This is a genomic window from Paenibacillus sp. 2KB_20 (genome assembly GCF_052115765.1).
Classification (GTDB): domain Bacteria; phylum Bacillota; class Bacilli; order Paenibacillales; family Paenibacillaceae; genus Paenibacillus_AQ.
This window is the reverse complement of sequence record NZ_JBFRHH010000003.1, coordinates 1-57,671: the sequence shown is the minus strand read 5'-3', so window position 1 is coordinate 57,671 and position 57,671 is coordinate 1. Positions and strand designations below refer to the sequence as shown.

Sequence of the window (57,671 nt, the reverse complement as noted above, 5' to 3'; positions counted from 1 at the left end):
GCGGTACGATCGTAGGTGCCGAAACGTTGACGCGTTTCTTCGCGATTCACGTATTCTTCCTTCCGGCTGTCCTTCTTGCTCTATTGGTAGGACACTTTATCATGATCCGCAGACAAGGTATTTCCGGTCCACTATAAGAAGAAGGGAGGCGCATATTTATGGCACATGGTCATAAATCTGATGAGAAAGTAGTTTATGTCGGCGATTCGCGTGTGAAAAAAGGCAGCGGTTGGGTTACGCCGCCGGATTACACCGCTTATCCCGGCAAATCAGAAGCGTTCATTCCTAACTTCTTGTTGAAGGAATGGATGGTTGGTGTAGTTGTATTGGTCGGTTTCCTTGTGCTGACCATCTCGGAGCCGGCTCCGCTCGGTTATCCGGCGGATCCGGGAGCTTCTGTAATCCCGATGCCGGACTGGTACTTCCTGTTCCTGTATGAATACCTGAAGCTTCCATACGCTTCCGGTGATTATGTAGTACTGGGCACCCTTGGCGTTTCGGGCGTTGCTTTTGGCGCATTGCTCTTGGTTCCTTTCCTTGATACGGGGAAAGAGCGACGCTTCTACAAGCGCCCTATTACTTCGGCCCTTATGATTCTGTCGTTATTTGCAGTCATCTATCTGACAAATGCAGCATGGACCCACTATGCGCATGAGCTGGAAGCGACTGGACAGAAGCCTGAACATATCCAGCGTGAAGAAGAGGCGGAAGAGAAACATGCAGCTGGTCTACCAACGACTAGTGGCAAGCAGGCTGAAGACAGTGTTGTAGCGATCGTTGATAAGGATAATCCTGCGATGGAAACCTTTAAGAAAGCTACCTGTATCTCTTGTCATGCTGCGGATTTGAAAGGGGCATCCGGACCGTCGCTTCGAGGTGTTGGGGATACCCACACTAAAGAAGAGATTGTGGCTATTATAGAAAATGGCCAAGGCGGCATGCCACCTATGAAAGACATAGCCCTGGGTGCTGATGTCACCGAAGAACAACTTGATCAGTTGGCTGATTGGCTTGCAAGCCAAAAGGCAGAAGCAGCTGCAGAGTAAGATGCATAGAAGAACCTGACCGAATGCGGTCAGGTTCTTTTTTAAATGTTGTATATAGATGAAAAATATGCACAGTTTAGGTATAATCGGCATTAGTCGTAAAAGTAAGAATACAAGGAACAGGACAGGAGGACGGAGCTTGTCGATTTCGTATTTTTGGAGCCGAGAATTTCTAAGCAAGCGATCGATTCTCTGGCTGCTGCTCATCTGCAACATCCTTGGAACGATCTATGGATACATATGGTACGGGGGGCAAATGGTCGATACGGTGGATCATGGCTTGCTATGGCAGGTCATATTCGTCCCGGATAGCCCGACGGCCAGTTTATTCTTCAGTTTGGCGCTTCTGCTGCTCCTCTACCCGCCTCGGGGGCTTGGGGGCTCTTTGTTTCAGCAATTCATTGAGGCGTTGGCGGTCGTGACATCAGTGAAGTATGGGATTTGGGCTGTTGCCATCATATTTGCCGGACAAGCCCAAGGGGATGTGCTGGGATGGCAGGATTGGATGCTCGTCGCTTCGCATACGGCAATGGCAGTGGAAGCGTTATTGTTCGTACGATTGTTTCATTATCGCTGGACAGCGCTCACCGGGGCCATTGCCTGGACACTGCTGAATGATACCGTAGATTATACGTACGGCGTATTTCCTTGGCTGCCGGGGCAGTTATATGACGACCTATCAGCGGTCGAGCTGTTTACTTATCTTTTGACTCTTTTCAGCGGTTTTGCCGGCTGGATCTTCATGAAATATGGGAATTCCAAACAACGTTAGCCGTTTAGGTTATACAGTTCTATGAGCATCCCTTCTGCCATACATATACGGTAGGAGGGATGTCCCATGTTTCGAACCTTTCCGAAACTCCTGCTGTGTCTGTTTGCACTCCTTATGCTGGTTACTGTCAGCATGGGTGATCCTGTTGTGTGGGCTACCCCGGCAAACGGACAGTCGGAGACTTCGCCCGCTGCATCCATACAGGCTAAGGCGCTGAACAAGGAAGTGGAGCAGCTATACCGCCATGTGGAGGAAGGCAATGTACAAGCCGTGCTGGAGGATGTTCGCCGGGTATCCGGGATGTTTGAGGCTTCGTCATTTCAGGGATTGACCGGTGTAGAAGGAATTCATGCGTTGGCTGAGAGCATTTTGGAGATGAAAGAAGCCACGGCAAGGGCCACGCAGGAGCCGCAGCACTGGATGGTGTCCGCAGGAAAACTCCGAATGGCAACCGATAGCCTGATTCATACCAGAGATGCGTTATGGCTGCAATATTACAAGGTCATGCGTGAAGACCTGAGGGTCATGGGGGAGTATGCCATCCAGCAGGATCAGGCTGGCATGAGACGAGCGTATGACAGCCTGAGTGAACATTATGAGCTCATCCGTCCTTCTGTTGTCATACAGCGAAAGCCTGAGGAGGTTAACATGATGGAGTCCTGGATTTCTTATGCCGGGGGTCTGGTGTCATCTGGGGACACAGCTCAGGTACAAAAAGTGGTTCCGCAGGGCGAGGAAATGATCAATACGCTGTTTGGCAAGAAAAAGGATGAGCCCGCCCTAGCTCCGCTGGGAGAGGTCAAGGAGCCATGGACGTGGCAGCTGGTCATCGGGGCTTTCATTTTGGCGGCATTAACGTTTGCGGGATACCGCAAATACCGAGGTCAGTTGTATAGCGCAAAACCCATGTTCCCTCGCAAAATGTAGGCGGGAATCCATAGTTGTTCCGATTGAGGCCCGGTGCAAACCGGGCTATTCTTCTTTAAATCCTTCGCCATGCACATCATTGACATCATTAATGATAATAAATGCCCGAGGGTCCAACGATTTGGCGATTCCCGTTAGGCGGCGAATTTCCTGCCTCGATACGACGCAGTATACCATATGCTTGGCTTGCTTGGAGTAGGCGCCGATGGCCGGGATTAGTGTTACTCCGCGCTCCATCTCGGTTGATATACGATGGGCAATATCGGGTGCGTGATCACTGATGATGGTGAAGGCTTTGGCGGCATAAGCCCCCTCCTGTATGAAATCGATGACCTTGGAAGCGATGAATACGGCAACGAGGGTATACAATATCCGCTCGAGCGGGATAAAGAATAAAGAAAGCCCGATGATCAAGATATCAAGAGATAGAATGATCTGGCCCATACTGAAGCCGAATTTTCGGTTGATGATTCTGGCAATGATGTCTGAACCGCCTGTCGTCCCGCCGAACCGGAACACAATGCCGAGTCCGGCGCCCAATGTGACACCTGCGTAGAGCGCAGCAAGAATATAATCCTGCTCGGTCTGAAACGGTACAACATAGCCGCGATCGATCAAAGCTTCAAACAGCCACAGAAACAGGGTTAATGAGGCGATACCGAGACCTGTGTAAATCGACTGGCGTTTACCGAGGATTTTCATGCCGACCAAGAATAACGGGATATTGAGCACCATAGTTGAGATGGACGGCGATATGTTAAAGGCATAGTTCAGCAGTACGGTAATGCCGGTGACGCCCCCCTCCATGAGTTCATTCGGAATGATGAAATACAGAAGGCCGAATGCGTAAATGGCGGAACCGGCGATGATCGGAATGATGGTATGAAGCTGATTTAACAACTTGGACGTTTTCATAAGACCCCTCACATTTCCAATTGTGGATATTACCCGTATGTCAGGTTGCTTGTACCTGCTTAGTATGTGCCGATCATGTTCCAGCCATAAAAAATTATTTGTTTTCAAATCCGCTTTACGATAACATAGGTTTAAAACCAATCGCTCGTCATAAGAGAATGCTGCTTACAGCTTGGATATTGCAAGTTGGGGCAGACTGCGCAGTGAAGGGAGTTATAGAGTCTTGGAAAAATCAATGGCTGAAATGCAGCAGGAAGTCGATCAATACATATCACAATTCAAGGAAGGTTATTTCAGTCCTTTATCCATGATGGCCCGGATGTCCGAAGAGGTGGGCGAACTCGCCAGAGAGGTTAATCATCAGTTCGGTGAGAAGCCGAAAAAGGCCGATGAAGCAGACAATTCCATCGAAATGGAACTTGGAGATATATTGTTTATTACGATTTGTTTTGCCAATTCCCTTGGCATCGATCTCGCGGAAGCGCACGCTAAAGTCATGCATAAATTTGCGACGCGTGATGCTGATCGTTGGACGAAAATAAACACCGATTAGGCTGCTGCTACATATGCTGTACCAAACCCGCTGTGGGGAGGGACAGCCCGTGAAACCTGAAAGTTATATACAAAAAGCATATCGATGCATCCTTCAAAATGATTTCGAAGAGGCGTTACGTTGGTTTGAGCAAGCGATCATCGCGAATCCGGGAGATGCCGAAGTGCATTATCGGTGCTCCATTACCTACGGCAGAAGCAATAAGCTGGAGATGGCGATTACGCATGCGGAGGAAGCCGTCAGGCTGCAGCCGGACAAACCGGAATATGCGCTTCACTTACAGCATATCAAAGCGGCAGAGCTGGTGCAGCGTGCCAGAAAAATGGTGGAGAATCGCAAGGATGTGACCAAGTCTGAGCTCTATCAGGCCGTGTCTCATCTGAAATCAGCTGTAGCCATGGACCCTTTGTATGCTCAGGCTTATGTATGGCTTGCTCTTGTTTATAGTGAACTCGATGAGCATGCGCTCGCCATTTCCACGCTTAAAGAGGTAATTTCGTTGTACCCGCAGGAGAGCGGGCTGCAGCATATAATGGAGGAACTCAAACAGCGCTTGAAATCATATATGCAGGATACAGCATCGGATTGAAAGTGAGGACATGTACAATGGCAAACAAATGGACAGTTGCGGTCGTCGGTGCCGGCGGCCGTATGGGTAAAGAAGTAGTGAAGCTTGTTTTGGGCGATGAGGAACTGGAACTGGTTGCCGCTGTGGGCCGATCGGATGAAGGTGCTGATGCAGGGACGCTTGTGGGTCTTCCTGCCTGCGGCATTACGGTGACATCCGATCTGGAGATGGCGTTGGTCGAATCGAAACCAGATGTTATGGTTGACTTTACAGCACCGCAATTTGCCTATAGCAACACGGCTCTGGCCATTAAGCACGGCGTCCGTCCGATCATGGGCACTACCGGCTTCACGCCAGAGCAAATCGAAGAGTTGGACAAGCAGTGTATGGAGCAGAATATTGGCGGTTTGATCGCACCGAATTTCTCGATCGGAGCGATCCTGATGATGAAGTTTGCAGCTGCAGCAGCAAAATATTTGCCCCATGTTGAAATCATTGAAACCCATGGCGACCAGAAGCTTGATGCGCCATCCGGAACATCGATCAAGACAGCGGAAATGATTGCCGCAAACCGCGAGGAAATCCGGCAAGGCAATCCAAAGGAAGAAGAGGTCATTGAAGGCGCCAGAGGCGGATACTATAACGGCTTCCGTATTCACAGTGTTCGTCTGCCGGGTGTATTTGCTCAGCAGGAAGTTATATTTGGCGGTTACGGACAAAGCTTGAAAATCCGACATGATTCCTATGAGCGTGCAGCTTATATGCCGGGCGTGAAGATGGCTATAGAGAAAGTAATGGGGTACACCGGCTTGGTCTATGGATTTGATCATTTTATCGACTAACATAGGGGAGAAATTACTATGAATATTTCATTTATCGCTCATGATCGTAAAAAAGAGGAAATGGTCAACTTCGTTATTGCTTATGAAAATGTATTCGAAGATCATAATCTTTACTCGACGGGAACGACGGGGACCCGTATTATGGAGCAAACCAAACTCAGCATTCACCGTTTCGCTTCGGGACCGCTTGGTGGCGACCAGCAGATTGGCGCGCTTGTTGCGGACAATGAGATGGATCTCATCATTTTTTTACGGGATCCTTTGATGGCACAACCTCATGAACCAGATATTAATGCACTCCTTCGTCTGTGCGACGTGCAGGGAATTCCACTTGCTACCAATGTGGCAACGGCCGAGATTCTTGTTAAAGCGCTGGACCGTGGCGACTTTGCATGGCGGGAACTCGTTCATAAATACAAACCGGGTGTGGATAGCTAATGAACAGCCAACTGGACATCTTAATCTTCGGAGCACACGCTGACGATGCCGAGATCGGAATGGCAGGAACGATTGCGAAGCATACAGCAGCTGGACTGTCGGTCGGGATCTGCGATCTGACGGAGGCTGAGATGTCGTCGAACGGCACCGTCGACATTCGCAAGCAGGAGGCGGAGCAAGCAGCCCGGATTTTGGATCTTACGGTCCGGACGAATTTGGGACTGCCGGATCGCGGTTTATTTGTGACGCCGGAGAATATTGAACGGGTCACGGCCGAGATTCGCAAGTTTTCTCCCTCGATTGTGTTTGCTCCCTACTGGGAGGATCGCCATCCGGACCATGTGGCTTGCAGCCGTTTAGTTGAGGAAGCGGTATTTAATGCCAAGCTTCGTCGTTATATGCCTGAGCAGCCACCGGTTAAGGTGGACGAGCTTTATTTTTATTTCATTAATGATATCGGAAGATCGGATCTGGTCGTTGACGTTACGGATCAGTATGCCGTTAAGGAGCAGGCCCTGTCTTGTTACCGTTCCCAGTTCCAGAAGGCTGAAGAAAATGCAGTCTCTACCCCGTTGACTGAGGGGTACATCGAGCGTGTGCGGGCCAGGGATTCACTGCTTGGAGCGCGCAGGCTTATTCCTTATGCAGAAGGTTTTGCTTGTAAAAGTCCGTATGTTGTTCATCTATTCGGCTCCAAGCAGGCATAATATATAGAGGCGTACGTAAAGGAGGCCTGACATGAATCAACAACCATTAAAAATCGGCATTACCTGTTACCCTTCATTGGGCGGGTCGGGCGTGGTGGCGACAGAGCTAGGGAAACTCCTGGCCGAGCAAGGACACCAGGTTCATTTTATTGCTCACAGCATTCCGTTCCGGTTAGGGACTTTCCATAAAAATATTTTTTATCATGAAGTTGAAGTGAACGACTACTATGTGTTTCGATACCCGCCATATGATTTGTCGCTAGCGACAAAGATGGCTCAGGTAGCCAAAATGCAGCAGCTTGATGTGCTGCATGTGCACTATGCGGTTCCGCATGCCGTGTGTGCCTTCTTAGCGAAGCAGATGGTCGGAGATCAGCTGAAGGTGGTCACGACGCTGCATGGAACCGATATTACGGTTCTGGCGCAGGATGAATCGCTGAAGGACTTAATTCGACTCGCTATTAATGAAAGTGATGCGGTTACGGCTGTTTCTCAGGATCTCATCCGAGAAACGCGGGAGCTGCTGGATATAAGCCGGGATATTGACCTTACCTACAATTTTGTGGATCCGCGGGTGTATTATCCACGGGATTCGGAATCGCTGCGTAAAGATTATGCAGATCCGAATGAGAAGATCTTGATGCATATTTCCAACTTCCGTCCGGTAAAACGGGTAGCGGACGTGTTGGAAATATTCGCCCAGGTTCAGGAGCAGGTCCCGGCGAAACTGCTGCTTGTCGGGGAAGGGCCCGAGCTTCCGAAAATTCAGTGCCGCATCAATGAACTGGGACTCGCCAGCAAAGTGCATTTTCTAGGCAAGCAAGATGAAATTGCGCACGTCATATCGATGGCGGATGTGCTGCTGCTTCCTTCCGAGAAAGAAAGCTTTGGCCTGGTTGCTCTAGAAGCGATGGCCTGCGGAGTGCCTACTGTCGGCTCTACGGCAGGCGGGATTCCCGAGTTGATAACACATGGCGAAACCGGATATTTGGCTCCTATCGGAGACACCTATTCGATGGCTCAGCATGTGCTTGAAATTTTAAAGGATGAAGCACTTAGTGAGCGGCTGCGCAAGGCTTGTCTGCATCGTTCCAAGACGATGTTCTGCAATGAATTAATACGGGGCAAGTACGAAGAAATATATTACCGAGTATTGGGACGGGAGGTTAGCGAGCTGAAGCCGGTCTGCGGCTAAGCTCTACCCTCTCGTTGTTTTTCGGATAAAGGAACGGGAAACTATGGCAGATATGTTTAATTCAATACGATGGCGCAACGCGGATCCCGATATGGCCGAGCGGAGTGCGGACGTGATCCGGACTCTGCTTCGGCATGGACATGAAGCGTATTGGGTCGGAGGCTGTGTCCGTGATGAATACATGGGACGCAGGGTCAGTGATATGGATATTACGACCTCCGCCTTGCCGGAAGTCACCTGTTCCGTCTTTCCCAAGGTCATTCCTACAGGAATCAAGCATGGGACCGTAACGGTGCTGATGGAAGGCCAGTCTTTCGAAGTGACGACTTATCGGGTGGAGAGCGGTTATGAGGATCACCGTCATCCAACGGAGGTCGCTTTCGTCAGAGAAGTAAAGGAAGATTTGAGACGGCGCGATTTTACGATGAACGCAATGGCTAGGGGGATTGATGGATCCTGGGTGGATCCGTTTGGCGGACGAGCGGATATTGACAGGGAGGTAATCCGCTGCGTAGGCGATGCGCGTCTGCGTTTCCGTGAAGACGCCCTGCGCATGGTTCGCTGCATCCGTTTCGCCTCCGTGTTCGGTTTCTCCATCGCGCAGCATACATGGAGAGGGATTCTCTCGGAGAGAGACACCTTAAGCTGGATTGCGATGGAGCGCATCCGCAGTGAATTTGAAAAGATATTGACAGGGCCGGCCCCCTTACGCGGATTGGAGATGTTTGTCCGCAGTGGCTTGTACACCCGAATGAAAGCGCCGTTTCCGTATACCGGGCATGACACGCAGGCGATAGAAGCAATGAATCGGATCGAGCCGGAGCAATCTACGATCCGCTGGACGCTGCTGCTGCTTGCTTGTGGCATTTCAGCCCAAGCAGCAGAGGGACTGCTGCGATCATGGACGTTCTCCAATAAGCAGCGGGAAGCCATCGTTAAGCAGCTGGCGCTTCATGAATCCTATCTGCAAGAGAAGGAAGAGGAAGATACCAAGAGCGCTAGGCTCCAGTGGATTAAGCTGGTTCTTTTCCACGGAGCCGAGGCAGCTCAAGGCTGGCTGCATTTGCAGACGGCGTTGAACCAAACGGGAGCGGCGTCTGCCTCACTTAGCGTAATCGAGCAGCTTGACGGTTGGCTCCGGGAACTCCGAATTCGGAGTTTGAAGGATTTGGCCATCACCGGAAACGAACTGCTTGAAGCGCTGGACAAGCGCGGGGGCCCATGGCTAGGCGAACTTCTCGGGCAATTGCTAGAGAAAGCGGCAGCAGGTTTAATTAACAACGATAAGGAATCGTTGATTGAAGAAGCAAAGCGGGTGGTAATTCATAATGAAGGATTATGATCAAGACAATGCACTTCTGAAAATGTTCCAGGAGCATTCAGGCCAGTTTTTGTCCGGAGAAGAGATCAGCCGTAAATTGTCCATCAGCCGGACGGCCGTATGGAAGCAGATCAATAAGCTTCGTCATTTGGGTTATGATTTCGAGGCCGTTCCACGGCTTGGCTACCGCATGATGGATGAACCGGACAAACTGAGCGTGGAACAACTGACAGCGGGGATGACCAGTCAAACCTTCGGGAAACCGCTGAAGCTGCTTGACAAAACGGCGTCAACGCAGGAAGATGCCCGGCAATTGGCGGAAGAAGGGGCAACCGAAGGCACGCTTGTGATCTCGGAAGAGCAGACGGGCGGCCGCGGGAGAATGGGCAGGAAATTCCACTCCCCGAGAGGCAAAGGCATATGGATGAGCCTGGTGCTCAGACCGAAGCAACCTCTGCATTTAACCCAGCAGCTCACCTTGTTGACAGGCGTAGCGGTATGCCGTGCGATCACGAAGTGCGCCGGTGTGCAAACCGATATCAAATGGCCAAACGACATTCTGTATCAAGGCAAAAAGGTGTGCGGCATTCTGCTGGAGTCTGCAACAGAAGACGAAAGGGTGCGCTACTGCATTGCCGGTATCGGCATCAGCGCCAATCTGAAAGAATCGGATTTTCCGGAGGAGCTGCGCAGCGTTGCGACTTCGATTCGCATGGCTGGCGGAGCAACCGTCAATCGGACAGAGCTGATCCAGTCCATCATGGCGGAGATGGAGGTTTTATATGAATTGTACAACGAGCAGGGCTTCGAGCCTATAGCCTCTCTCTGGGAAGCTTTATCCGGCACGGTGGGCAGGGAAGTTCAAGTGCAGACGGCCCTTGACCGTTTTAGCGGGATTGCCACAGGACTCAACCGAGATGGTGCGCTGCTGGTCCGCAATCAAGATGACGAGCTGATCCCCGTATATTCCGGTGAAATTCTTTTTTAATACCAGGTAAATGAAACATGGTGAAATCGTAGTTGGATTTTGTTATACTATGACCAAGAGGCGGTATCGCCATGAGCGAATTGCACTCTACAGCAAGTGGTATTGAACAGCATTATTTTTTTAGAACACCTTCATAACTGTTATGCCGGTTACGTTGGATTCTGCTCTGAGCCGAAAGGACCGAGACAGAAGGGACGATCGCGAGTGACTCTTTTTTGCCTTTCGGACTTTTTAGCAAGTATGTGCTAAAAGGTTTTTTTTATTGTGTCTAACTTATTTACACAAAGGAGGCTGTGTCACAATGGCAGGCAAACAACCACTGAACATCGTGAAGATGAAGAACATGAAGAAGAAGGGTGTACCGATCACCATGCTGACCGCGTACGATTATCCTTCCGCCAAGCTGGCGGAGGAAGCGGATATTGATATGATATTGGTAGGCGATTCCCTCGGCAATGTCGTGCTCGGCTATAACTCCACAATTCCGGTAACGCTGGACGACATGGTATACCATACCCGTGCCGTCGCTCGTGGAGCGGAAGAAACTTTTATCGTAGCGGATATGCCGTTTATGACCTATCACGGAGATATTGATGAAAGTCTGCGCGGGGTGCGGAGATTGATGCAGGAAGGTCATGCGCATGCCGTGAAAATGGAGGGCGGCGAAGAAATCGCCGGCACCGTGAAACGGATCGTACAGTCCGGCGTACCGGTACTGGGTCATATCGGGCTGACGCCTCAGTCGGTGAATCAAATTGGAGGCTACCGGATCCAAGGCAAGGATGCCCAAGACGCTCAGCGGCTCATGAATGATGCAAAGGCACTTGAAGCGGCTGGAGCATTCGCAATTGTATTGGAGCTGGTTACAGAAGAGGCTGCGGCGGAAATATCTAAAGCGCTGAGCATACCGACGATTGGCATCGGAGCGGGTCGTTACTGCGACGGTCAGGTTCTGGTATTCCATGATTTAATCAAATATGCGTCTCCCTATCGGGACAAACGCTTCGTGAAAACATACGCTGATGTAGGCTCCGTCATCCGTGAAGGCATTACGCAGTATGTGAAGGAAGTGAAGGACCGCTCATTCCCGGCGGAGGAGCATGTCTTCAAGGCCGAGAATCATGAGGCTTCCGAAACGACAACAACATTATATGGAAGCAAAAAGGAAAAGGTGGGCACGACATCATGAAAGTGATTCGCACCATTGCGGAATTAAGATCAGAACTTAAGGACCGCTGGGAATCCGGCAGTGGTTCGGTAGGACTTGTGCCTACGATGGGTTATTTGCATGAAGGACACGCCAGCCTGATGCGTAAGGCGCGAGAAATGGCAGGTACGGTGGTTGTCAGTATCTTTGTCAATCCGATTCAATTCGGACCGGGTGAGGATTATGAGACCTATCCCCGGGATGAGGTACGCGATCTGGCGTTGGCGGAATCCGAAGGGGTGAATGTGGTTTTTATTCCCACGGTTCAGGAAATGTATCCCCAGCCGACCAAAACCAAAATCGCTGTATCGGAAATTACGTCTTTGTTGTGCGGGGCCTCCCGTCCCGGGCATTTTGACGGTGTTACCACGGTTGTTAACAAATTGTTTAATATCGTAAAACCTGACTATGCTTTCTTCGGAATGAAGGATGCCCAGCAGGTAGCCGTCATTGAGCAAATGGTTCAAGATTTGAACATGGACGTAACCATCGTGCCTTGTCCGATCATCCGCGAATCTGACGGCCTTGCTCTAAGCTCACGCAACGTGTATTTGAAGCCGGAAGAGCGGGAACAGGCACTTGTGCTGTCGGGCTCTTTGCGGACCGCTCAGGAGATGATCCAGCAGGGACAAGCGACAACGGCAGGAGAGATCCGTGTTCATCTTCGGGATTCTATATCCCAGTCCCCGCTCGCTGATATTGATTATGCAGAATTGCTCACTTTCCCGGAACTTGTTCCCGTGGAAGATTCATATCGCATTGCGGATGAAGGCAGAACCGTCATTATGGCGCTGGCCGTACGATTTGGCCGCACCCGTCTCATTGACAATGCGTTACTTCAACCAAAAGTAGGGGGATCCCATGTTTAGAACAATGATGAAATCCAAAATCCACCGCGCAACGGTGACGGAAGCCAATCTGAACTATGTGGGCAGCATTACCATTGATGAGGATCTAATGGAGGCTGCAGACCTTTTGGAGAATGAAAAAGTTCAAATCGTGAACAATAACAATGGCGCCCGTTTGGAAACGTACGTGATCAAAGGCGAACGCGGCAGTGGTGTGATTTGTCTGAACGGGGCAGCTGCAAGGCTTGTACAGCCTGGCGACAACGTCATTATCATTTCTTATGCCATGATGTCTAAAGAGGAATACGACAATCATACCCCAACGGTTGTGATCGTTGACGAAATGAATAAGCCGGTTAACACGGAATATCGTGAGGTTCACGCCGCGGTTCTCTAAATGGTCTCCTAAGAGCCAAAATGTGTCGGGACCTTAAAGGGATGAAAAGACCGACTTCTACAGAAAATGAGTTCAGGTCGACGCACTGATCTCATTTTTCCGCTAAGGGTGGGATGCAGCTATGTTTCAACATGTATTCGCTGAAATGAACAACATGTTAGATGAAATTGTGAAGCATTACCCTTCTGCTCAAGGTCCCCAAAAACAGGCGCTGGTACAGAACTGGAACATGCTCAAAAGCATGAGCGAGGGCATTATCGAGGAATGGCTCCATTTTGAAGAGAAGATGGCTATCTTCCGCGAGAGTGCCGCCTCACCTCCTGTTTTTCCACCGACCGAAGCGCCTGAACTGCAGCTTGATGCATTCATTCGCGGCCAAGGTTATTACAAGTTGTTGATGTTCCAGCCGGCTATACAGCAATTTGAGGTGGCCGCCACGGTATTTCCGGATAGCCTTCTGATCAAGCTGTATATTGCGATGTCCCATCTTTATTTGGGGCAAACCATACCAGCGTCCGATGTATTGGTGTCCATCCTGCCCCTGGCAGACAACAAGAAGATGCGAGCGATGATTTACAACGCGCTTGGATGCATCGAGGTGTTGAATGGACAACAAGGGAAAGCCGAGGAGCATTTTGCACTGGCGATTCACAGCGACCCGACACTTCCTGACCCCATTATCAATTTGGAGGTCTGCAAGCAGAATCGCGGTGAGCTCCAGTACGGCAGCCAATTGATCTCTTTGCTGTAGAAATCAAGCCATTACAAGAAGCGATGCCAGAGCTCATTACTGAGACTTTGGTATCGCTTCTTGCCGTATGGAGCGATGGAGGAGAAACGGGGGATTTTTTACCCGGAATGTTCAAAACCCGCAACTTCTGGTATGCTGTTAATTAGTCTGGAGGAAAGGGATTTTATCGAAATGAAATTTGCCGTATTGGATTTTGAAACCACGGGCAACCAGTCAGCAGATGAGATCATTCAGGTTGGACTGGCCATCATCGAAGAGGATCGAAGCATCTCCCGCGTATACGGCACCTATGTCAATCCCGGGATTCCGATCCCTCCTTTTATTACCGGTTTGACCGGCATTTCCGACAGTGATGTAGCGGATGCTCCGTCATTGGAAGAAATGATGATGGAACTCGTGCCCATGCTCGACGATGTCGTATTGGTTGGGCATAATGTCGCTTTTGATTTTAACTTTTTGCAAAATGCACTCGATCGCTGCGGCTATTTACCGTTCAGCGGCCGAATTCTAGATACGATGCACTTCTTAAAAATATGTTTTCCCTCGCTGCCTTCTTATCAGCTCGGGATGGTCTCTTCTCATTTCGGTCTGGAGCATGACCGTCCGCATCAGGCGGACAGCGATGCGCTTGCCACAGCCTATGCACTGCTGAAATGCCTGGAGGAGATCGATGAGCTTCCTCTCCTTACCGTGCAGCGGTTAAGCGACCTGTTTGCCGACGAGGACAGCGACTTGGCCTGGTTCTTTGACGGCATCCGTGCTGACAGGGAGTTCCAGGCTGTACAAGCCGGAGACACCCATACGTACTATCGTCAATTTGCCCTGGCCGTTGACGATTGGAACGATATTGCGCCTGCCAGGGATGAGTCGGAGCCTAATCCGTTGGCGGATGTAAGCTTTGAGCAATACATGAATGATGTCCGTGAACGTCTAAAAGAAACGCTGCCTCATTATGAGAGCAGGGATGCCCAGGACATGATGTTTCAGGAAGTGATGCAGGCCCTCGATGATAATAAACATTTATTGATCGAAGCCGGCACGGGAACAGGCAAATCCCTCGGGTATTTGCTGCCGTCGATTTATCAAAGCGTGAAGCAGGAACAGAAGGTTATGGTAAGCACGCATACAATCAACCTTCAAGAACAGCTGCGTGACCGGGATATTCCCCTGCTCACCCAGGTTGTTCCTTTTCCTTTTAAAGCGGCTATTTTCAAGGGAAGAGGCCATTATTTGTGTTTGAGAAAATTTGAACATAAAATAAATAGAAGAGATTTTCATTCCCCGAAGGAAGATGTGATCACCGCGGCGCAGATGCTGGTCTGGCTGACCCAGACGGAGAACGGGGATGATGAAGAACTGAACTTTGGCGGTCGCGGAGGGGATTTCTGGGAGACGATCTCCAGTGATTCGGATTCCTGCCTTGGCCGTGCATGCCCATGGTTCCGCAAATGCTACTATCACAGGGCCAAACATGAAGCGGGCATCGCGGATGTTGTCATTACGAACCATTCGAAGCTGTTCACTGACGTAAAAGCGAATCATCAGCTGCTTCCGAGTTATGAACGTCTCGTCATTGATGAAGCGCATCATCTGGAGGATGTCGCTGGCAAGCACCTTGGCTTGCAGATGAAATATTTTTCGGTGGTCCATACGTTGACTCGTATGTACAAAGACAGCCGCAGCGGTCAGCTTCCGGCTCTTCGCCAGCTGCTGCAAGCATCATCGCATGAGAAGGCTGTCGAGTGGTCCTCCATCATAGACCGGATTTATCCGGATCTGATCACCGCAAAAGAGAATTGGGACCGGCTCAGCGATCAATTGTTCGGACTGCTTCCGGAACGCGGAGACGCGACTCCGGGGGATGCCGGTCAATTCTCGCTTCGCTTATCGCCTCTGAAGAAGCCGAAGGATTGGGATTCGCTGGCCGAGCTCGAGCATCAAATTCATGTGACGCTGGGCGATGTCGTTCGCAAGGGTGACAAGCTGATCGCCGAGATGAAGGAAGATCTGGACGACTACAGCGCGGACAGTTTGTTAACAGACCTATCGGGTCTGTTTAAGGACCTGGCCGCACACCGCGAGGACCTGAGGTCTTTCATGGCTCTGAATGATGAAGGCACGGTATACTGGATGGAGGCTAACGGGAATTTCCGCGGCAAATCGCTGCAGCTTTATGCAGTGCCTGTAGATGTTAGCACCCACTTGAAGGAATTGTTTTTTGACAAGAAACAAAGCGTGATCCTGACATCGGCGACCTTGTCGGTGGATAAATCGTTTCAGTTCATGATCGAGAACTTGGGTCTTCAGGAAGCGGCAGATAGCGGCAACCTGAACACGGTTCTGCTGCCGTCCCCGTTTAATTACAGGGAGCAGGCCCTCCTTGTCGTGCCGCGCGATTTTCCGAGCGTGAAGGGCTCGGTCGGGGATGCACTCTTTGTGAATACACTTGTGCAATCATTGGCCGATACGGCAATCGCTACGCATGGCCGCATGCTTGTGCTGTTCACTTCGTACCGCATGCTGCGTCAGGTTCACGAGCCGTTGAAGGAGGCGCTGGCATCCAGCGATATTACGGTACTGGGACAAGGGATGGACGGAACCAGCCGTACCAAGTTAATCCGGAGATTCCAGGATAGCAGTGCTTCGGTCCTGCTGGGTACGAGCTCCTTCTGGGAAGGGGTAGACATACCCGGGGAGGCGCTCACTTGCCTTGCGATCGTCCGGCTGCCGTTCCAGCCGCCGAATCATCCCTTGGTCGAAGCCAAGAGCGAATTGCTGCAGCAGCAGAAGAAGAACCCGTTCATGAAACTTTCGGTTCCGCAAGCGGTCATTCGCTTCAAACAGGGATTTGGCCGACTGGTGCGGACCGCGCAAGATAAGGGGATTGTCATTGTCTACGATACCCGGGTCATTGAATCCTATTACGGGAAATATTTCTTATATTCTTTGCCGGGGCCGAAGATGGAGCACATGCCGACAGAGGGGATCGTTCCCCGAATTACGGAATGGCTGCAGGAAGAGGCAGGCATAGAGAACCAAGCTGAATAAAAGTGAAACAATGAACGAAATGATCTGTCACAAAAAAATGTAGTTATTAACCTATTATTAGGGGGAGCATGAATGAAATCGGAAAAAATTTCGGAAGCCGTGGTCCGCAGATTACCTGTATACTTGCGCTATTTGAATGAGCTTCAGAAAAGGGAGGTCTCCACGGTTTCCTCCCAGGAACTGGGACAAAAACTGGACCTCAATCCTGCTCAAATTCGTAAGGACCTAGCGTATTTCGGTGATTTTGGACGGAAAGGGATCGGATATGACGTATCTTATCTGATCGAGAAAATTCGCCAGATTCTAAAGCTGGACCAGAAGATCAATGTCGCATTGATTGGGGCCGGTAATCTTGGACATGCATTATCGAATTACAATGCATTTCTGAAGGACAATATGAAGATTGTGGCGGTTTTCGATTCGTATTCTCCCAAAGTTGGTATGAAAATTAACAATTTGGTTGTACAGCCGATGGAGGAACTGGAGAAGACGGTTCATGAGTACGGCATTCGTATCGGGATAATCACCGTTCCGGATTTTGAAGCGCAGAATGTAGCCAATCAGCTTATCGCCGCAGGCATCGAGGCTATCCTGAATTTTGCGCCAACCATCCTGAAAGCCCCATCCCATATCAGGATTCATACGGCTGATTTTACTACAGATTTGCAGAGTTTGGCCTATTATTTGGATAACGGCAAGGAGGATGCAGGACATGACGATAACGAAGTGGATGGTTAAGAACGGAACGTTTGCGGTATTAGAGGAAGGAAGAACCGTGCTACGCGGATATATGGTTGTGGAGAATGACCGGATAACCTATCTGGGTGAAGAAGAGCCAACCGTCCAAGAGGGAACAGAAGTTATCGACGGAACTCATCTGTTTTTCCTACCGGGGTTAGTGAACACGCACGGACATGCGGCGATGTCCCTGCTCCGCGGTTATGGCGACGATCTGGCACTGCAGGTATGGCTTCAGGAAAAAATGTGGCCTATGGAAGCCAAATTCACGGCCGACGATGTATACTGGGGAACCGCACTCTCCGTGCTGGAGATGATCAAAGGCGGAACCACGACATTTGTGGATATGTATGATCATATGGATCAGGTTGCCAAGGTTGTGCAGGACTCAGGAATGCGCGGCGTCCTAATGCGCGGCGTCATCGGATTATGTCCGCCTGAGGTACAGCAGCAGAAGCTGGATGAGGCGGTGGCATTCGCAAAAGACTGGCATGGCAAGGCTGACGGGAGAATTACGACGATGATATCGCCGCATGCACCTTATACGTGCCCGCCGGATTTCATCGAAAAATTCGTTCAGGCATCGCATGATTTGAATCTGCCTTTGCATACGCATATGTCCGAAACGGAAACGGAAGTAGCTCAGAATGTAAAAGACTACGGACTTCGCCCTGTTGCCCATTTGGAGAAGCTTGGCATGTTCTCCCGGCCAACGCTGCTTGCGCATGCCGTCCATCTGACCGATGAAGAAATCGAAATCCTGGCCAAGCATCAAGTTATGGTGTCGCATAATCCAGGAAGCAATTTGAAGCTTGCCAGCGGCATTGCACGCGTGCCTGCACTGCTGAAAGCTGGGGTCACTGTGTCATTGGGTACCGATGGACCTGCGAGCAATAATAATCTGGATATGTTTGAAGAGATGCGACTGGCTGCACTGATCCATAAAGGTGTAAGTGGGGACCCAACAGCCATTCCAGCATCCGAAGCGCTTCGGATGGGAACAGAGTATGGAGCCCGATCGGCGTTCCTTGAGGATATCGGCACACTTGCGGTAGGAATGAAAGCAGATATGATCGCACTGAACACGGATCAAGCGCACTTCCTTCCACGGACCGATTATATTTCACACGCTATCTACTCAGCCAGTGCGAAGGATGTAGAGCATGTATGGGTTGACGGCAAGCAGGTCGTGAAGAATGGCGCGAGTCTTACTCTTGATGAGGAACGTATCCGCCGGGAAGCGCAGCGTGCCTTTGAGCGTCTTACAACCCTCTAGGGAATAATCAAGGGGAGCGAGGAAGACGGATTTGAAGAAAAAAACGAAGTGGATTTTGCTGAGTGTGTCCATCGTGCTGCTGTTGCTGCTTGGTTTACAGCTCTATTATTCATATGTTATGAAAGATACTTGGAATGAAGAAAGAATGGCAATTGTTGCCGCGAAGCAGCATGGCCAATTGGTTACGTCCGGGAAGACCTATAAATCGGTGTGGGGCGAGGATAATAACTATTGGGTGGTAAGCGGGAAGGATCAAGACAATCAAGATCGTATGGTATGGGTGAAATTTACGGATGACAACGTACCTGTTGAAGGTGCTGACGCTGTCCAGTCCGTTTTATTGAAAACGGGAATGTCAGAAGCCCAGATGCGGGATCAGATCTATAACGAATTGCCTGGCGTTGAAATTAAGCGGTTGCTGCCTGGAATGTATGAGGGCGAGTATGCATGGCAGCTGCAGTATGAACACAACGGTCAGCGCGGCTATCGGTTTTATCGTTTTCAAGATGGTAACACCATCGGGAATGACATTATTCTTCCAAATCAATAAAAATGCAGTAAGCGAGGCGCCCTTTAAAATTCATAGGGTGCCTCTCTTTTTCTCCAACATGTAAGCGCATTCAGAAAGAATATGGAAAAACTGTTCTAAATATTTTCACAGACATGCATGAAAAAGTATATAAGATGTGATATACTCGTACTTGTACAAAACGAGCATATAAATTACATGCATCGAAATATATCGTTGTTATATGTACTATTGTGTCACAAAATGATAGACAAAATTTCATATAGGAAATGAAGGAGGAACTTCATGAAACTACGCATTGTACCTATCATGCTGACTGTCGTGATCTCAGCATCGGTTCTCTTTGGCGGATGGTTTCTGTATCGGCAGATGGCTTTGCAAAATCCGCTGGCAAATGTTGTGTCGCAATATGACGGCGTGAAGGATTCTCATATAGATATTAAACAGAATACCGTTACTTTGAATCTCGATTTGGCTCCAGATACAAATTTACAAGGTTTGGTTCAGCATATTAAGAAGGAAGGCAAGTCTGTGATTGGCAAGCGGGAATTGAAAATCCAGGTGGAGGACCATTCCTCGGAAGCACTGGATCAATGGTGGGAGAAGGCCATGCTCTCAGTCGCCGAAGCAATGGATAATAAGCAGTATACTGATATTCAATCATCGCTCGAGCAGCTTGCTGCCCAGTCTCCGAATTTGAAAGCAAAAGCAACCATCGATGACACCAATGTCTATGTCAGCTTGTCAGACGGCAAGTCTGGTAAATTTATAATCTTGCCGCGTCAGCCTGGCAGCATGGAGGTGTGGAATCATGCCTAAATTAGCTAAAGAAATCATGTTAGGCTTTATTCCCGTATTACTGGTATTCCTTGTATTTGTCGGTGTGAACATCGTGCCCTTGCTCATCGCTGCAGGACTTGTAGGCGGCTTGTTGTTTATCGCTAAAATGAAAGGCGGTATTGCTGTAGGCGCAGGGAATGAGCGCAAGCGGAAAAAGAGCGGACCTGCCAAGCTGACGTTCGAAGAAATCGGCGGGCAGGATAATGCTAAACAAGAACTGCGAGAAGCATTGGATTTTCTGATTCGTCATGAAGACATTAAGAAATTCGGCATTCGTCCATTGAAGGGCATTCTCCTAACCGGGCCTCCGGGAACAGGGAAGACGTTGATGGCGAAAGCCGCTGCCCATTATACGGATTCGATCTTTGTTGCTGCATCCGGCAGTGAATTTGTTGAGATGTACGTCGGTGTTGGTGCGGGGCGCATCCGGGATTTGTTTAAGGATGCCCGGAATCGTGCGACAAAAGAAAACAAACAAAACGCCATCATTTTCATCGATGAGATCGATGTCATTGGCGGTAAACGCGAAGGCGGCCAGCAGCGCGAGTACGACCAGACACTGAATCAGCTACTAACCGAGATGGATGGCATCTATTCACAGGATACTCCTCGCATTCTGGTTATCGCAGCAACAAACCGTAAAGAAATGCTGGATAGCGCACTGCTGCGTCCAGGCCGATTCGACCGTCATATTCAAGTAGATCTTCCGGATAAGAAGGGACGCACTCATATCTTGAATCTGCATGCGGGTAATAAGCCGCTGCATGAAGATGTTGACTTGGAGAAAATCGCCGAGGAAGCTTACGGCTTCTCGGGTGCACAGCTTGAGAGCGTCATGAATGAAGCGGCCATTTATACGATGCGTGAGAATGAGCAGTTTATCCATCAGCGTCATTTAGCCATGGCGATTGACAAGGTCATGATGGGTGAGCGTTCTGATCGCGAATCGAATTTGGAAGAGAAGAAGCGCGTTGCCATCCATGAATTGGGACATGCTATCATGGCAGAGCTTGTGCGTCCCGGCAGTGTGAAACAAGTTGCCCTCAGCCCGCGTGGTAAGGCACTTGGTTATGTTCGTCATAACCCGCAGGAGGAACAATATCTGTACACAAAATCCTTCCTGGAAGAGCAAATTATGATCGCGCTTGGCGGTGCGGCCGCCGAAGAGATCTTTTACGGGGGTCGAAGCACAGGTTCAAGCAATGACTTTGAGCAATCGCTGAACATCGTGGAGACGATGATGAAGTCGGGTTTGACGTCGCTGGGCATTGTTAACATGAATATGGTAACAACTGAAGAGTTAATGAAAGAGAATAATGTGATTTTGGAAGAGTTAATGAACCGCACTAAGAATCTCTTAGGACAAAAACGGCCAATATTCGACAATTCTCTTGATATCCTTTTAAAGGAAGAAATCCTCTCTGGGGAACAATTTCGTTGTCAATTTCGTGAAAACGCGCTTTTACCAGCATAAATTGTTATGCTGGTCATTTTTTTTTACTTTTTTGTCGTGCTAAGATATGATTATACTTTGTGCTCTAAACTGTATTTTTCGACAAATAGGGGTACAATAAAGTATAGAGATAATGGAAAGGGTGGAGTAGAAACCATGTACTTCAAAAAAATCGGCGTTGTAGGCGGCGGGACCATGGGGCAGGGCATTGCGGAGATGCTGGCTGCAAAAGGTCTTGACGTACTGCTCGTAGAGAAAACTCCAGAGAAACTGGACTATTCATACCGAATGATTGAGACCAGTCTAGATAAACAACTGGAGAAGTGGGGAATTACGCAAGCAGAGAAGAAACTTATACTGAACCGGATTCAAAAAGTAACTCATTTTGCCGAGCTTAGCACCTGCGATATGGTGATTGAGACCATTATAGAGGACTTGGAAGCGAAGAAAGAAGTATTTACACAGCTCGATCAAGTATGTCCGAGCCATGTGATATTAGCAAGTAATACATCCACGCTTAGTTTGACGGAGCTCGCCAGCTCTACCAAATATCCTGAGCGTGTTATTGGCATGCACTTCATTCATCCTGTTTCCAAGGTAGACCTTGTTGAAATCATCCGCGGCCTGAAAACTTCGGAACATACGTTTACAGAAACAAAACGCTTTGTTGAAGAAGTTTCGGATAAAAAAGGCATCATGGTGTATGAGTCTCCAGGTTTCGTTACAACCCGCATGATTACCCTCATGATCAACGAAGCGATGCATCTGCTGCAGGAAGGCGTGGCTTCGGCGGAAGATATCGATGACGCGATGAGAATCGGATATAACTTCCAGCATGGACCGCTTGAGATGGCCGACCGTTTCGGCTTGGATTCCATCCTCGCTGCGCTGGAACGCATGTTCCGCGAGTACGGCGAACTGAAATACCGTCCATCGATTGTCTTGAAGAAACTGGTCCGCGCAGGGCAACTGGGCGTCAAAACCGGAGAAGGCTTTTTCAAGTACGATAAGGATGGTGACCGGGTATGAATATTCTCGTAATTAATGCAGGTAGTTCTTCACTGAAGTATCAACTGTACAACATGACGGATGAATCCGTATTGGCAAAAGGCTTGGTTGAGCGGATCGGTATGGATTCCTCGATTCTGACGCATAAGCCGACGGGAAAACAGGATGTTACGGAAGTCAGCGAAATTCTGGAGCATACCACGGCGATCCGCAAAGTGCTGGGCATGCTTACAAACGAGGAGCACGGTGTGATCGATTCTATCGAAAGCATTCAGGCCGTTGGACACCGCGTAGTGCACGGCGGGGAATCTTTTAAAGAATCCGCGCTCGTTGACAGTGATGCCAAAGCGGAAATCCGTCGCTTGTTCGATTTGGCTCCGCTGCACAATCCCGCATCGATGATGGGGATTAAGGCAGCAGAAACCAATATGCCGGGCGTTCCGCAGGTCGTTGTATTTGATACGGCGTTCCATCAGACGATGCCGGAGAAATCATACCTGTACGCTATTCCGAGAGTACTTTATAATAAATATAAAGTACGTCGTTACGGTGCGCACGGTACATCTCACGCCTATGTCAGCCAGGCAGCGGCAGAATTCCTGAACCGGCCACTGGAGGATCTGAAGATCATTACCTGCCATATCGGTAACGGTGCTTCCCTGACAGCAGTAAAAGGCGGGAAATCCATCGACACTTCCATGGGGATGACCCCGCTGGAAGGGCTCATGATGGGTACGCGCAGCGGTGATTTGGACCCGGCAATCGTACCGTTTGTAATGAACAAGGAAGAGCTGACCGTCAATGAAGTGAACTCCATGCTGAACAAGCATAGCGGACTATTGGCGATCTCCGGAATCAGCAGTGATATGCGTGAGATTACGGAAGGCATGGAAAAAGGCGATCCGAGCTCCACGTTGGCCTTTGAAATGTATGAGTATCGTGTTCGTAAATACATCGGGTCTTACGCTGCTGCCATGAATGGCGTGGATGTCATTGTATTTACTGCGGGCGTCGGCGAGAATTCGATCGTCCTTCGTCAAAGAGTGCTTGAGCAGCTTACCTATCTCGGAGTAGAATTGGATGAGGAGCTGAACAGCATTCGTTCCGGCGAGCCACGCCGTATTTCTGCGGCGAATTCGAAGGTCGAGGTACTTGTGGTCCCTACCAACGAAGAACTGGTTATTGCTCGGGATACGCATCGTATCGTACAAGCTTCCAACCGTTAAATAGTAGTGATATAAGGGAGAGATTTAAGCATGGCCACCAAAAGTGTGATTCGTAACGTCAACCAGCATGTCGGTGAGACCGTCACAATCGGCGCCTGGATCAACAACAAGCGTTCCAGCGGGAAGATTCAATTCCTGCAGCTTCGCGATGGGTCCGGATATATCCAGGGTGTTGTTGTGAAGAGCGAAGTATCCGAACAAGTATGGGATGACGCGAAAAGCCTGACACAAGAAAGCTCTTTGTATGTGACGGGTGTTATACGTGAAGAGCCGCGGAGCCAATCGGGTTATGAGATGACGGTTACCGGCATTGAAATTATACATCTTACGGAAAACTATCCGATTACGCCTAAAGAGCATGGTGTCGATTATTTGATGGACCATCGTCATCTGTGGCTTCGTACACAGAAACAACGTGCGATCATGGTGATCCGTGCTGAAATTATCCGTGCGGTTCAAGATTACTTTGATACCAACGGATTTACGCTTGTGGATCCGCCGATTTTGACCCCAACGTCCGCGGAAGGTACAACCAACCTGTTCCACACGAAGTATTTTGATGAGGATGCCTATTTGACCCAGAGCGGACAGTTGTACATGGAAGCTGCCGCCATGGCGCTCGGTAAGGTATACTCCTTCGGGCCGACGTTCCGTGCCGAGAAGTCCAAAACCCGCCGTCACCTGATCGAGTTCTGGATGATTGAGCCTGAGATGGCCTTCACAGACCATGAGGAGAGCCTTCGCGTGCAGGAGCAGTTCATTAGTCATGTGGTGCAATCCGTGGTTAAAAACTGCCGCCAGGAGCTTGAAACGATCGGTCGCGACATTTCGAAGCTGGAGGCGATCCAGGCACCATTCCCGCGGATTACGTACGATGAGGCTATTGAATTCCTGCATACGCAAGATTTTGATATCCCTTGGGGTGAAGACTTTGGCGCGCCACACGAAACAGCTATTGCTGAGAAGTATGACAAACCGGTCTTTATTACGCATTACCCGGCGGGAATCAAGGCTTTCTATATGAAGCCGGATCCGAATCGTCCGGAAGTCGTACTTTGTGCGGATATGATCGCTCCGGAAGGTTATGGCGAGATTATTGGCGGATCGCAGCGGATAGACGATCCACAGCTGCTTGAAGAGCGTTTCAAGGAGCATGATCTGTCGATGGAAACCTATCAATGGTATATGGATTTGCGTAAATACGGCACCGTGCCTCATTCCGGCTTCGGTTTAGGTCTTGAGCGTACCGTTGCCTGGATTTGCGGCTTGGACCATGTGCGTGAAACGATTCCGTTCCCACGGACCCTGTACCGGTTGTATCCGTAAGCCGTGAGAGGTAAGTCTATGGACCACGACGGTAACGTGGACACGGATGTGAATGGCTGGACGGCCGGCGCCGCTGCCGGCATGAGCGAAGGAATGGCGATCATTCCTTACGCCTTGCTCCGGCATTACCGGTCACTTGGGTTAAGCGACCGTGAAGCCATGCTGGTGATCCATTTGATTGGTTATCAGCAGGTGGAGTTCAAGACGTTTCCTTCGCTGGAGGAGCTTGCGGAAGTGACGGGGGCTCCCACCGGATTCATCGCTACCAGCTTGCAGCGCTTGATGAAGGTAGGGCTGATCGGAATTGATGAGTATGTGGACGAAACACAGGGGATTCATTACGAGCGCTACAATCTCCACGGATTGTATGAAAAGCTTGCTTCGTGCCTGGCTGAAGAGCACAAGGAAAAGACCCCTGATGGAACCAAGTTTGCGTCTCCGCTGTTGAATGCCCGTCCTGCTACCGACAAATCAACTGCATCGGGGAATCCCGTTCCTGAGAAGGAAGAGCGGAATTTGTTCACCATTTTCGAAAAAGAGTTTGGCCGTCCGTTATCGCCCATGGAGCTGGAAACGATCTCCGGCTGGGTTGATGCGGATCGCTATCCGGACGAGTTGATCCTCTTGGCTCTGAAAGAAGCGGTGTTTGCGGGCAAACTGCATTTCCGCTACATTGACCGGATCCTGCTTGAATGGAGCCGCAATCGGGTGCGTACCGCACAGGATGCCAAGGCCTATACGCAGAAATTCAGAAATATCGGAAGATAGATGAGAAGCACGTCCTTATGGGCGTGCTTTTTTAGATTAGAGAATGTATAAGTTTTCAGCGGAGCAAAAGCAATTCTTTAATCGCATTTATATGTTTTTGGGGTCCCCGCAAAGTATTTGGAATAAGCATCAAAGCATAGGCTCCACTTTGTGGGGCTATTTTATGTGCAATATTCTGCATTCCCTTTCCAAGCCATCTGGTTCATGATGGAAGGTGCATTAGAAGCAGCTATTCAAAAATAACTACAATCCGTATTTAAAAAAGATGTCCCTTTATTCCGCTGCCATGTGTTAAAGCTTATGAAGGCACCTGAACAATGGATTGCTGATGAAAGGGGGAATAACGGAGTGAGCTTTCAACCAATGAATTCAGGGGCTAAAGACTTGCGCCTAGAAGAATCCATAGAACAAGTTTTAAACGGGGATCGGCAAGCCTTTGTACATATCGTCGAGGCGTATCAACAGCAGATTTTCATGTATTGCTGGAGACTATTGAACCAGCGGCAGGATGCGGAGGATGCCGTGCAGGAGATTATGGTCAAGGCTTATCAGAAGCTGGAGACATATGAGCCAAAGACCTCCTTTTCTTCATGGTTATACAAGATTGCTTATCACCATTGTCTAAATATGCTGCGAAGGAAACGATTCTTCTATAGCATTGCACCTTTGTTGAGAGAGGATAAGGAGCAAGCGGCAAGCGCAGAGCAGGAGGCCCAAAAATATATCATTGGCGAGTCCATGGAGCGTGCTCTTCGTAGGCTGTCCCCGGAGGAGCGGAACCTGCTTATTCTGCGGGTTTTTGAGGAAAAAAGCTTTGCGGAAATCGGATTAATTCTCGATAAAACCAAGGATTCGGTCAAAAAACGCTACAGCCGCCTGATACAAAAAATAAAAAAGTGGATGGTTGACAGAGAGGGGGATCTACAGTGGAGGTTAAACGAAATGACGTGGAAGAAAAGCTGATAGAGCAGGACCCAAAGAGCCATTATATCATTGATGTCAGGGATGCAGTCATGGAACGGATTGCTTGCCTACCCGCAAAGAAACCTCAGCCCAACATGTTAAGAAGACCACTCGTGATGGCAGCGTCGCTGCTGCTAGTGACTTCGCTGTCGGTGACAGTTTACGCCGCAACCGAACTGATACAGATTCGCAGCGAAGACGGAAAAGTGGTGCTGGAGACCAAACCTAAGCCTGAAGTGTCCAAGGAATTACAAGAAAAGCAGGATCGATTGCATTCCCTCGATACCGCTTCCAGAAGTTTAGCCTGGCGCTCGGCTTTGCCGGGCCAAGCCATCGCCTATTATATACATAACCAAGAGATGAATGACTTGAAGAAAGAGTTATACGGAAAGGATACATTGCTCGAATTTGAAGCGGGTTCCATTTCTCTTGGAGCGCTCGGTGTGTTTCAAGAGGAAGCCAAGAAACGCGGGATGCCTAATATGAAGGTTCCTTCCCGGCTATTAAATGAGTATTCATTTAATGAAGGTTACCTATCCTTTAACCTTGATCTTTCCGATTTGTTTCATGAGGGAGAGCCAACGAAAGCTTATTATGATATTCAAAATGAGCTGATTAGACAGGCAGAAGCTTCAACTACGAGTAAAAAGGTATTTATTAAGGAGATTAAACCACCAAGCGTGAGTAGCGTTTCGCTAATTTACGTAAAAGGCAGTGATATGGAGACCTCGATTGGCGTAATCGCAGCCAAACGTAGCAGAATGAACCCCAAACAGGAAATCCATTTTACCGAAGCGGATCATGTTGAAAAAGTGCTCGTGAAGGGCCACGAGATGATTTACGTTAAATATGCGGACGCTTATTTTAATCAGGGCCTGGCTTGGGTGGATGAGCAGCATGACCTTTATTATCATATATCGTTAAATAATAAAGTTGCTCTTAAGAAAGAGGAAGTTCTTGAAATTGCAGAGAGTTTTATTAATTAATATCGATCCCACAGAGTCTGTTTTTTGGCTCTGGGGATGGTTGGTTGGCAGGTATGTGCAGCCACGAGCTGTCAATGGCAGGAGAATATCCCCACGTTAGCGAATTCAATTATTTACAGCCGATGGACGTGAGGGGAGAGAAAAATGAGATATAAAGCGATTATTTTTGATCTGGACAACACACTGCTGGATTACAACCAAAGTGAGCAGAAATGCATGCAGCAGGCCCTGGAGCACTACCGGCTGCATGAGGAACTGACGTGGGAGGAATTTTGGAGCACGTTTGGACCGATTAATTTTAATTATTGGATGAACCGAATTCAGAACAATCACGATATCAGGCAGGTGCTGGAGCATTCCTTCACGGACACATTCCTGAGGTTGAAGAGGGAATTTCGTCAGTTCCGGGAGATCTCAGAAACCTACTGGGGGTTGTTTTGCAGTTCCAACCATATGGAGCCGAATGCCGATCTTATTTTAGAACACCTGCATGGCGATGTTACGCTAGGGGTGATATCTAACGGCATTGGCGAAGCACAGCGTAAACGCCTGACAACAGGAGGATTGTTTCATTATTTTGACTCCTTTATCATTTCGGATGAGGTGAAGTGCTGGAAGCCGGACCCGCGGATCTTTGAACTCGCTTTGCAGGAATTGGAAGTGGGTCCAGACGAAGTGCTGTACATAGGGGATTCGCTTACGGATGATTATGAAGGAGCAACGAGAGCCGGAATTGATTTTTGTTATTATAATCGCCAGGGGGCCGTTTTAAGTGATCATCATCGACCTGCTTATACGATCAGGGATCTCCTGGAAATCAAGGATCTGGCTTAGGAATCATGTTTGAAGGAGAATGATCGAATGAGATACAATCATATTCTATTTGATTTGGATGGCACTTTGACGGATCCGCGTGAAGGCATTACGAAAGCCGTGAAGTACGCACTCGGTAAACATGGGATTAATGTAAGTGATCTTTCCGAGCTGGAATGTTTTATCGGTCCCCCGCTCCAGGCGTCCTTCATAGAGAAATATCATTTTAGTGAAGCCAAGGCATGGGAAGCCGTTCTTAGCTACCGTGGATATTACAAGGACACCGGCCTTTATGAGAATGAGGTGTATGGCGGCATACGCGAATTATTGGATTTGCTGTTATCCCAAGGGCGCCGCTTGTATGTCGCTACCTCCAAACCTACGGATTTTGCCGAAACGGTTCTAGAGCATTTTCAGCTATCCGCTTATTTTTCCATGGTGTGTGGAAGCGAGCTGGACGGCACCCGGTCCGCCAAGACCGAAATCATTCAACATGTTCTGGATACGTGCCGTATTCAGACGCCTGGAGCCGTTATGATTGGAGACCGGAAGCATGATCTGATTGGAGCCCGGAACTGCGGGATACACAGCATCGCTGCAGGCTATGGTTATGGTTCCGAGGAAGAGCTGGCGGCATGCCAGCCAACCTATTGCTTCGACACCGTGGAGGAGATGTTTCGGTCGTTTGCCAGCTTGGCGGTTTGAAATCGGCTTGTAGATGAGACAGATCACTTCGATTTTTCGCGTAACATCGGTTATAATGGTCATAACCAGTCGGAATGTCATTATTTTGAAGGGAGGGCCTGAATATGATGGGAAGATTGACAATGAGCTCTATGCAAAGTCTATTTGATGAACAACGGCGGTTGTTTGCATGGAGCGATGAGAAAGTTACCGCCTGATTACCTCGTGTAGAGAGGCCGTTTATCTAAATGGACTTTGCATCCTTAAAACCTTTATTTTAATTTTAAGGAGCAGAGCTACCATGAAATATATAAACGCGGATATTATACTTCCAGAGGAACTGTTGAAGGAAGTACAGAAATATGTACAGGGCGGGATGGTGTACATCCCTAAACCTGAAGGATTGCGCAAGAAATGGGGAGAAAACTCGGGCAGCCGGGTGTATTTGAAGAAAAGAAACCTGGAAATCCGGCAGTTGTTTGCGTCGGGCGCTACGATTGATCAGCTTTCTTCTCAATTTTGTTTATCCTGCGATTCCATCAAGAAAATCGTATATACCAAAAACAAGTAATACAAAGTCACATTGGAACGATTCTGATGTGGCTTTTTCTTATGTATAAAAGTCATTTTAAATCAATCCTTATATAGGAAGGGCAGATGCTGGGGAATTATAATCATTGGAAGAACGTTCAAACGATAGAGCAGAGGTGAGTTCATGAATGATTTTTTTCAACTTGCAACAGAAGAACAACGGTGTGCGCTGCTCGCTAGGGCCAAGAGGGTTGCGGTATCGGCACTTCAGCAGTATAACCTGAGATGGGTTGAGATTGAGTTTATCGGTATTTCGGACACGATTACATATCAAGTTAGGACCAACTTAAATGAAACATACTTATTGAGAATTCATTCGGATCGACGGTCCAGTAATGAAATAGACCTGGAGCTTCAATTCCTGGATGCCCTTATTACCGCAGGTATCAAAGTGCCGTCAGGTATAACCACTCCAAATGGATTAAGAATGTTGAAAATCGGTACGGAGCATGGATTCAGATCTCCTTATGTCACCGTGATGAAGTGGGTGGATGGTCTGCATGCCCATGAAAGACTTACAGAAGATCAAGCATATCAGGTAGGTGTCTTGATAGCCAGACTACATGAAGTGGCACTTGGCTTCGAAAGTTCATCTGATTTCCGGAGACCCATATGGGGGATGAACAGCTATAGAGAAGCACTCGCCAAGTTGGAGCGATATGCAGGAACTTTTTTGTCAGAAGTCTCATGGTCACTGTATCAACTCGCAGCTGAAAAGGTTTTATCCCAGCTTGATCAGATGAAGACTGATGATTGCAATTATGGACTCATTCATGCCGATTTACATCTGGGGAATGTGGTGTTTGAAGGTGGCCTTCCTCACCCGATTGATTTCGGTAGGTGTGGCTACGGTTTTTTTCTTTACGATCTGGCAGCGGTCATGTTGTCACTTGTTCCGAACCAACGATTTAAAGTGCTGCAAGGATATGAAAGCGTGCGGAAATTGGGCTCGGATTATATTCAGTCTCTGGAGTGCTTTTTCATCATGATTATGATGGAGAACTACAGCCACCATGCCTCCAATCCAAGAGAAACAGAAAGTCTGAAGAGTGAGCAAATCTATGCGCTAGCCTATATCCGTGAATATTTGAGCGGGCGTTCGTTTCTGCTAAATGTGGTGGAGCCATTAGAAATAGATGAGGTGCAAATCTCTAGTTGATCCGGTCATTATAGAAGGGTATCATAATATGAGTTACAGAATGGGCGAGAAAAGCTTGCAAGTAACGAATCGCCCAGGTGGATTTATCACCTGCTTGATCATCATGATCGCCACCATCGTATGGGTTCAATGGACTTCATTCCATCTATCTATGGCGTGACTATTCGTTCGAAAGGTCTAGTTCCCGTGATGGTTATGCATTTTGTGATGAATGTTCTATTTGTTCTTAGCGGCATGATCCTGTCACTTTCCAAAGGGCGTCGATAGACGTTCTTTTTTTGTTTTCGCCGGTATGGGCAGACTATGGGACAGGCTGTATTGGTCTTTTTTTTTATATTATCCAAAATTTTTTTTCGAAAAAAGTGCAGGGGCAGCTTTCAAAGCTGACGTCTATGTATTTGGGAAGGAGGGGAGAGTTATTGATGCTGAAACGTTAATCACGCGCATCCTGCAAGGGGATCAAGAAGCCTTTCGGGAACTGGTGAACCATTACAGCCAGCACGTGTTCCATACGGCATACTCGGTCCTGCGGGATGCCAAGGAAGCGGAAGATGCGTCGCAGGAAGTGTTTATTCAAGTATACAAAGCTCTCCCCCAGTACCGATCTGAAGGGTTTAAAACCTGGATTACACGCATCACGCTAAATAAAGCGATTGATATGAAGAGGAAGCTTTCCCGTAAACCGCCGGAGCAGCTGCACGGCGAACATGATGAAGTGCTGGATAAACTCCCTTCCCGGGACGAAGACGTGGTTTCTCTGCTCGTACAGAAGGAGAGAAGAGAGGAACTTCGAGAGAAAATTAAACAATTGCCGGACAATCACCGCGCCATTATAACGGCTTTTTATTTGGAAGAGAAAAACTACGAACAAATCGCAGCCGAGATGGATGTCACGGTCAAGACGGTGGAATCGAAATTATACCGGGCCAGACAATGGATTCGGAAATCGTGGAAGGAGGAGGAATGGAAATGAACGTAAAGGGTAACGAGCTTAAGATGCTGACGGAACGATATGTTAGAGGAGAAGGCTCGGCAGAAGAACGGTCTTCTTATGAAGAGCTCATGTTATTGGATGACAGCGTGCTGGAGATCTATATGCAGGTACTGGCGGAGCTTGATTCCGAACTCCCTAGCCTCTCAGACGCGGAAGCATTTACCCAGCAGGTGCTGGAACACGAACAAATTAAGCCTTACACCCATAAAGCACCGCTGCGGATTCAGGAACGTCCAAAGCGATGGTACGAACGCGCGATCGTTCACTACACCATTGCCGCTTCCATTACCATGCTGTTCCTCTTCACCGGGGCATTTGACCGACTTCTTCCCGGCGATATGAACAGTGAGGTTCCATTATCCGAAACACCTTCTTACAGTAAACAATGGGTGGAAAAAACAACAGGCTGGCTTGACCAGCTATTATCCCGATAAGAAAAATGAAAGGAAGATGCCTTGTGCAACCGCAAAAAAGTAAAGGGTTTGCCTTTATATTAAATGTCCTTCCGGGCCTCGGCCATTATTATTGGGGGAGAAAGGGACGTGCCCTGCTATATCCGTTCTTGTTCTTCGGTAGCTTGTTTGGCGGATTTGTGCTCGGGATCATGACGGCTTCCGATGCGGCTTTTGTGCTCGGAATTCTCGGAGCATTAATGATCTGGGGGATTAGCATGCTCGACCTGCTAATTGCCTTAATCCGATATACGCCTGTAACGATTATACACGATGAATATGGACGGCCGATGGAGATTCGCCAGGAAAAGAGTGATGAGTCTGAACGCTTTTATACCATACTGCTGTCCTTCATTCCCGGTTTGGGGCATTTTCAACTGGGATTGATGCAGCGCGGGTTGTCGTTCCTGATCGCATTCTTCGGACTTGGGACGATTCTGCTGTTCTTGACGGGCTTGACTCACGAATCGGTATTCCTGCTGTTCCTGGGCATGCTGCCCATCATTTGGCTCTATTGTATGTTTGATGTGGTTCAGCTGGTTCACCGCAAGCAAGCTGGAGAATTACTTTTCGATCGCACGCTGTTTGATGAGCTCGAGAGCGGCAGGGAGAGCGGACGGCGGAGTAAAGTGTTTGCCACCTTGTTATCGGCCTTCCCCGGAGCGGGTCAAATGTATTTGGGATTGCAAAAACGCGGACTGCAGCTCATGGTCCTATTTCTTGGCAGCATCTATGTGCTGGATGTACTCAAGCTGTCGCTGTTTCTGTTCTTGATTCCGCTGATCTGGTTTTATGCATTCTTTGACGGTCTGCAGCAAGTAAGCCGTTACGGCAGGGAGCCGCTGCGTGATCGACCGATCATCTCAGGCCTTGGGAATCAGCAGCGCTGGCTCGGGCTTGGACTGCTCGTACTTGGTATCTATTTCGTATTTACCAGCGTGGTGTTGCCTTATATCGATACACATTTCCCTCATTTGCAGCTGGATTACCGTATTCGTTCCTATTTGAAGACCGCGATTATCGCCGTACTTCTCATCGGAGGTGGAATCAAGCTGATGACTGGCTCGAAAAAGGATGCATTGAGAGGAGGGCGTTCATATTATGATACCGACAACGAATGATATGTCCATTTATGATCTGGGAAGCCCTCCATCGAAGCCTGCACGACAATGGAGAGTGGGTACACTCTCGATGGGACTCTCCTTGCTCGTGCTTGGCTTGCTTGTCTTGTCCTCCGCCTGGAAAGGGGTAGAGGTGTACAGCTCCGCCGCAAGATGGTGGCCGATCGTATTTGTTCTGTTAGGTGCCGAGATCGTCAGCTACTCGCTGATTTTTCGGAGACGCGGTTGGGTCAAGTATGATATATTCAGCATTCTTTTCATCGGTTTTCTGGCTTTCTGCTGTATCAGCATGGGAGCGCTGAGTGCGACGGGTTTACTGGATCAGATTCGCCGTGAGACGATGTCCGTGCAGCAAACGATTCCGTTACCGGATCAGAAGATAACAATCCCGGACGGGGTTAAAAAAGTCATTGTTCAGGGCAGTTACAACCACAATATCCAACAAGATGCTTCGAGTTCGAAGGAGATGCTGATTTTTGGCAGCCTGCGGACGGAAGATATCAAAATGTGGAGTACGACCGAGTTGCCGTCGATGATTCAGATTAAACAGTCGGGAAACATTCTATATGTCCAGCTGAATGATCCCCCGCGCTATACTTTTCGGGGATCCTTCTCACAACTTGATGTGACGCTATCCGTGCCTTCTGCAGTCAAAGTGATCATTAGAGATCGCAGCAGTTAGGCGAAGCTGCCTGCTGTACATATGCGGTGTTAATTACATCCATAGGATCAAGAGGATCAAGTGGATCCGATCTAATCAAAATGGATATGAACGAGATATGGAGGGAGATATCGTGGCCAAGAATCTGTATTACCTGTTGTACATTACTCTATTTGTTGTGACATGTTTGTTTATCTTCAATGTTTATTCATCACCGGATCAGGTACCTGCGCCTTCGATCTCTTTAAAGGAGCATCAGCAGAATCGGCTATAATCCATATAAAGAAAAAACCTGTAAACGATTTGGAATCGTTTTACAGGTTTTTTAGTTTTCGTTCAACGAGTATGTATATTAGGATAAAGACGATCACGGTCGCAATACCGGTGGTCATGAAATGGCCGGTAAGCCTGGCAATCAGCAGCAGGATGACCCCAAAGATCATCAGCAGCAAACTGACATAGGCATTGGCAACTTTAAAGTTTCGTTCATTTTTGAGAGATGACGTAGTTTTATAAGCATAAACGCTCTTGGAACTTTTAGGCGGAAGCAAAAAGAGGACCAAACCATACAAAATAAATACGATGCCAATGGCTAAACTTTCGAGCATCCCTATACACTCCTAACGGAAAGATAACGCCGGATGCACACTGAAGACGTTGGATCACGGTGCATCCGGCTGATCAAGCTCTGTATCTGCAAATATGGATTTAATTCACCTTGGAACCGGCTGCATTCAAGAGCAGACGACGGTAGGAGTATTCGAATATAAACTCAAAAGCCTCCAGATGTTTCTTTGCTTCGAACGCGTTTTTGCCCCAGGCATAGATGCCGTGGTTGCGCAGCAAAATGCCGGGTACCGCCGGATCAAGCGCATCCGGAACGAGTTCCGCAATCCGCGGAATGTCTGCATAGTTCGGCAGGATCGGAATGCGAATCGCCGCGTCCTCATCCCAAATGTTAAAGGCCTTGATCAGCTCGATTCCTTGGGTAGGGACATAACCTTGTTCACCATACCAGTCGCTGATCAGATTGTTATCGATGGTATGCACATGGAAAATGGCGCCGCAGCCGGTTTTGCGATAAATTTCGCAGTGAATCAAAGTTTCCGCACTAGGCTTTAAACCGGTTGCTTCACAAGGTACGCCGTTCTGATCCACAAAAAGATAATCTTCGGGCGTATGTACCGACTTGTCTTTACCACTGGCTGTCACCGCAAAATAAAACTGCTCTGGGTTGAACTCGCCAACACGGACAGATAGATTACCGCTGGTACCCGGGAACCAGTTTCTAGAAGCAAACAGTTCCTTGATTCCTCTGAGATCCCGCAGGGCAGCCTGTTTCTGTTCAAGCTGGATATCTGAAAATGCCACTTACAGCACCTCCTGTTTAAACTTGTCTCTCATGTCGTTCTGAATATCGGTAAATGTCTCGAAGGGTACATGATGAACGCCAAGCTTCTTGCACTGCTCAGTGAGCGAGGAACGGGAATAAACCAGATCCGCCTGTTTGGCGCCTTCGAAGTCGGTAAGGCTGTCCCCGATCAGAATCCGGTAATACCGATCGGCCGGAAAACGGCCCATCACCGTAACCTTGCACATGCCGCAGTCGTTCTGGCAGAATTCCTTGCAAGGATGAGGCCAAGTTATCTCGATGTGATCACCTTCGAAATTGGAGCCGTTGCAGAAGATATGGTCTGCAGGAATGCCAAAGGGCTTCAACAGAGGATCGACAAAAAAATCGATGCCGCCGCTTGTAACGTAAAATTCAATCTGTTCGGATTTTAAATAATCCAGGAATGCACTGAAGCCTTCCCGAATCCCTGCATGGCTTAGAACATAATCGGTAATTTCTTCTCTCATGGAGGAAGGGAAGAGGGCGAACATGCGGCCTACGCCTTCCCGAATAGAAATAGTGCGGTCAAGTGTATCCTGCATGATCGACTCAAAGCCTTCTGGCTTGAAGTGCTTCATGATGGCGACAATATTATCGTTGTTCGTGATGGTTCCGTCGAAATCGCAAAAAATGATCGGCTGTTTCTCTCCAGATGTCATACTTCTCCTCCCCAGATGTCCAGTGCGGCTTTCAACTCTTCGTGTTCTTCGGCAAAGTGAGCGAGCGGCACGGATTTCATCGTTGCCTCAATCGCTTGTACAAAGGCTTTGCCGCCAGCTTCGGTTCCCATCGGATGCCCGTGGATTCCACCGCCTGCGTTAACGACCACATCGGTGCCGAAGTCCCGGATGATGCGTGGAACGAGTCCCGGATGAATTCCTGCGGATGGTACCGGCATGCTTCGTTTCACGCCAAGTTTAGCGCTATGCAGCTCGTCGCGTATGGCCAGATTCTCTTCTCTTGGCATCGTTACAGATCCGTAAGGAGAAGGGAAGAGCACCAGATCCGCGCCGGCAATCCGCATCAGCTGGCCGAGCAGCACCGGGGCCGTTATTCCATAGTATGGAGAAGGATAAATGGCGCCGGCAAGTGCAGGATGAGCCGCGATAGGCACGATGATATCCGGATCGCTGCTTAGCTCATGCAAAACGTCATACCCATAGGACAGCACGTTAAAGAGCAGGGCGTTAGCGCCAGCATCAATAGCGCGCAGCGCTTGCTCACGCAGCTGTGACGTCCGGCCGGTTAGATTGGCTGCATAGAGCAGCTTTTTGCCTGTTTGTTGTTCAACGTCAGCAGACGCCTGGATGCACATGCTTACCCGTTTTTCAATCGGGGTGAGGTCGTTCTCGAACAGGATTTCATCATCTTTGATGAGATCCACGCCACCAAGCGCCTGACGGATAAATTGGGCTCTAAGCTCGTCCGCATTCAGTCCGATCACCGATTTGAAAATGCTCATGAGCAGCGGACGGTCATGGACGCCAAGAAGATCGCGAATACCGTCGATGCCATACTTCGGTCCGGGAAACGCACTCAGGAAGTCGGGAGACAAGTCCAGAGATGTTAGTTTAATGCGTCCGTCCATGGAAATTTTGCCGAATACCGTCACCAGTAGGGCAGGAATATCCCGGCTGAAATTAATATCCGGATAAGCAATGCTGACATCCGCATAACGACTGCCTGGCTCCCAGCCCTCGTGTACCTGAATGTCAACAACTTCGCCAAGATGCTTCTGCATCGCTTCACGCTTGGCTTGCGGCAGCTCGGTCCAGCTGCCAACCGTCATGCCAACGGCGATGGAAGTTGCTTTCTTACGAAAATCCGCCTGGTCGTCATAGATTCGGTACGTTGCGATACAGCGGCTCATGAGATCTGCTCCTTCAGCATGGCGCCCATTTCTTTGGAGCGCTCAGCGCAGCGGTTTACGGCGGCAATGACGGTTTCGAAGAAATCGCCTTTGTCGAGCGTTTCGAGGGCCGCTTGTGTTGAACCGTTCGGCGATGTGATTTTCGCGCGAAGCGATGAAGGCTGTTCTCCGGTCTGCTGCACCATCCGGGCCGCGCCCAGAATGGTTTGGAGCGTCAACTCGCGACTTTGCTCCTGCGTCAGGCCGCCGCGAATCCCCGCGGCAGTCATGGCTTCCATCATGTAATAGAAGTAAGCCGGTCCACTGCCGGATATACCGGTCAGGATATCCATCTTCTCTTCTTCAATGACCGTTACATTACCAACAGCTTCGAACAAAGTCATGACCAGTTGGCGCTGTTCTTCGCTGATTTCCTTCGAGAACGCGATTCCTGTGGAACCAAGTCCGATAGAGGCAGAGGTATTCGGCATTGTGCGTGCAATGGGTTGATGGTTTCCAAGCAGCGTCTGTGTCGTATAAATCGATAATCCGGCGATTACGGAGATGATTAATTGATCGCTTGAGAGCTTCGGTCCCAGTTCTTTCAGCACTTTAGCAGCATCCTTCGGTTTCATGGCAAGCACGATCACCGGCGAAGTTTTTAGTATTTCGATTTTAGCGGCATCGTCATTGTTGATCTGAACGCCGTACCGCTCACTCAGTTCCTGAAGGCGCTGAACATTGCTTCGGTTGAGCATCGTAATATTCTCCGGAAGCACGACAGAACGGCTCACTAATCCTCGTACGATCGCTTCGGCCATCGAGCCGGCGCCGTAGAAGGTAATTGCTTTATCTATTAAAGGTCGGTTCTGCGGGGATTGGCACATCGTTATTTCCTCCTTCATGGCTTTAGATGAATGATTTATTCGCGTATTTGACCACTACCGATAATAACATATTTGGAGGAAGTAAGCGCGGGTAACCCCATAGGTCCCCGGGCATGCAGCTTCTGGGTACTGATCCCGATTTCGGCGCCGAAGCCAAATTCAAAGCCATCGGTGAAGCGGGTCGATGCGTTATGATAGACAGCGGCTGCGTCTACTTCCTGCAAGAAGCGCTGCGCATGATCCTTATTCTCCGTAACGATACATTCCGAATGCTTGGTGCCATAAATCGAAATATGCTCAATGGCCTCATCCAGGTGATCCACAATTTTAAGGTTCAAAATATAGTCGTTATACTCGGTAGCGTAATCATCAGACGTGGCTTTTGCAGCCCACGGAACGTAATCCAGGGTACGCTGGCATCCGCGCAGCTCGACATTACGCTCACGGAATGCTTCGGCCAGCGCAGTCAAATGCGATTTGGCATAATCCGCATGGACGAGCAGGGTTTCCATGGAATTGCAGACCGAAGGGCGCTGCACCTTGGCATTGATACTGATGGCGGCCGCCATGTCCGGGGCTGCCGAAACATCCAGATAGGTATGGCATATCCCGGCTCCGGTTTCGATGACTGGTACCGTGGCGTTCATCACAACATTCTGGATCAGCGAGCTGCCACCGCGCGGGATGATGACATCCAGCAGTCCGTTGAGCTTCAGCATTTCATCCACGGAGGAACGGTTCGGATCCTCGATAAGCTGCAGCGCATCTTTAGGCAGTGTGGTGCGTTCCATAGCTTCGTGAAGCACCTCGATGATTTTGCGGTTGGAGGAGAGGGCGGATGAACCACCGCGCAGCACGACCGCATTGCCCGTCTTCAAGCATAGCCCGGCTGCATCAACGGTCACGTTGGGACGTGCTTCATAAATGATGCCAATCACGCCAAGGGGAACGCGCTTCTTGACGATGTTCAGACCGTTCGGGCGGTCGATCGTTTCCAGGGTGTCGCCGATCGGGTCCGGCAGCTTAACGATTTGGCGCAATCCTTCGGCAATGTCCTCGATTCGAGCTTCATTCAGTGCCAGCCGGTCCAGCAGGGAGGCAGAGGTGCCGAGCTCTTTCCCACGGCGAAGATCCTCCGCGTTCGCTTCCATGATATCTGCTGTCCGCTGGATCAGGGCGTCTGCCATGATCAGCAAAGCCTGGTTTTTCTCCTCCGTGCTCAGTCTGCCAAGACGAAATGCTGCCTGTTTGGCGAGTTGGGCTTTGTTGCGTACCTCACTCATAATAAATCCTCCTTATTTGAGTTATCAGTAAATATCTAATTGGTTTATGGCAATCCGGTTATTTTAACGTGATCCATTCGTCGCGGTGAATGACCTCAAGTCGATGGATTTCCCCGATGATGCCGATCACTTTACTGCTTGGCATTCCGAGCACGGCCTCCAGCTGGTCCTCATCGTAATTGACGATCCCTCTGCCGAGCGTTTCGTTGTTCATATTAACGACTTCTACCACGTCCCCTGCATGGAAGCTGCCTTCGATCCGTTTAATGCCAACGGGAAGGAGGCTGTGACCTCCATGAATCAGCGCTTTCTCGGCGCCCGGATCAACAACGATCCGGCCTAACGGCGAGGACATAAAGCCGAGCCATTGCTTTTTCATCGGCAGGGAGGATAGGTGGGTGGCAAAATAAGTTCCTTTGCCTGCATGCTTAAACGCCTTAAGCAAATCCCCGGTCTCGTTGGCTTTTCCGATGAAGACGGGGACACCGCCGCGGGTGGCGATTTTGGCAGCATCGATTTTTGATCGCATGCCGCCTGTACCTACGCTGGAGCCAGCGCCTCCTGCCATGCTGTAAATCTCACCCGTGATTTCATCAATTTCCTCATATTTTGTTGCATTCGGCGACTTGCGTGGATCAGCCGTGTACAAACCGTCCATATCGGTCAGGATGATTAATTGCTGGGCGCGGACCAAGTTCGCTACCAGCGCGGATAACGTATCGTTATCGCCAAATTTCAGTTCGTCAATCGAAACGGTATCATTCTCATTAATAATCGGAATAACGCCTTGCTTCAGAAGCTCCGTAATCGTCATGTTGGCATTGTTCATGCGTTTGCGGTTCGCGAAGTCCGTTCTCGTTAACAGAATTTGCGCGGCCTTCAATTGATGGGAGGCCAGCGCATTCTGGTATGCACGCATCAGCAGCGCTTGGCCCAATGCGGCGGATGCTTGCTTCTCATGTAGTAGCTTGGGTCTACTCTCGTAGCCGATCTCCCGAAAGCCTGCTGCGACGGCGCCGGATGTTACGAGCAGAACCTCATGACCAGCCTTGCGGAGCGCGGCAAGTTCTCCGGCAAAGAAGGCGACAGAATCAAGATTAAGTCCGCCTTCATCTGTCGTCAGGGAGCTGCTTCCAATTTTTACGACGATGCGGGATAGCATCGTGATCACTTCCTTGTATATATGATTAGTTGGTATAGCTGTAACGAATCCATTTCCTGAAAATAAAAAAACTTTCGTCCTGTATGAAAAAGGACGAAAGTTTAACTTCCGCGGTACCACCTTTGTTGATGAGCGCAGCTCATCCGGCTTTAACCCTGTAACAGAAGGCACTGTCCTGGCAAGCCAGGCCGCTCGGGGGTAGGATTCGGAAAGGGGGTCACGGCAAATTCTTTCAGCCCATGGAATTCGCTCTCTGGTCATCGTGTCCTATGCTTTCGTACTGGTCCCGTCTTTGCGTTTTTGAAAACTGCATTCAATTGTTACTGCAAGAATAGCACATCGTTTTTGTTTTTTCAAAAGGAATTAGGTTAACCGAACAGGTTCAGCTTGCCGATTCGGGAGGCGGCTTCCCGCATTCGTTCTTCGCTGCTTAACAGGCCGACGCGGACATATCCTTCGCCGTGATCGCCAAAGCCGACACCAGGCGCAACCGCCACCTTGGCCTCCTCAAGCAGCAGGTCGGCAAAAGATACCGAGGTAAAGCCCTTCGGTACGGGCAGCCAGCTAAAGAAGGAGCCTGCTGGTTTTTGGGCTTCCCAGCCGATTTTAGACAGGGCGCCATAGAATGTGTCTCTTCTCGATTGGTAGCGTGCCACCAGCTCTTCAACGCAGTTTTGCGAAGATGTGAGAGCAGTGGCCGCTGCAGCCTGAATGCCGCCGAACAGGCTGACGTAGATGTGGTCCTGCAGCATATTGATCAGCGAGATGATTTTTTTGTTCCCTAGGGCAAAGCCAACACGCCATCCGGCCATATTATAGGTTTTGGAGAGGGTGTAGAATTCTACGCCAACTTCTTTGGCGCCTTCTGCCTGCAAAAAGCTGACTGGACGATCACCATCAAACCCAATCGCTCCATAAGCAAAATCACTGGCTACCACGATCCCGTGTTCGGCGGCGAATGCCACCGTATCCTCGTAGAAGGACAGGGGAGCGACGGCGGATGTCGGATTATTCGGGTAATTCAGGAACATCAGCTTCGCTTTTTCTCGGTCTGCAGATGTGATCGCACCATAGTCGGGAAGAAACCGGTTAGCTGCGGTTAACGGCATGAATTTCATTTGGGCACGGGCCAGTGCAACGCCTGACCAGTAATCCGGATAACCGGGGTCTGGGACAAGACATACATCGCCCGGGTTCAGAAGCACTTGCGGCAGCTGTACGAGACCTGTTTTTCCTCCAAACAGAATCGCTACCTCTGTCTCCGGATCGAGATCAACATTGTAGTCTTCCTTATATCGATGCGCAATGGCTTCTTTAAGGAAGGAAAAGCCGGTAAAAGGCGAATATTTGTGAAACTGCGGATTGTCAGCCGCTTCTTTCAAGCTGGATATGATATGAGACGGTGTGGGCTGATCGGGATTTCCCTGCCCCAGATTGATTACATCGTGTCCCTGCGCCACTTGGCGGTTTACCTTGGAGACCAAGGTCGCGAAAAATTGCGTGGGCAGCTGGGACATGATCTCGGCCGGCTCTATTTGGAATTCGTTTAATTTTTTGTTCATTGCAGTTTCATCACTCCGTTATCTAATTACACTCGAATGCAGCTGATATCGAAAACAATTAGGATTAATTTAACACGATTTATCAGGGGTGTATAGAGGGAAATGGAGCTTGGGTGTTGCGGCAGCAGGCTTGAGGAGGCTATGATGATGACATAAGGAGAATGGATGAACCCTGTAAAATAGCCCGTTCGTTGATATATTGATCACAGCGGCGCTGATGCTGGATTCAACCGGAATAACAGGAGGCTGCAAGATGACTGGAGAAGCAAAGGCTCAATTGAATATCGCACTTATCCAAGCTGATATTGAAATAGGAAACGTGAATGCTAATATGAATAAAATGCTCCGCATGATGGAGCAGGCCGCAGCGGCTGATATGAAGCCGGACGTCATAGTACTACCGGAAATGTGGAATACGGGGTATGCGCTGGACCGGATTCAAGAGCTTGCCGATCCCATGGGGCAGGAAACCTCGCGGATGCTGAGTGAATTTGCGCGAAAACACCGCATCCAAGTCGTTGGCGGATCTGTAGCCGAACGAATCGAAGATCGGATTTATAACACCATGTATGTGTTTAACCGGAGCGGGGAGCAGATCGCCAAATACTCTAAAATTCACTTGTTCCGTCTGATGGATGAAGAGAAGCATTTGCAAGCCGGACAGCATACCGTAACCTTTGAGCTGGAACAATTGAAAGCGGGCGCGTCCATCTGTTACGATATACGGTTCCCGGAGCTGTCCCGCACCCTTGCACTCAGCGGCGCTCAAGTGCTGTTTGTGCCTGCGGAGTGGCCGCACCCGCGGCTGCATCATTGGAGAACGCTGCTCATGGCCAGAGCGATCGAGAACCAAATGTATGTCGTTGCGTGCAATCGAGTAGGAACCAGCGGAGAAACGGACTTTTTCGGTCACTCCATGATCATCGATCCGTGGGGTGAGGTCATTGCCGAAGGGGATGAGCAGGAAATGATCCTGACCGGTACGCTGGATTGCCGTCTTACGGATGAAGTCAGAGGACGCATTCCGGTTTTTGAAGACCGTCGTCCGAATTTGTATTTTCAATAAAGTGTTTATGGTTAAACTCCTCTAAAAAATGAAGTTTCATCTAGGCAGAGGCGGGTATACTATGGGTAATCCGTCTGAGAGGAGGCTTTGAATGATGGCAGAGAACAACCAATTCGACAGCCAAAACCATGAGCAGGAAGAAGAACAGAAACAACAGTTCCGCAGCTTTGTTGAGAATGTTGCCAGAGGCGGCAACGGGAAGAATGAATCGATTCAGGATCAGTCCCGTACTGCCGATGAACAGAACCGATTGATTGATCAGCATAATTTGCGCAAATAAACCTCCGTCTATGATGAAATGGGCAACCGTTTTACTTTCAGGAGAAAAAGAGGCATAGCCACTGTCATTCGACGATGGTTATGCCTCTTTATTTGTATAGGGGCTGCATTCATTTGCGTTTATTAATCTTGAACGCTTTCCACAACCAGCTTGTCCATAACCTGCTTGAACGTATCAATGAACGCATCCGCGGCTTTGGACAGATACCGGCCGTTACGGTAAGCCACGACCAGCGTACGGCTCGGAACCGGATCAGCGAGCGGCAAGTAGACCGGAATAAACTCGCTGCGTTTCGCTCGGGCGATAAAACGAGGCACCAGCGTTATGCCCATTCCGGTTGCGACCAGAGATTGGAGCGTCTCGATGTTGTTGCTCTCGAAGACAACGTTCGGTTCAAAGCCGGCCTCCCGACATATATCAAAGGTAAGCTTCCGGAAGCCCTGTCCTTTTTTGAGGACAACAAATGCTTCGTTCCGGATTTCGTCGATCGTAATGGGCCGAACGGGATCAGAGGCTGCCCGCAGCGCAAGCGGGTGCTGCGGAGGAACGGCCAAATCGATCATTTCCTCACCGATCGGAATCCAGGACAGTGAAGGCTCGGACAGCGGCAGCGCAAGGAGGCTAAGATCGGCCTTGCCGCTGGCCGTCAGCTTCTCCAGGTTCATGGAGGAGTCTTCCAACAAGGTGATCTCAATATCCGGATATCCCTTTTTAAAGGCTGGCAAAACCCGCGGCAGCAGGTGAGAACCTGTAATCGGCATGCTGCCGACTACGACTTTGCCCTTACGAAGCTGGGAGATGTCCGACATCTCCTGTTTCAGCTGCTCGACGGCGTCCATAATCTTCTGTGCATGCTCGACAAAGCTGGCTCCGGCATGGGTAAGCTCAACGTTGCTCGTATTGCGCTGGAACAGCAGCACGCCGAGCTCTTTCTCCAGCTTGGAGAGCTGCTGGCTCAAGGAAGGCTGGGCGATATGAAGCTTCTCCGCGGCACGGGAGAAATTTTTATCCGCCGCGATTTGCAGCGTATATTGCAGTTGTCTCAGTTCCATTTAAGCATCACTCCGTTATAGCTGAATCCTATTACATCTATAGATATTATATCTTGGAACAATGAAGAAGGAAATGATATATTACTATCAACGTAAAGATGATGCGTTGTAGATCTTCCTTAAAAGAAGATAACAAGCAATTATCTTCTCATGGACGTAAAGAACAATGGGGTGATGATGATGAGTAAGAAGACAATGTTCGAGAAAATTTGGGATAACCACGTTATTCATCAAGAAGAAGGCAAACCGGGTATTTTGTACATCGACTTGCATTTGGTTCACGAGGTAACTTCCCCGCAAGCATTTGAAGGTTTGCGTCTTAGCGGCCGTAAAGTACGCCGTCCTGAACTGACCTTCGCGACAATGGATCACAACGTGCCAACGAAAGACCGTTTTAACATTACGGATCCGATTTCGAAGCAGCAAATTGATACCCTGACCAAGAACTGTCAGGATTTTGGCGTTACCCTGTATGATCTCGATACGATTGATCAAGGCGTTGTGCACGTAATGGGGCCGGAACTTGGTTTAACGCATCCAGGCAAAACGATTGTGTGCGGAGACAGCCATACATCCACTCACGGTGCATTCGGCGCACTTGCGTTCGGTATCGGTACGAGCGAGGTTGAGCATGTGCTGGCAACCCAATGTTTGCAGCAGGCGAAAGCGAAGACCATGGAAGTGCGTTTTGTCGGTCGCCGCAATCCGGGCGTAACGGCTAAGGACATGATCCTTGGCGTGATCGCGAAATACGGTACTGATTTTGCAACAGGTTATGTTATTGAGTATACGGGTGAAGCGATCCGCGAACTGTCGATGGAAGAGCGCATGACCGTATGTAACATGTCCATCGAAGGCGGAGCCAGAGCGGGCATGATTGCTCCGGATGAAACGACGTTTGAATACTTGCGCGGACGTCAACATGTTCCGCAAGGTGAAGCTTTTGATGCTGCAGTAGCAGCTTGGAAAAACCTTGTCACAGACGAAGGCGCCGAATTCGACGTAGTGGTCGAGTTCGATGTAGAATCTCTGATCCCACAAGTAACCTGGGGAACGAGTCCGGGAATGGGTACGGGGATTTCCTCAACGGTTCCTAACCCTGCGGATTTCAAGACCGAGAATGAGCGCAAGGCAGCTGAGAAAGCTTTGGAGTATATGGCGCTCGTGCCAGGGACTCCAATATCCGAGATTCCGATCGATTATGTCTTTATCGGTTCTTGCACGAATGGACGCATTGAAGATTTGCGTGCAGCAGCAGCTGTAGCAAAGGGACATAAAGTGTCCAGCAATGTAACAGCCATCGTTGTTCCAGGGTCGGGCCGAGTGAAGATCCAGGCTGAACAAGAAGGGCTCGACAAAATTTTTGTTGAAGCGGGTTTCGAATGGCGTGAAGCAGGCTGCAGTATGTGTCTCGCGATGAATCCGGATGTACTGAAGCCGGGCCAGCGCTGCGCATCCACGTCCAATCGTAACTTCGAAGGACGCCAAGGCCGGGGCGGCAGAACGCATCTCGTATCGCCGGCAATGGCAGCGGCAGCTGCGGTTAAAGGGCGCTTCGTGGATGTACGTGACTGGAACTTTGTAGCCGAAGAAGTTGTGAGCTAAGAAGGACGGAGGAGAAGTTTATGCAAGCATTTACGAAATTACACGGTATAGTCGCACCTGTGGACCGGGTGAATGTAGATACGGACGCCATTATTCCGAAACAGTTTTTGAAGCGGATTGAACGTACAGGATTTGGACAGTTTCTGTTTTACGAATGGCGGTTTGATGAAGAGGGAGGCAATATCGACACCTTCTCGCTGAATCAGCCCCGCTACCAAGGCTCAACCATCCTGATTTCACGTGCCAACTTTGGCTGCGGCTCTTCCCGTGAGCATGCCCCTTGGGCGATTCTCGACTACGGATTCCGCGTGGTCATCGCTCCATCGTTTGCTGATATTTTCTACAATAACTGCTTTAAGAACGGGATTCTTCCGATCAAACTGTCGGAGGAGCAAGTGGAGGAACTGTTCCAGCGCACAGAAGCTACAGAAGGTTATAAGCTGAACGTCGATCTGGAGAGCAAAACGATTACAGATGATCAAGGACTCCATATTGACTTTGATCTCGACGAGCACCGCCGTCAATTCCTGCTTCAAGGACTGGATGACATCGGATTGACACTGCAGCATGAAAGTGCAATCGATGCTTACGAGAAGAAGCATGGGGAGCGTCTGTTCGCTTAATCTCGTAATTACACGGCAAAAGGTTACAAGATTATTAAACTTCCATTTCCTGTGTAGGAAATGGAAGTTTTTTTTGGTATTATGGAATTAATATGCAGCGATAGCCAAGAGGAACCACTGTTTTATGTCAGTATTTGTCCGGCGGCGTGTTGTCGGGAATGTGCTGATTTACATATTTTTAGTTTTTTGCTAGATTTGCTTTTCAAATTTAATCATGGGATGATCGAGGTGGATTCATGAAGAAGTTAGGGTTTGTAATGATGTTGATAGTCTTCTTGCTGGCGTTTCCGAAAAGTGGCGAAGCCAGTTCTTCAAATGCAAGCATTTTTCTTGACGGAGAACCATTGAATTTGTCTTCGGGCGTTCAGGTAGCCAACATGAAAGGTAACGTGATGATTCCGATCCGCGTGGTATCCGAGAATCTCGGGTTCAAGGTAGGTTGGGAGAAGGCCAGTCAAACGGTAACGGTCGAGAACAGTGAGAAGGCTGTTCGTATGGTGGTCGGCAGCCAACAGGCTGAGATGAACGGTGCCCAGGTTGAACTGAACTTGGCCCCTGTCTTAAATGGACAGAACACGCTTGTGCCGCTCCGGTTTGTGAGTGAGCAGATGGGGCTTGATGTGAAATGGGACAACCAAACAAAGGCTGTGTTTCTCTCCAGCTCCATTCCACCGGTTTCTGAAGGAGAGGTTGATCCTGCTGACGGAAACCATTCGGGCAGTGAAACGCTCCCGCCTGTCGAATCAGGGAACGAGGCTGCAATGACAGGGCTAAGCTTTAGCGACAACCGGTTGATGATTGCTACAGATGGTACGGTTACGCCGAAAGTATCCAGCATAACGGGACCGGACCGGATTGTGATCGATCTTCCAAATACCGTCTTCTCTTCTTCGTTCTTGGATGGACATGCAGCCAATGCACAAAGTGGCGGCGCGATGGTAATCACGGATTATCCTGACGTTATGAATGTGCGATATGCCATGTTCAGTGACAATCCATCAACCGTGCGTATCGTTATCGACCTGACAGGTCCTAAAAGTTATGGGGTAACCCAAGAAGCGGGACTCATTATTGTTGATCTGAACGCCGAGGGAGAAATCCTCATACCACCCGTTCCCCCGGTAACAGGCAACGGCAAGAAGACGGTTGTTATTGACGCCGGTCACGGTGGAATCAAGCCTGGATCGATCAGCATTTCGGGAAAGAAGGAGAAATCATTTAATTTGGATGTTTCTCTAAAGGTTGAAGCGCTTCTTAAAAACGAGAAGAATATCAATGTTGTGATGACTCGCACTGATGATTCACACCTTGAACTTAGTGATCGCGTCAAGATCGCAAATAACCTGAAGGCGGATATATTCGTGTCTATTCACGGAAACAGCAGCACGACCAGCAGTCCGAACGGTACGGAAACGTATTATACGAGAGATTCAAGCAAATCCTTGGCGAATGTGATACACAAACATCTTGCGAGTGCAACAGGTCTTAAGGATCGGGGAGTTAAATATAGCAGCCTTCATGTTACGAGAGAAACAACGATGCCGGCTGTCCTGCTCGAGATTGGCTTTTTGAGCAACCAGGGTGATGAAGCCCAGTTGTTTAAAGACGATTTCCAAAATCGTGTTGCACAAGGTATTGTAGCGGGTATTAAAGAATATCTTCAAGTACAATAATGTGTACAAGATTTGATGAACTTAGAGGGGGACGAAAGTCATGAACAAAAAATATTGGATGACAGGATTGCTGGCGCTCCTGCTTGCATTTAGTGCCGGCTGTGGACAGAAGCCGACTGCAGCCCCTGCCGAGACAAATCCGGAGACCGCAACAGGAGAAGTACAAACACCTCAGGATAATCCGGGAGAAACGGCGGCTGATGATCATAAGGAAGATGACGCAACATCAGTAAATGCAGGCGAGGGAGCCAGCACACCGCCGCAGAATACAACCGGTCAAAGTACTGGAACGCCTGTGGATACAAAGGATGTGAATACCACGGAGGATCAAGCGAAGAAGGCCAATATTAAACTCTATTATACGGACCCCGAAATCATGGATCTGAAAGAGGCTAGCAAAGAGATCACATACTCGGGCGAAGAGGATAAATATAAGAAAGCCTTTGAAGGACTTCAAACGAGCAGTGATGCCGCACTCAGTCCACTATGGTCGGATAAGATTACGCTGAAGTCTCTCAAGTTTGATAAAGGAGCTTTGACGCTGGATATCACCAAACCAGCCGAAGCCAACCTCGGAGCTGGAGGGGAAATGTTTGCGATAGATGCCTTACAGAAAACCTTCTTCCAGTTCGATGAGGTGCAGTCTCTGGAATTGCTAGTAGACGGTAAACAGACCGAAAGCTTAATGGGACATGTTGAGCTAGAGCATCCAATGACTCGGAAATAGTCATAAAGAACTATTCGTGAAATTTATACGAAGGACTAAACACCTATTTCGGTTTTTGAAATAGGTGTTTTTTTGGTAAAAAGGGAACAATTTCGCAACTTTCATTGTGACTTTGCGTCTATAGGTTGTCAGGTAATGTCGGACAGGCCGAGTGCAGGAACGCCAATCTATGGCAAAATAATAGGATGGTAGGGGTGAAGGATGAAGAAGTTCGGTTTTTTAATGTTTCTGGTTGTCATCATGATTGCGTTTCCTAAAATGGCGGATGCGAGTTCGTACAGCGCAAAGATTTACCTGGATGGCCAACAAATCAATCTGTCATCTGGCGTGAAGGTCGAGAACAATAACGGTACAGTCATGGTTCCGATCCGTGTCATTTCCGAGAATTTGGGATTTGATGTGTACTGGAGCAAGGCAACCAAGACGGTAACTGTACAAGACGGCTCGCAGACAGTAACGATGGTGATTGGAAGTCAGCAAGCTGACATCAACGGTCAGCGCGTACAAATGACCAAAGCACCTGTTCTTCGTGGCGGAACAACACTGGTTCCCCTCCGTTTTGTAAGTGAGCAGATGGGTCTTCAAGTAAGATGGGATAACGCGCAAAAGGCAGTTTATCTGACCTCGTCTTATGACGGGAGTAACCCTGGTGAAGAACCCGGCGTAACTACGTCGACCGTGGACGGTATCAGTTTCAGCGAAAACAGGCTGATGGTCGCCGTTACGGGCTCTGCGAAGCCGAATGTATCAAAGCTTAGCAATCCGGACCGTATCGTCATCGATATGGTGAACACGAATTTCTCGGATACGTTCAGCAGTAACGCCAGCTTTGATGACGTGATGAAGACCGGTCAGATGGACGTAACGGGATATCCGGATGTCAAATCCGTGCGTTACTCCTTGTACAACAGCAATCCGATGACCGTGCGCATTGTCATTGATCTCAACTACGCCAAGAATTACACCGTTTCAGGCCTTGAGAACGGATCGGGCCTGTTCATTGTGGATTTGAATACGGGCTCTAACCCGGTACCTGGTACAGGTGGTAAGAAACTCGTGGTCATTGATGCGGGTCATGGAGATCACGACCCGGGAGCAATCGGGGTAACGAAGAAGAGGGAGAAGGATTTCAACCTCGCAATGGCGCTGAAAGTTGAGAAACTGTTGGCCAAAGAACAAAATATCGAAGTCGTTTTAACTCGCAGTAACGATACTTTCCTCGAGCTGAAGGAACGCGCAAAAATTGCGAATGATCTGAAGGCTGATGTTTTCATATCGATACATGCTAATAGTGGCCCTTCCACTGCAAGCGGAACCGAAACGTATTACTACCATGAATCTGACAAGGCGCTGGCGAATGCACTCCATAAAGAGATCGTCAAGGCCATGGGATTAAAGGATCGCGGAGTGAGGTATGGTAATTTCCATGTTATTCGTGAGACGAAAATGCCCGGTGCCTTGCTCGAAGTCGGATTCGTGAGCAACAAGACCGATGAGAGCAAGCTATTTGATCCAGCAACGCAGGATCGCGTGGCAGAGGCCATTGTCAGAGGCATCAAAAATTATTTGAAGGTTGATTAACGATACGACAGGGATCGTGATTGCAGGAGGTGGCTACTTTTGAATAAAAAAATATGGTCGGCTGGCCTACTGGCAGCCGTAATGCTGATTGGTGCCGGTTGTGGACAGAAACCCGGAGCGGCCCCGGACAATACGCCTGGGCAAGTAACGCCTGCACCTGATGATCAGACAGGACAGAGTAATAATGGAACGTCGAATGGATCAGGTGGATCGTCTACGGGCAGCGGCAGCGAAGTGACAACGCCGGAAGCGAAAACAGAGAGCATCAAAGCCTATTACACGGATCCTGATATGATGGAGCTGGTAGAAGGTACGGCAGAAATTTCGTATAAAGAAGATCAAGAAAAATACGAAGCGGCATATCAAGCATTGCAGAAGAGTGGTAATGCCGAAATGATTCCTCTGTGGGACAAAATCGGGCTGAATTCCCTGAAATTTGAAAACGGGGCGTTGACACTTGATGTGACGGTCCCGGACGAAGCCAACCTGGGTGCAGGCGGAGAGTCGTTTGCTGTCGATGCGATCAAAAAAACTTTTTTCCAGTTTGACGAAGTACAATCACTTCAAATTCTGGTGGATGGTCAGCAGACCGAATCGTTAATGGGTCATGTCGATTTGGAAAATCCAATGACTCGGTAATGATGGTTGAAGGAGATCACGATCTGCTGTCGAATATTAGTATATGATGAAGCAGTAGTTATTGAGAGGGGAAAGAAAATGGTACTTAGACACAGCAAACATGTTCATTCCAAAAAAGTGGTCTCCGCCGTCATGGCCGGACTTATAGCATTCGGAGGCGGGGCTTCGATCGTCTCGGCAGATGAAGAAACGGCAAATGCGACAACGGCAAATGTCGGCCAAACGGCCATTAACGGATTCAGTGACGTTAATGCCGGATATTGGGGAGAGAAGTATATTTATCAATTAGCAGCACAGGGGATCGTGACCGGAAATAACGGAAAGTTTCGTCCGAACGATCCAGTAACGCAGCAGGAAGCTGTAACGATGGCGATCCGTTTCTTAAGCAAGCAGGATCAATTAAGCAGCGGCGCTGCGACATTACCGACAAATATTAAAGTGAATGATTATTTTACGAAGTATGTTGAACTGGCTTTTCAGCAAAACCTGCTCGACAAGCAAAAAGAATCCGGATATACGGATGAGAAAGTCATTTGGGGCGCGCAAAAAGCATCCCGGGAATGGATAACCGAAGTGCTTGTCCGTTCCATTGGACGTACCGCGGAAGCCAATGCAGCCAATAATAAAGCGACAGGCTTTGCGGATAACGCCAAGATATCCCCGGATCGTCTGGGTTATGTGAATGTAGCGGTTGAGCTTGGACTTGCGAAAGGCGTGAACGGCAACAAGTTCGATCCGCAAGGGGCCGTCACCCGTGCCCAGCTTGCAACGTTCCTTAGCCGGGCTCAAGCCTATATTACTACAAATTACGAGAACCAATATAAAGGCTCCATCGCTGCGATCGAGAACGGTAAGTTGGAGCTGTACGCCGATGGCAAGCTGAATTCATTCAAGCTGGATAATTCCACAGCGTATTTCACCTCCGATTCGGAGAAGAGATTGCAATTCTCGGAGATCAATCCTTACACTCAAGCGGTGGTTGTCGTGAATAACGGAACGGCTGCTTACGTTGAAATTACAGATCCAACCCAGCAAGTGGAGCGGTTTGACCGCACGTATGCACGCTTGTCGCCGTACAACCTCATTTGGCTGGATACAGGCAGCACCTTTGAAGAGCTGAGTTACGACCCAAGTACAGTGTTCCTGGATCAGAACGGTACTAAGATCGACCCAAAGACGCTTGCAGCCGGCAGTCTGCTTACGATTGAACGTGAAACATACAGCCCGCAGAAGAAAATCGTTTCAATCCGCGTAAAGAGCGGCTTGGTTAACAAGACGGGAGCAGGCATCGTTCAGAACGTGGATACGGCCAACAAAAGAGTAACCCTTAAGGATAGCACCGGTTATGAGGATACGTACACATGGGATGATGCAACTGTTATCCGCTATCAGAATCAAATCTTGGCTCCGGCGGAGCTCAAGAATGGCTACACCGTGAACTTTTCGGTAAGAAACAGCGTTATTCAATCGTTGGAAGTCACGCAAAGCGTCGATCGTACCGTGCAGGCGACGCTGTACTCCGTTGAAGAAAACGGAAAAACGATCACCTACAAGCGCAGTGGAAGCACACAGCTCGAAACGAAGTATTTGGCAGAGAAGCCGGAAATTATCATGAGTGGCGTGGCAAAACCGGTTCTGTCCGATTTGCTCGCTGACGCGGTATCCGGGGATCAAGTGACACTGACCATTAACGGTGAAGAAAAGATTTCGAAAATCGAAGTAACGGGTCGTCAAATTGAGCAGTTGGATGCCGCTACCGTCGTAAACTACGATGCCAAGACGAGGTGGCTGACTGTTAAGGATGCGAACAACCTGCCTCGTGTGATCGTTTTGGATGACAAGACAAAGCTGGAATCAAGCTACGGAACGACGCTGGATCGAGTGGAACCTTTGCTTGTCTCAGGACGCAAAGTAAGTGTCTCTCTGATCGGTACCCGCGTACTTTCATTGGAAGTGGTATATAAAGTTGAAGGTAAAATCAGCAACATTAACACATCCAAGAGAGTGATTTCGATTGTGACCGCTAGCGGAAAAGTGGAGGAAATCTCATACTACAATAGTCCGGTTGTTGAAATCTTCGGCAGATCTGGCGTAACCCTGGCGGATTTACGGATCGGTGACGAAGTGTCAGCCCAGCTGTCGAACAATCAGGATTACTTGCAGAGCTTAAAACTCAAAACTTCCGCCCAATTCGAGGTGGTATCTACGGAACCAACGAGGAATCGGATTCGAGTGAAAGCGAACGGTTCTACAAGCGATATATATACCGAAAAAACCATATTTACCGGTGAAAGCGGACAAGCAATTCTGCTCAATGACTTGCGTCCGGGAGCACTCGTTAATATAACGTTCCAAGGCTTAACGCCTGTCGCGGTTGCCGAAGTTAAATTGACGCTTGGCGAAGTGACAAGCGCAGATGTTTCCGGAAATGCACTGACCGTGAAGGATTATTCAGGCAACAGTCAGACGTTAGGCGTGAGCGGTGGGGTCAAAGTCGTTAAGAATGGTTCGACGGCTTCGAATTTAAGCACATTGACCGCTGGAGATCGCGTTGAGATTCGAAAAGATATTCAAGGCGTAACGATCGTGCAGGTTCTGGAGAAGGTTGAACGTGCATTCTGGCAGGCAAGCAATACGGAAATTCAAGTGAAGCGCAAATCGATTAACGATAATTTCCGGTATGCATTATCCGATAAAGTATTTGTTCATCAAGGTGACACTACTTTGTCCGTGCAATCCCTTAAGGAAAATGATAATATTGTACTGTACTTAAACAACGGTGTCGTTGTTGAGATCGTAAAACAGTAAATTATCGACCTGAGATTGCTCGAGAAACACCGTCTTGATGCGGGGATTTCCGCATCAAGATTTTTTTTTGCGGGAGGGAAACATATGAATGCGGCAACGGTACGGCATATTTTGGACACGATGGAGAGCATGTTTCCGGATGCACATTGCGAGCTGAATCACAGCAATGCGTTTGAGCTGACCATCGCCGTGCTGCTGTCCGCTCAGTGCACGGATGAAACGGTTAATAAGGTGACAAAGGATCTGTTTCAGAAATACAAAACGCCTTTGGATTATGTATCGGTACCGATCGAGGAACTTGAGCAGGATATCAGACGGATCGGATTATACCGGAATAAGGCCAAACATATTCAGAATTTGTGCAGGATTCTGATCGAACAGTATGGCGGTGAGGTGCCGGAGGCTCATGATGAGCTGGTTAAATTACCTGGGGTTGGACGAAAGACAGCCAATGTCGTCGTTTCCAATGCTTTTGGTGTGCCTGCCATCGCGGTTGACACGCATGTGGAGCGAGTTTCCAAGCGACTTGGACTGGCCGCCTGGAAAGATTCCGTGCTGGAAGTGGAGAAAAAGCTGATGAAGCGGGTACCGCGTGAAGAATGGACGCTGACCCATCATCGGATCATTTTTTTCGGACGGTATCACTGTAAGGCTCAAAATCCGCAATGCCCGGTATGTCCATTGCTGGATGTTTGCCGTGAAGGAAAGAAACGTATGAAAACCTTAGCAGTCAGGAAGAATAAGGAACAATTGTAAAACCAGCAAGAAATAGACAAAAAAGAGGTTCATCTGATTCATCGGGAATACGGCACTTTAATGAATAGCTAGCGAAATGGACATAATTGTAAGCAAGCGCAAAGCTTGCCTTTGTCTCCGGATTTCTATCTTTAGCCGCATGGGAGAATGGAGATCTGGAAACAACAGTATCAAAGGTCGGTTTTCGCGAGGTGAAAGAGGACGGTATCCTGGATCGGCATGAGCTAAATTTAAAAGAGGATGGGATTACACATGAAATGCATCTCTGTTTACACCGACAATTTTGAATTGTTCTCAGATATTTTTGAACATGTGGTGGAGAGCCAAAGCCAACTGAGTGAGAATGAAGAGCAAGAAGTCGAAGGCGTGACGTTCAGTCATTCCGGGGATGCTCCTGAGCATTATTTGGAGCGTATGTCACAGAAGCCCGAAGTCGTGGTCATGCGCGATAAATCACGCGGATTAACTATTCTGCAGCACGGAAATGTCTTCGAAATTTTGATTCCGGCAGAAGAAAACACCGTTGTATCTTAAGTTCTTCAAATTTGATGTTTTAAAAAATGAGATAAACCTAGTGCTTACAGGGTAATCGAGTGTGAACTCTCACCTCGTTCCTTCTGTATGTGTCGGTTTATGAAGCTTTGGATTAATGGCAGGCAAGGAAGATTACTTCCTTGCCTGCCATTTTGCATAGATAAGGACTGTCATATCAAGAAAGGCGCCCGAAAATGAAATGCAATGATTCCTTTACGGCACAAGCGGTGATAAAATAAAATGATGTGAATAGATAGTGTCAGAAATTGAGAGATCAATGGACAGGAGCGAGAAATACATTGAAGTTGATGGCTGAGCATGAAATCGGATACAGTGTGACGGAATTAACCAGAGTTCGAGATCGTTTCTTGGAGTGGAATGACGAATCTTCCTCCGCTTTGACTGAGGATTTAATACGCAAGGGTACAGGCGGCGAGCTAACGCTGGCTTTCTGCGGGCATTTTTCCGCCGGGAAGTCGAGCATGATTAATGCGCTTTGCGGCAAAAAGGTGCTGCCTTCAGGTCCGATACCGACAAGCGCGAATGTGGTTACGATCCGAAGCGGTGAGCCGCGGGCGTTGATTCACCGATCTGCTGGGGAGCCTGGTGAGCCCATAACGGTAACGATTGACGAACTTGCCGAATACTGCAAGGAGGGCCGGGAGTATTCCGCGATTGAAGTGTGGGATGATGTGCCGCTGCTTGGCGAAGATGGCGTCTTGATGGATACCCCCGGGGTCGATTCAACGGATGACGGGCACCGGCTTGCCACGCATTCCGCCCTGCATATGGCTGACATCGTTTTTTACGTCATGGATTATAATCATGTACAGTCGGAGAGTAATCTGATGTTTGCCAAGAGCTTGTCGGATTGGGGGAAACCGCTGTACCTGATCGTCAATCAGATTGACAAACATCGTGATGATGAATTAACGTTGTCTTCTTATCTAAACGACGTGAAGAAGGCGTTCGTCCAGTGGAAGATCACATATAAAGGGTTGCTATGCACTTCGCTTAAAGTTCAGGACCATCCCTATAACCATTGGGAAACGCTGAAGGCTTTGATCGGTGAGTTGATATCCCATAAGGAACCGTTGCTGCGCTACAGCGTATCCTGCTCTATTCGCCATGCTGCTGATCAGCATGTGGAAGCCTATACCCGGAGCCATCAGGAAGAGAAGGAGAGGCTGCTGGAGGAAATAGGTGGCGAGGAGGAAGCTGCGGCGATGAAAGCACGGCTGCAGGAGCTGGAGGAGCAAAAAAGATCCGCCCAGCTGCTGCCGGAATCCGTTCGGACGGAACTCCGCAAAGAAGCGGATGCCCTTCTGGCAAATGCCAATTTGACGCCGGCGGATGTTCGGGATTTAAGTCTCTCCTTTCTGGAAAGCCGCAAGAGTGGTTTTAAAGTCGGATTTCTGTTCACAGGCGGCAAGACGGAGGAGGAGCGTCGGCGTCGTCTGGAGTCATTCCATCATCGATTGGAGGAACAGACCGCATCGCAGATCGATTGGCATCTGCGTTCGCTGTTCCGTAAAAGCGTGGAGCAGCATACGGAGTGGAGTTCCGAGTGGGAGAGTTTGATGGACGCTGAACTTCCCGGTGTGCGGGAGGATATGATTACGCGGACCGTGAATCCGGAAGCGACAGTGTCCGGAGAATATGTATTGAACTATAACCGGGAGCTGGCCGAGGAAATCAAGGGCAGCTACCGCCGGGCCGTGTTGGTGCTTGCCGACCGGCTGAAGGCGGTATTGACGGACGCTGCGACCGTCCGTCTGCAGGAGTTGGAGCGCCAGGGCGCCGAGCTCCTGGCGCAATCCGCGGCTTCCGCCAGCTACGATAGCCTGCAGCAGGCGGAAGCCGCCCGCGCGGCCGAGCTGGCGCAGCTGCTCCCGCCGCGCACCTCCCTCACCCCCGGCCTCCTGCCGGAGGTGAGGGAGCCGGAAGGGCAGCCCGCGCATGCGGCTGCCCAGGGCGGAGCCCCGGCTGCGCAGCCGGGGCAAGGGCGCACGGCGCCCCGCCCCGCCGCTGCGCAGGCGGCGGCACCGCAGCGGCGCCAGCGGCTGGATGCCGCGGCAGC

General features: G+C 49.2%; 59 protein-coding genes (1 of these 59 running past the window's edge). 49 read left to right on the top strand and 10 right to left on the bottom strand.

Annotated features, from left to right (window positions below; translation table 11 throughout):
- The 4 genes from qcrB to AB4124_RS09490 all read left to right on the top strand — a co-directional run.
- Nucleotides 1-137, top strand: the 3' end of a protein-coding gene (gene qcrB / locus AB4124_RS09505) for a menaquinol-cytochrome c reductase cytochrome b subunit (RefSeq protein ID WP_006209500.1). The gene continues 535 nt to the left of window position 1, outside the view; only the last 137 of its 672 coding nucleotides appear in the window; its start codon lies beyond the left edge, outside the window; it ends in the stop codon at nucleotides 135-137.
- A 21-nt stretch (nucleotides 138-158) separates the two neighbouring features.
- The gene (locus tag AB4124_RS09500; protein ID WP_441972577.1) at nucleotides 159-1,046 is read left to right on the top strand and encodes a c-type cytochrome; all 888 of its coding nucleotides are present in this window, start codon (nucleotides 159-161) and stop codon (nucleotides 1,044-1,046) included.
- 139 nt (nucleotides 1,047-1,185) lie between these two features.
- Entirely contained in the window at nucleotides 1,186-1,818 is a 633-nt protein-coding gene (locus AB4124_RS09495) for a DUF1405 domain-containing protein (protein WP_098743039.1), read from the top strand.
- 66 nt (nucleotides 1,819-1,884) lie between these two features.
- A complete protein-coding gene (locus tag AB4124_RS09490; RefSeq protein WP_076320985.1) occupies nucleotides 1,885-2,745 on the top strand; it encodes a sporulation protein YpjB in 861 nt (286 codons plus the stop codon).
- A 45-nt stretch (nucleotides 2,746-2,790) separates the two neighbouring features.
- On the opposite strand, the gene AB4124_RS09485 is transcribed toward AB4124_RS09490, so the two are convergent.
- Nucleotides 2,791-3,660, bottom strand: a complete 870-nt coding sequence (locus AB4124_RS09485) for a YitT family protein (RefSeq protein WP_076320986.1) — start codon at nucleotides 3,658-3,660, stop codon at nucleotides 2,791-2,793.
- A gap of 223 nt (nucleotides 3,661-3,883) precedes the next feature.
- Between AB4124_RS09485 and AB4124_RS09480 the strand changes: the two genes are divergently transcribed.
- From AB4124_RS09480 to AB4124_RS09320, 33 genes are all read left to right on the top strand, one after another.
- On the top strand, nucleotides 3,884-4,213 hold the full coding sequence (locus tag AB4124_RS09480; protein WP_076320987.1) for a nucleotide pyrophosphohydrolase: 330 nt from the start codon (nucleotides 3,884-3,886) through the stop codon (nucleotides 4,211-4,213).
- A 49-nt stretch (nucleotides 4,214-4,262) separates the two neighbouring features.
- Entirely contained in the window at nucleotides 4,263-4,802 is a 540-nt protein-coding gene (locus AB4124_RS09475; RefSeq protein WP_430181200.1) for a tetratricopeptide repeat protein, read from the top strand.
- Nucleotides 4,803-4,819: 17 nt separating this feature from the next.
- Nucleotides 4,820-5,623 (top strand): 4-hydroxy-tetrahydrodipicolinate reductase, encoded by an 804-nt coding sequence (gene dapB, locus AB4124_RS09470; RefSeq protein WP_098743042.1) that lies wholly within the window; start codon nucleotides 4,820-4,822, stop codon nucleotides 5,621-5,623.
- Nucleotides 5,624-5,641: 18 nt separating this feature from the next.
- A complete protein-coding gene (gene mgsA / locus AB4124_RS09465; protein WP_098743043.1) occupies nucleotides 5,642-6,061 on the top strand; it encodes a methylglyoxal synthase in 420 nt (139 codons plus the stop codon).
- Nucleotides 6,061-6,768 (top strand): bacillithiol biosynthesis deacetylase BshB1, encoded by a 708-nt coding sequence (gene bshB1 / locus AB4124_RS09460; RefSeq protein WP_441972573.1) that lies wholly within the window; start codon nucleotides 6,061-6,063, stop codon nucleotides 6,766-6,768. Before mgsA ends, bshB1 begins: the two co-directional genes overlap by 1 nt.
- A gap of 31 nt (nucleotides 6,769-6,799) precedes the next feature.
- Nucleotides 6,800-7,963, top strand: a complete 1,164-nt coding sequence (gene bshA / locus AB4124_RS09455; protein WP_076320991.1) for an N-acetyl-alpha-D-glucosaminyl L-malate synthase BshA — start codon at nucleotides 6,800-6,802, stop codon at nucleotides 7,961-7,963.
- A 43-nt stretch (nucleotides 7,964-8,006) separates the two neighbouring features.
- Nucleotides 8,007-9,305 (top strand): CCA tRNA nucleotidyltransferase, encoded by a 1,299-nt coding sequence (locus tag AB4124_RS09450; protein ID WP_441972571.1) that lies wholly within the window; start codon nucleotides 8,007-8,009, stop codon nucleotides 9,303-9,305.
- Entirely contained in the window at nucleotides 9,292-10,272 is a 981-nt protein-coding gene (locus AB4124_RS09445; RefSeq protein WP_441972569.1) for a biotin--[acetyl-CoA-carboxylase] ligase, read from the top strand. Before AB4124_RS09450 ends, AB4124_RS09445 begins: the two co-directional genes overlap by 14 nt.
- 301 nt (nucleotides 10,273-10,573) lie before the next feature.
- Nucleotides 10,574-11,461 carry a 3-methyl-2-oxobutanoate hydroxymethyltransferase gene (gene panB / locus AB4124_RS09440; RefSeq protein WP_379414593.1) on the top strand — a complete coding sequence of 296 codons (888 nt, stop codon included), beginning with the start codon at nucleotides 10,574-10,576 and terminating at the stop codon, nucleotides 11,459-11,461.
- The gene (panC, locus tag AB4124_RS09435; RefSeq protein ID WP_441972566.1) at nucleotides 11,458-12,348 is read left to right on the top strand and encodes a pantoate--beta-alanine ligase; all 891 of its coding nucleotides are present in this window, start codon (nucleotides 11,458-11,460) and stop codon (nucleotides 12,346-12,348) included. Before panB ends, panC begins: the two co-directional genes overlap by 4 nt.
- Complete coding sequence (panD, locus tag AB4124_RS09430; RefSeq protein WP_076320996.1) at nucleotides 12,341-12,724, top strand: aspartate 1-decarboxylase; 384 nt, start codon at nucleotides 12,341-12,343, stop codon at nucleotides 12,722-12,724. The genes panC and panD overlap by 8 nt, the downstream gene beginning before the upstream one ends.
- A 121-nt stretch (nucleotides 12,725-12,845) precedes the next feature.
- Entirely contained in the window at nucleotides 12,846-13,475 is a 630-nt protein-coding gene (locus tag AB4124_RS09425) for a hypothetical protein (protein WP_076320997.1), read from the top strand.
- Between the two features lie 171 nt (nucleotides 13,476-13,646).
- Nucleotides 13,647-16,523, top strand: coding sequence for an ATP-dependent DNA helicase DinG (gene dinG / locus AB4124_RS09420; protein WP_441972564.1), 2,877 nt, complete (start codon nucleotides 13,647-13,649; stop codon nucleotides 16,521-16,523).
- A gap of 72 nt (nucleotides 16,524-16,595) precedes the next feature.
- Nucleotides 16,596-17,261, top strand: a complete 666-nt coding sequence (locus tag AB4124_RS09415) for a redox-sensing transcriptional repressor Rex (RefSeq protein WP_379414588.1) — start codon at nucleotides 16,596-16,598, stop codon at nucleotides 17,259-17,261.
- Nucleotides 17,236-18,537 (top strand): amidohydrolase, encoded by a 1,302-nt coding sequence (locus AB4124_RS09410; protein WP_441972562.1) that lies wholly within the window; start codon nucleotides 17,236-17,238, stop codon nucleotides 18,535-18,537. The genes AB4124_RS09415 and AB4124_RS09410 overlap by 26 nt, the downstream gene beginning before the upstream one ends.
- A 31-nt stretch (nucleotides 18,538-18,568) precedes the next feature.
- On the top strand, nucleotides 18,569-19,087 hold the full coding sequence (locus AB4124_RS09405) for a cell wall elongation regulator TseB-like domain-containing protein (protein ID WP_441972560.1): 519 nt from the start codon (nucleotides 18,569-18,571) through the stop codon (nucleotides 19,085-19,087).
- Between the two features lie 264 nt (nucleotides 19,088-19,351).
- Nucleotides 19,352-19,885 (top strand): hypothetical protein, encoded by a 534-nt coding sequence (locus tag AB4124_RS09400; protein WP_076321001.1) that lies wholly within the window; start codon nucleotides 19,352-19,354, stop codon nucleotides 19,883-19,885.
- Nucleotides 19,878-21,380 (top strand): AAA family ATPase, encoded by a 1,503-nt coding sequence (locus AB4124_RS09395; RefSeq protein ID WP_430201667.1) that lies wholly within the window; start codon nucleotides 19,878-19,880, stop codon nucleotides 21,378-21,380. The genes AB4124_RS09400 and AB4124_RS09395 overlap by 8 nt, the downstream gene beginning before the upstream one ends.
- A 135-nt stretch (nucleotides 21,381-21,515) precedes the next feature.
- Nucleotides 21,516-22,388, top strand: a complete 873-nt coding sequence (locus AB4124_RS09390) for a 3-hydroxyacyl-CoA dehydrogenase family protein (protein ID WP_100536353.1) — start codon at nucleotides 21,516-21,518, stop codon at nucleotides 22,386-22,388.
- Nucleotides 22,385-23,593, top strand: coding sequence for an acetate/propionate family kinase (locus AB4124_RS09385; RefSeq protein WP_076321004.1), 1,209 nt, complete (start codon nucleotides 22,385-22,387; stop codon nucleotides 23,591-23,593). Before AB4124_RS09390 ends, AB4124_RS09385 begins: the two co-directional genes overlap by 4 nt.
- A 30-nt stretch (nucleotides 23,594-23,623) precedes the next feature.
- Nucleotides 23,624-24,919, top strand: a complete 1,296-nt coding sequence (asnS, locus tag AB4124_RS09380; RefSeq protein WP_076321005.1) for an asparagine--tRNA ligase — start codon at nucleotides 23,624-23,626, stop codon at nucleotides 24,917-24,919.
- 18 nt (nucleotides 24,920-24,937) lie between these two features.
- A complete protein-coding gene (locus tag AB4124_RS09375; RefSeq protein WP_441972556.1) occupies nucleotides 24,938-25,687 on the top strand; it encodes a DnaD domain-containing protein in 750 nt (249 codons plus the stop codon).
- A 348-nt stretch (nucleotides 25,688-26,035) separates the two neighbouring features.
- Entirely contained in the window at nucleotides 26,036-26,650 is a 615-nt protein-coding gene (locus AB4124_RS09370; RefSeq protein ID WP_430113095.1) for an RNA polymerase sigma factor, read from the top strand.
- The gene (locus tag AB4124_RS09365; protein ID WP_441972553.1) at nucleotides 26,614-27,636 is read left to right on the top strand and encodes a DUF4367 domain-containing protein; all 1,023 of its coding nucleotides are present in this window, start codon (nucleotides 26,614-26,616) and stop codon (nucleotides 27,634-27,636) included. Before AB4124_RS09370 ends, AB4124_RS09365 begins: the two co-directional genes overlap by 37 nt.
- A 144-nt stretch (nucleotides 27,637-27,780) precedes the next feature.
- On the top strand, nucleotides 27,781-28,470 hold the full coding sequence (locus AB4124_RS09360) for an HAD family hydrolase (protein ID WP_441972551.1): 690 nt from the start codon (nucleotides 27,781-27,783) through the stop codon (nucleotides 28,468-28,470).
- Nucleotides 28,471-28,497: 27 nt separating this feature from the next.
- Nucleotides 28,498-29,154 (top strand): HAD family hydrolase, encoded by a 657-nt coding sequence (locus tag AB4124_RS09355; RefSeq protein WP_441972550.1) that lies wholly within the window; start codon nucleotides 28,498-28,500, stop codon nucleotides 29,152-29,154.
- Nucleotides 29,155-29,434: 280 nt separating this feature from the next.
- Nucleotides 29,435-29,704 carry a CD3324 family protein gene (locus AB4124_RS09350; RefSeq protein ID WP_071218363.1) on the top strand — a complete coding sequence of 90 codons (270 nt, stop codon included), beginning with the start codon at nucleotides 29,435-29,437 and terminating at the stop codon, nucleotides 29,702-29,704.
- A gap of 144 nt (nucleotides 29,705-29,848) precedes the next feature.
- Complete coding sequence (locus AB4124_RS09345; RefSeq protein ID WP_441972548.1) at nucleotides 29,849-30,883, top strand: phosphotransferase enzyme family protein; 1,035 nt, start codon at nucleotides 29,849-29,851, stop codon at nucleotides 30,881-30,883.
- 28 nt (nucleotides 30,884-30,911) lie between these two features.
- A complete protein-coding gene (locus AB4124_RS09340) occupies nucleotides 30,912-31,043 on the top strand; it encodes a hypothetical protein (protein WP_441972546.1) in 132 nt (43 codons plus the stop codon).
- A gap of 132 nt (nucleotides 31,044-31,175) precedes the next feature.
- Nucleotides 31,176-31,856 (top strand): RNA polymerase sigma factor, encoded by a 681-nt coding sequence (locus tag AB4124_RS09335; protein ID WP_441972544.1) that lies wholly within the window; start codon nucleotides 31,176-31,178, stop codon nucleotides 31,854-31,856.
- Nucleotides 31,853-32,311 (top strand): hypothetical protein, encoded by a 459-nt coding sequence (locus AB4124_RS09330; RefSeq protein ID WP_441972542.1) that lies wholly within the window; start codon nucleotides 31,853-31,855, stop codon nucleotides 32,309-32,311. The genes AB4124_RS09335 and AB4124_RS09330 overlap by 4 nt, the downstream gene beginning before the upstream one ends.
- A 23-nt stretch (nucleotides 32,312-32,334) precedes the next feature.
- Nucleotides 32,335-33,450: a hypothetical protein gene (locus AB4124_RS09325; RefSeq protein WP_441972541.1), complete on the top strand. Its 1,116-nt coding sequence runs from the start codon at nucleotides 32,335-32,337 to the stop codon at nucleotides 33,448-33,450.
- The gene (locus tag AB4124_RS09320; protein ID WP_441972539.1) at nucleotides 33,431-34,132 is read left to right on the top strand and encodes a hypothetical protein; all 702 of its coding nucleotides are present in this window, start codon (nucleotides 33,431-33,433) and stop codon (nucleotides 34,130-34,132) included. The genes AB4124_RS09325 and AB4124_RS09320 overlap by 20 nt, the downstream gene beginning before the upstream one ends.
- A 293-nt stretch (nucleotides 34,133-34,425) precedes the next feature.
- Here the strand turns inward: AB4124_RS09320 and AB4124_RS09315 are convergent, their stop codons facing one another.
- The 8 genes from AB4124_RS09315 to AB4124_RS09280 all read right to left on the bottom strand — a co-directional run bounded on the left by AB4124_RS09315 (nucleotide 34,426) and on the right by AB4124_RS09280 (nucleotide 42,247).
- On the bottom strand, nucleotides 34,426-34,719 hold the full coding sequence (locus AB4124_RS09315; protein ID WP_339292998.1) for an SdpI family protein: 294 nt from the start codon (nucleotides 34,717-34,719) through the stop codon (nucleotides 34,426-34,428).
- Between the two features lie 100 nt (nucleotides 34,720-34,819).
- Nucleotides 34,820-35,482, bottom strand: coding sequence for a methylthioribulose 1-phosphate dehydratase (locus tag AB4124_RS09310; RefSeq protein ID WP_441972537.1), 663 nt, complete (start codon nucleotides 35,480-35,482; stop codon nucleotides 34,820-34,822).
- Nucleotides 35,483-36,163 (bottom strand): 2-hydroxy-3-keto-5-methylthiopentenyl-1-phosphate phosphatase, encoded by a 681-nt coding sequence (locus AB4124_RS09305; RefSeq protein WP_441972535.1) that lies wholly within the window; start codon nucleotides 36,161-36,163, stop codon nucleotides 35,483-35,485.
- Nucleotides 36,160-37,374 (bottom strand): 2,3-diketo-5-methylthiopentyl-1-phosphate enolase, encoded by a 1,215-nt coding sequence (locus tag AB4124_RS09300; RefSeq protein WP_441972533.1) that lies wholly within the window; start codon nucleotides 37,372-37,374, stop codon nucleotides 36,160-36,162. Before AB4124_RS09300 ends, AB4124_RS09305 begins: the two co-directional genes overlap by 4 nt.
- Nucleotides 37,371-38,240 carry a pyrroline-5-carboxylate reductase gene (gene proC / locus AB4124_RS09295; protein ID WP_441972531.1) on the bottom strand — a complete coding sequence of 290 codons (870 nt, stop codon included), beginning with the start codon at nucleotides 38,238-38,240 and terminating at the stop codon, nucleotides 37,371-37,373. The genes AB4124_RS09300 and proC overlap by 4 nt, the downstream gene beginning before the upstream one ends.
- A gap of 35 nt (nucleotides 38,241-38,275) precedes the next feature.
- On the bottom strand, nucleotides 38,276-39,523 hold the full coding sequence (locus AB4124_RS09290) for a glutamate-5-semialdehyde dehydrogenase (protein ID WP_076321019.1): 1,248 nt from the start codon (nucleotides 39,521-39,523) through the stop codon (nucleotides 38,276-38,278).
- Between the two features lie 58 nt (nucleotides 39,524-39,581).
- Nucleotides 39,582-40,685, bottom strand: coding sequence for a glutamate 5-kinase (gene proB / locus AB4124_RS09285; protein WP_441972529.1), 1,104 nt, complete (start codon nucleotides 40,683-40,685; stop codon nucleotides 39,582-39,584).
- 368 nt (nucleotides 40,686-41,053) lie between these two features.
- Nucleotides 41,054-42,247, bottom strand: coding sequence for a pyridoxal phosphate-dependent aminotransferase (locus AB4124_RS09280; RefSeq protein ID WP_430113116.1), 1,194 nt, complete (start codon nucleotides 42,245-42,247; stop codon nucleotides 41,054-41,056).
- Between the two features lie 253 nt (nucleotides 42,248-42,500).
- Here AB4124_RS09280 and AB4124_RS09275 point away from each other — a divergent pair, with 253 nt between their 5' ends.
- Both AB4124_RS09275 and AB4124_RS09270 read left to right on the top strand, forming a co-directional pair.
- On the top strand, nucleotides 42,501-43,313 hold the full coding sequence (locus AB4124_RS09275) for a carbon-nitrogen family hydrolase (RefSeq protein ID WP_441972527.1): 813 nt from the start codon (nucleotides 42,501-42,503) through the stop codon (nucleotides 43,311-43,313).
- A 91-nt stretch (nucleotides 43,314-43,404) separates the two neighbouring features.
- Nucleotides 43,405-43,593 carry a hypothetical protein gene (locus tag AB4124_RS09270; RefSeq protein ID WP_379414567.1) on the top strand — a complete coding sequence of 63 codons (189 nt, stop codon included), beginning with the start codon at nucleotides 43,405-43,407 and terminating at the stop codon, nucleotides 43,591-43,593.
- Nucleotides 43,594-43,715: 122 nt separating this feature from the next.
- Here the strand turns inward: AB4124_RS09270 and AB4124_RS09265 are convergent, their stop codons facing one another.
- Entirely contained in the window at nucleotides 43,716-44,645 is a 930-nt protein-coding gene (locus AB4124_RS09265) for a LysR family transcriptional regulator (RefSeq protein ID WP_076321022.1), read from the bottom strand.
- A 180-nt stretch (nucleotides 44,646-44,825) separates the two neighbouring features.
- Between AB4124_RS09265 and leuC the strand changes: the two genes are divergently transcribed.
- The 10 genes from leuC to AB4124_RS09215 form a co-directional block, all read left to right on the top strand.
- On the top strand, nucleotides 44,826-46,250 hold the full coding sequence (leuC, locus tag AB4124_RS09260; RefSeq protein ID WP_076321329.1) for a 3-isopropylmalate dehydratase large subunit: 1,425 nt from the start codon (nucleotides 44,826-44,828) through the stop codon (nucleotides 46,248-46,250).
- A 20-nt stretch (nucleotides 46,251-46,270) separates the two neighbouring features.
- On the top strand, nucleotides 46,271-46,873 hold the full coding sequence (gene leuD, locus AB4124_RS09255) for a 3-isopropylmalate dehydratase small subunit (RefSeq protein ID WP_076321023.1): 603 nt from the start codon (nucleotides 46,271-46,273) through the stop codon (nucleotides 46,871-46,873).
- A gap of 236 nt (nucleotides 46,874-47,109) precedes the next feature.
- Nucleotides 47,110-48,546: an N-acetylmuramoyl-L-alanine amidase gene (locus AB4124_RS09250; protein ID WP_441972524.1), complete on the top strand. Its 1,437-nt coding sequence runs from the start codon at nucleotides 47,110-47,112 to the stop codon at nucleotides 48,544-48,546.
- A gap of 40 nt (nucleotides 48,547-48,586) precedes the next feature.
- Nucleotides 48,587-49,273: a GerMN domain-containing protein gene (locus tag AB4124_RS09245; RefSeq protein ID WP_379414565.1), complete on the top strand. Its 687-nt coding sequence runs from the start codon at nucleotides 48,587-48,589 to the stop codon at nucleotides 49,271-49,273.
- A 201-nt stretch (nucleotides 49,274-49,474) separates the two neighbouring features.
- Nucleotides 49,475-50,854 carry an N-acetylmuramoyl-L-alanine amidase gene (locus tag AB4124_RS09240; protein WP_430113126.1) on the top strand — a complete coding sequence of 460 codons (1,380 nt, stop codon included), beginning with the start codon at nucleotides 49,475-49,477 and terminating at the stop codon, nucleotides 50,852-50,854.
- A gap of 39 nt (nucleotides 50,855-50,893) precedes the next feature.
- Nucleotides 50,894-51,493, top strand: a complete 600-nt coding sequence (locus tag AB4124_RS09235; RefSeq protein ID WP_430113128.1) for a GerMN domain-containing protein — start codon at nucleotides 50,894-50,896, stop codon at nucleotides 51,491-51,493.
- Between the two features lie 78 nt (nucleotides 51,494-51,571).
- On the top strand, nucleotides 51,572-54,301 hold the full coding sequence (locus AB4124_RS09230) for an S-layer homology domain-containing protein (protein ID WP_441972521.1): 2,730 nt from the start codon (nucleotides 51,572-51,574) through the stop codon (nucleotides 54,299-54,301).
- An 84-nt stretch (nucleotides 54,302-54,385) separates the two neighbouring features.
- Complete coding sequence (nth, locus tag AB4124_RS09225; RefSeq protein ID WP_076321029.1) at nucleotides 54,386-55,057, top strand: endonuclease III; 672 nt, start codon at nucleotides 54,386-54,388, stop codon at nucleotides 55,055-55,057.
- Between the two features lie 252 nt (nucleotides 55,058-55,309).
- Nucleotides 55,310-55,591, top strand: coding sequence for a hypothetical protein (locus tag AB4124_RS09220; RefSeq protein ID WP_006209564.1), 282 nt, complete (start codon nucleotides 55,310-55,312; stop codon nucleotides 55,589-55,591).
- A gap of 308 nt (nucleotides 55,592-55,899) precedes the next feature.
- Nucleotides 55,900-57,671: dynamin family protein (locus tag AB4124_RS09215; RefSeq protein WP_441973030.1), on the top strand; the 1,772-nt coding region annotated here is incomplete at its 3' end.

Bases quoted from the DNA above. Each gene is read 5' to 3' on its own strand.
- AB4124_RS09500 (WP_441972577.1), top strand. From the start codon at position 159: ATGGCACATGGTCATAAATCTGATGAGAAAGTAGTTTATGTCGGCGAT.
- AB4124_RS09490 (WP_076320985.1), top strand. From the start codon at position 1,885: ATGTTTCGAACCTTTCCGAAACTCCTGCTGTGTCTGTTTGCACTCCTT.
- AB4124_RS09485 (WP_076320986.1), bottom strand. From the start codon at position 3,660: ATGAAAACGTCCAAGTTGTTAAATCAGCTTCATACCATCATTCCGATC.
- dapB (WP_098743042.1), top strand. From the start codon at position 4,820: ATGGCAAACAAATGGACAGTTGCGGTCGTCGGTGCCGGCGGCCGTATG.
- mgsA (WP_098743043.1), top strand. From the start codon at position 5,642: ATGAATATTTCATTTATCGCTCATGATCGTAAAAAAGAGGAAATGGTC.
- bshB1 (WP_441972573.1), top strand. From the start codon at position 6,061: ATGAACAGCCAACTGGACATCTTAATCTTCGGAGCACACGCTGACGAT.
- bshA (WP_076320991.1), top strand. From the start codon at position 6,800: ATGAATCAACAACCATTAAAAATCGGCATTACCTGTTACCCTTCATTG.
- AB4124_RS09450 (WP_441972571.1), top strand. From the start codon at position 8,007: ATGGCAGATATGTTTAATTCAATACGATGGCGCAACGCGGATCCCGAT.
- AB4124_RS09445 (WP_441972569.1), top strand. From the start codon at position 9,292: ATGAAGGATTATGATCAAGACAATGCACTTCTGAAAATGTTCCAGGAG.
- panB (WP_379414593.1), top strand. From the start codon at position 10,574: ATGGCAGGCAAACAACCACTGAACATCGTGAAGATGAAGAACATGAAG.
- panC (WP_441972566.1), top strand. From the start codon at position 11,458: ATGAAAGTGATTCGCACCATTGCGGAATTAAGATCAGAACTTAAGGAC.
- panD (WP_076320996.1), top strand. From the start codon at position 12,341: ATGTTTAGAACAATGATGAAATCCAAAATCCACCGCGCAACGGTGACG.
- AB4124_RS09425 (WP_076320997.1), top strand. From the start codon at position 12,846: ATGTTTCAACATGTATTCGCTGAAATGAACAACATGTTAGATGAAATT.
- dinG (WP_441972564.1), top strand. From the start codon at position 13,647: ATGAAATTTGCCGTATTGGATTTTGAAACCACGGGCAACCAGTCAGCA.
- AB4124_RS09415 (WP_379414588.1), top strand. From the start codon at position 16,596: ATGAAATCGGAAAAAATTTCGGAAGCCGTGGTCCGCAGATTACCTGTA.
- AB4124_RS09410 (WP_441972562.1), top strand. From the start codon at position 17,236: ATGACGATAACGAAGTGGATGGTTAAGAACGGAACGTTTGCGGTATTA.
- AB4124_RS09400 (WP_076321001.1), top strand. From the start codon at position 19,352: ATGAAACTACGCATTGTACCTATCATGCTGACTGTCGTGATCTCAGCA.
- AB4124_RS09395 (WP_430201667.1), top strand. From the start codon at position 19,878: ATGCCTAAATTAGCTAAAGAAATCATGTTAGGCTTTATTCCCGTATTA.
- AB4124_RS09390 (WP_100536353.1), top strand. From the start codon at position 21,516: ATGTACTTCAAAAAAATCGGCGTTGTAGGCGGCGGGACCATGGGGCAG.
- AB4124_RS09385 (WP_076321004.1), top strand. From the start codon at position 22,385: ATGAATATTCTCGTAATTAATGCAGGTAGTTCTTCACTGAAGTATCAA.
- asnS (WP_076321005.1), top strand. From the start codon at position 23,624: ATGGCCACCAAAAGTGTGATTCGTAACGTCAACCAGCATGTCGGTGAG.
- AB4124_RS09375 (WP_441972556.1), top strand. From the start codon at position 24,938: ATGGACCACGACGGTAACGTGGACACGGATGTGAATGGCTGGACGGCC.
- AB4124_RS09360 (WP_441972551.1), top strand. From the start codon at position 27,781: ATGAGATATAAAGCGATTATTTTTGATCTGGACAACACACTGCTGGAT.
- AB4124_RS09355 (WP_441972550.1), top strand. From the start codon at position 28,498: ATGAGATACAATCATATTCTATTTGATTTGGATGGCACTTTGACGGAT.
- AB4124_RS09350 (WP_071218363.1), top strand. From the start codon at position 29,435: ATGAAATATATAAACGCGGATATTATACTTCCAGAGGAACTGTTGAAG.
- AB4124_RS09345 (WP_441972548.1), top strand. From the start codon at position 29,849: ATGAATGATTTTTTTCAACTTGCAACAGAAGAACAACGGTGTGCGCTG.
- AB4124_RS09340 (WP_441972546.1), top strand. From the start codon at position 30,912: ATGAGTTACAGAATGGGCGAGAAAAGCTTGCAAGTAACGAATCGCCCA.
- AB4124_RS09335 (WP_441972544.1), top strand. From the start codon at position 31,176: ATGGGCAGACTATGGGACAGGCTGTATTGGTCTTTTTTTTTATATTAT.
- AB4124_RS09330 (WP_441972542.1), top strand. From the start codon at position 31,853: ATGAACGTAAAGGGTAACGAGCTTAAGATGCTGACGGAACGATATGTT.
- AB4124_RS09320 (WP_441972539.1), top strand. From the start codon at position 33,431: ATGATACCGACAACGAATGATATGTCCATTTATGATCTGGGAAGCCCT.
- AB4124_RS09315 (WP_339292998.1), bottom strand. From the start codon at position 34,719: ATGCTCGAAAGTTTAGCCATTGGCATCGTATTTATTTTGTATGGTTTG.
- AB4124_RS09305 (WP_441972535.1), bottom strand. From the start codon at position 36,163: ATGACATCTGGAGAGAAACAGCCGATCATTTTTTGCGATTTCGACGGA.
- AB4124_RS09300 (WP_441972533.1), bottom strand. From the start codon at position 37,374: ATGAGCCGCTGTATCGCAACGTACCGAATCTATGACGACCAGGCGGAT.
- proC (WP_441972531.1), bottom strand. From the start codon at position 38,240: ATGTGCCAATCCCCGCAGAACCGACCTTTAATAGATAAAGCAATTACC.
- AB4124_RS09290 (WP_076321019.1), bottom strand. From the start codon at position 39,523: ATGAGTGAGGTACGCAACAAAGCCCAACTCGCCAAACAGGCAGCATTT.
- proB (WP_441972529.1), bottom strand. From the start codon at position 40,685: ATGCTATCCCGCATCGTCGTAAAAATTGGAAGCAGCTCCCTGACGACA.
- AB4124_RS09280 (WP_430113116.1), bottom strand. From the start codon at position 42,247: ATGAACAAAAAATTAAACGAATTCCAAATAGAGCCGGCCGAGATCATG.
- AB4124_RS09275 (WP_441972527.1), top strand. From the start codon at position 42,501: ATGACTGGAGAAGCAAAGGCTCAATTGAATATCGCACTTATCCAAGCT.
- AB4124_RS09270 (WP_379414567.1), top strand. From the start codon at position 43,405: ATGATGGCAGAGAACAACCAATTCGACAGCCAAAACCATGAGCAGGAA.
- AB4124_RS09265 (WP_076321022.1), bottom strand. From the start codon at position 44,645: ATGGAACTGAGACAACTGCAATATACGCTGCAAATCGCGGCGGATAAA.
- leuC (WP_076321329.1), top strand. From the start codon at position 44,826: ATGAGTAAGAAGACAATGTTCGAGAAAATTTGGGATAACCACGTTATT.
- leuD (WP_076321023.1), top strand. From the start codon at position 46,271: ATGCAAGCATTTACGAAATTACACGGTATAGTCGCACCTGTGGACCGG.
- AB4124_RS09250 (WP_441972524.1), top strand. From the start codon at position 47,110: ATGAAGAAGTTAGGGTTTGTAATGATGTTGATAGTCTTCTTGCTGGCG.
- AB4124_RS09245 (WP_379414565.1), top strand. From the start codon at position 48,587: ATGAACAAAAAATATTGGATGACAGGATTGCTGGCGCTCCTGCTTGCA.
- AB4124_RS09240 (WP_430113126.1), top strand. From the start codon at position 49,475: ATGAAGAAGTTCGGTTTTTTAATGTTTCTGGTTGTCATCATGATTGCG.
- AB4124_RS09230 (WP_441972521.1), top strand. From the start codon at position 51,572: ATGGTACTTAGACACAGCAAACATGTTCATTCCAAAAAAGTGGTCTCC.
- nth (WP_076321029.1), top strand. From the start codon at position 54,386: ATGAATGCGGCAACGGTACGGCATATTTTGGACACGATGGAGAGCATG.
- AB4124_RS09220 (WP_006209564.1), top strand. From the start codon at position 55,310: ATGAAATGCATCTCTGTTTACACCGACAATTTTGAATTGTTCTCAGAT.